The 56,639-nt window shown below is 73.5% G+C and carries 44 protein-coding genes, 1 tRNA gene and 1 pseudogene (1 of these 46 running past the window's edge); 15 read left to right on the forward strand and 31 right to left on the reverse strand.

Translation table 11 applies throughout. The annotated features are described in order from the left end of the window. Positions 1-132: integrase core domain-containing protein (locus J5X07_RS07425; RefSeq protein WP_208479285.1), on the forward strand; the 132-nt coding region annotated here is incomplete at its 5' end. 662 nt (positions 133-794) lie between these two features. On the opposite strand, the gene J5X07_RS07430 is transcribed toward J5X07_RS07425, so the two are convergent. The 7 genes from J5X07_RS07430 to J5X07_RS07460 all read right to left on the reverse strand — a co-directional run bounded on the left by J5X07_RS07430 (position 795) and on the right by J5X07_RS07460 (position 6,015). Next, entirely contained in the window at positions 795-1,496 is a 702-nt protein-coding gene (locus tag J5X07_RS07430) for a hypothetical protein (protein ID WP_341769431.1), read from the reverse strand. After that, on the reverse strand, positions 1,493-2,041 hold the full coding sequence (locus J5X07_RS07435) for a hypothetical protein (RefSeq protein ID WP_243896589.1): 549 nt from the start codon (positions 2,039-2,041) through the stop codon (positions 1,493-1,495). The genes J5X07_RS07430 and J5X07_RS07435 overlap by 4 nt, the downstream gene beginning before the upstream one ends. Further along, positions 2,010-2,615 carry a TadE family protein gene (locus J5X07_RS07440; protein ID WP_208479235.1) on the reverse strand — a complete coding sequence of 202 codons (606 nt, stop codon included), beginning with the start codon at positions 2,613-2,615 and terminating at the stop codon, positions 2,010-2,012. The genes J5X07_RS07435 and J5X07_RS07440 overlap by 32 nt, the downstream gene beginning before the upstream one ends. Then, entirely contained in the window at positions 2,584-2,766 is a 183-nt protein-coding gene (locus J5X07_RS07445; protein ID WP_124934451.1) for a hypothetical protein, read from the reverse strand. The genes J5X07_RS07440 and J5X07_RS07445 overlap by 32 nt, the downstream gene beginning before the upstream one ends. Positions 2,767-2,978: 212 nt before the next feature. Continuing rightward, positions 2,979-3,905: a type II secretion system F family protein gene (locus J5X07_RS07450; RefSeq protein ID WP_124934450.1), complete on the reverse strand. Its 927-nt coding sequence runs from the start codon at positions 3,903-3,905 to the stop codon at positions 2,979-2,981. Then, positions 3,902-4,753, reverse strand: coding sequence for a type II secretion system F family protein (locus tag J5X07_RS07455; protein ID WP_124934449.1), 852 nt, complete (start codon positions 4,751-4,753; stop codon positions 3,902-3,904). The genes J5X07_RS07450 and J5X07_RS07455 overlap by 4 nt, the downstream gene beginning before the upstream one ends. Beyond that, positions 4,753-6,015 carry a TadA family conjugal transfer-associated ATPase gene (locus J5X07_RS07460; RefSeq protein ID WP_124934448.1) on the reverse strand — a complete coding sequence of 421 codons (1,263 nt, stop codon included), beginning with the start codon at positions 6,013-6,015 and terminating at the stop codon, positions 4,753-4,755. The genes J5X07_RS07455 and J5X07_RS07460 overlap by 1 nt, the downstream gene beginning before the upstream one ends. A 305-nt stretch (positions 6,016-6,320) precedes the next feature. On the opposite strand from J5X07_RS07460, the gene J5X07_RS07465 reads away from it, so the two are divergent. Then, a complete protein-coding gene (locus J5X07_RS07465; protein ID WP_124934447.1) occupies positions 6,321-7,592 on the forward strand; it encodes a phosphotransferase in 1,272 nt (423 codons plus the stop codon). A gap of 49 nt (positions 7,593-7,641) precedes the next feature. Here the strand turns inward: J5X07_RS07465 and J5X07_RS07470 are convergent, their stop codons facing one another. Further along, entirely contained in the window at positions 7,642-8,334 is a 693-nt protein-coding gene (locus tag J5X07_RS07470; protein ID WP_124934446.1) for a DUF6796 family protein, read from the reverse strand. A gap of 173 nt (positions 8,335-8,507) precedes the next feature. On the opposite strand from J5X07_RS07470, the gene J5X07_RS07475 reads away from it, so the two are divergent. Continuing rightward, positions 8,508-8,894, forward strand: coding sequence for a thiol-disulfide oxidoreductase DCC family protein (locus J5X07_RS07475; RefSeq protein WP_185732089.1), 387 nt, complete (start codon positions 8,508-8,510; stop codon positions 8,892-8,894). Between the two features lie 767 nt (positions 8,895-9,661). Here J5X07_RS07475 and J5X07_RS07480 read toward each other — a convergent pair. Then, positions 9,662-13,273 carry an ATP-dependent helicase gene (locus J5X07_RS07480; RefSeq protein WP_124934444.1) on the reverse strand — a complete coding sequence of 1,204 codons (3,612 nt, stop codon included), beginning with the start codon at positions 13,271-13,273 and terminating at the stop codon, positions 9,662-9,664. Next, positions 13,270-17,064 (reverse strand): PD-(D/E)XK nuclease family protein, encoded by a 3,795-nt coding sequence (locus tag J5X07_RS07485; protein WP_124934443.1) that lies wholly within the window; start codon positions 17,062-17,064, stop codon positions 13,270-13,272. Before J5X07_RS07485 ends, J5X07_RS07480 begins: the two co-directional genes overlap by 4 nt. A gap of 224 nt (positions 17,065-17,288) precedes the next feature. Between J5X07_RS07485 and J5X07_RS07490 the strand changes: the two genes are divergently transcribed. Next, on the forward strand, positions 17,289-17,504 hold the full coding sequence (locus J5X07_RS07490) for a DUF3107 domain-containing protein (protein ID WP_124934442.1): 216 nt from the start codon (positions 17,289-17,291) through the stop codon (positions 17,502-17,504). Between the two features lie 120 nt (positions 17,505-17,624). Here the strand turns inward: J5X07_RS07490 and J5X07_RS07495 are convergent, their stop codons facing one another. From J5X07_RS07495 to J5X07_RS07510, 4 genes are all read right to left on the reverse strand, one after another. Beyond that, a complete protein-coding gene (locus J5X07_RS07495; RefSeq protein ID WP_208479237.1) occupies positions 17,625-18,548 on the reverse strand; it encodes an RCC1 domain-containing protein in 924 nt (307 codons plus the stop codon). 43 nt (positions 18,549-18,591) lie between these two features. Beyond that, complete coding sequence (locus J5X07_RS07500) at positions 18,592-18,792, reverse strand: LPXTG cell wall anchor domain-containing protein (RefSeq protein WP_124934440.1); 201 nt, start codon at positions 18,790-18,792, stop codon at positions 18,592-18,594. A gap of 932 nt (positions 18,793-19,724) precedes the next feature. Then, positions 19,725-19,798, reverse strand: a tRNA-Met gene (locus J5X07_RS07505). Between the two features lie 206 nt (positions 19,799-20,004). Continuing rightward, a complete protein-coding gene (locus J5X07_RS07510) occupies positions 20,005-23,139 on the reverse strand; it encodes a UPF0182 family membrane protein (protein WP_424924104.1) in 3,135 nt (1,044 codons plus the stop codon). 312 nt (positions 23,140-23,451) lie between these two features. On the opposite strand from J5X07_RS07510, the gene J5X07_RS07515 reads away from it, so the two are divergent. Beyond that, on the forward strand, positions 23,452-24,060 hold the full coding sequence (locus tag J5X07_RS07515; protein ID WP_424924102.1) for a PPA1309 family protein: 609 nt from the start codon (positions 23,452-23,454) through the stop codon (positions 24,058-24,060). Here the strand turns inward: J5X07_RS07515 and J5X07_RS07520 are convergent. Both J5X07_RS07520 and J5X07_RS07525 read right to left on the reverse strand, forming a co-directional pair. Next, positions 24,057-24,287: pseudogene (locus J5X07_RS07520) on the reverse strand (integrase core domain-containing protein); the annotation flags it as partial. The gene J5X07_RS07515 and the pseudogene J5X07_RS07520 overlap by 4 nt on opposite strands. A gap of 1,159 nt (positions 24,288-25,446) precedes the next feature. Next, a complete protein-coding gene (locus tag J5X07_RS07525; RefSeq protein ID WP_208479238.1) occupies positions 25,447-27,036 on the reverse strand; it encodes a zinc-dependent metalloprotease in 1,590 nt (529 codons plus the stop codon). A gap of 193 nt (positions 27,037-27,229) precedes the next feature. Between J5X07_RS07525 and J5X07_RS07530 the strand changes: the two genes are divergently transcribed. Together J5X07_RS07530 and J5X07_RS07535 are read left to right on the forward strand one after the other, a co-directional pair. Next, positions 27,230-28,441 (forward strand): YlbL family protein, encoded by a 1,212-nt coding sequence (locus J5X07_RS07530; protein ID WP_244925116.1) that lies wholly within the window; start codon positions 27,230-27,232, stop codon positions 28,439-28,441. A 293-nt stretch (positions 28,442-28,734) separates the two neighbouring features. Continuing rightward, on the forward strand, positions 28,735-29,691 hold the full coding sequence (locus J5X07_RS07535) for a hypothetical protein (protein ID WP_124934436.1): 957 nt from the start codon (positions 28,735-28,737) through the stop codon (positions 29,689-29,691). Positions 29,692-29,775: 84 nt separating this feature from the next. On the opposite strand, the gene J5X07_RS07540 is transcribed toward J5X07_RS07535, so the two are convergent. Further along, the gene (locus tag J5X07_RS07540; RefSeq protein ID WP_208479240.1) at positions 29,776-31,902 is read right to left on the reverse strand and encodes an ATP-dependent helicase; all 2,127 of its coding nucleotides are present in this window, start codon (positions 31,900-31,902) and stop codon (positions 29,776-29,778) included. Between the two features lie 236 nt (positions 31,903-32,138). Continuing rightward, positions 32,139-33,422, reverse strand: a complete 1,284-nt coding sequence (gene nudC, locus J5X07_RS07545; RefSeq protein ID WP_243896590.1) for an NAD(+) diphosphatase — start codon at positions 33,420-33,422, stop codon at positions 32,139-32,141. Between nudC and J5X07_RS07550 the strand changes: the two genes are divergently transcribed. Continuing rightward, a complete protein-coding gene (locus J5X07_RS07550; RefSeq protein ID WP_208479242.1) occupies positions 33,421-33,603 on the forward strand; it encodes a hypothetical protein in 183 nt (60 codons plus the stop codon). The genes nudC and J5X07_RS07550 overlap by 2 nt on opposite strands. Here the strand turns inward: J5X07_RS07550 and rbsK are convergent. The 4 genes from rbsK to J5X07_RS07570 form a co-directional block, all read right to left on the reverse strand. Then, positions 33,561-34,529 carry a ribokinase gene (gene rbsK, locus J5X07_RS07555; RefSeq protein WP_208479244.1) on the reverse strand — a complete coding sequence of 323 codons (969 nt, stop codon included), beginning with the start codon at positions 34,527-34,529 and terminating at the stop codon, positions 33,561-33,563. The genes J5X07_RS07550 and rbsK overlap by 43 nt on opposite strands. A 1-nt stretch (position 34,530) precedes the next feature. Continuing rightward, complete coding sequence (locus J5X07_RS07560; protein WP_208479246.1) at positions 34,531-35,553, reverse strand: aldose 1-epimerase family protein; 1,023 nt, start codon at positions 35,551-35,553, stop codon at positions 34,531-34,533. 4 nt (positions 35,554-35,557) lie between these two features. Continuing rightward, positions 35,558-36,937 carry an L-fucose:H+ symporter permease gene (gene fucP / locus J5X07_RS07565; protein WP_208479248.1) on the reverse strand — a complete coding sequence of 460 codons (1,380 nt, stop codon included), beginning with the start codon at positions 36,935-36,937 and terminating at the stop codon, positions 35,558-35,560. Positions 36,938-37,311: 374 nt separating this feature from the next. Further along, on the reverse strand, positions 37,312-38,289 hold the full coding sequence (locus J5X07_RS07570; RefSeq protein ID WP_124934431.1) for a sugar-binding transcriptional regulator: 978 nt from the start codon (positions 38,287-38,289) through the stop codon (positions 37,312-37,314). Positions 38,290-38,541: 252 nt separating this feature from the next. Between J5X07_RS07570 and J5X07_RS07575 the strand changes: the two genes are divergently transcribed. Next, the gene (locus J5X07_RS07575) at positions 38,542-39,780 is read left to right on the forward strand and encodes a cysteine desulfurase family protein (RefSeq protein ID WP_124934430.1); all 1,239 of its coding nucleotides are present in this window, start codon (positions 38,542-38,544) and stop codon (positions 39,778-39,780) included. A 17-nt stretch (positions 39,781-39,797) separates the two neighbouring features. Further along, the gene (locus J5X07_RS07580) at positions 39,798-40,181 is read left to right on the forward strand and encodes a DUF5655 domain-containing protein (RefSeq protein WP_243896591.1); all 384 of its coding nucleotides are present in this window, start codon (positions 39,798-39,800) and stop codon (positions 40,179-40,181) included. Positions 40,182-40,313: 132 nt separating this feature from the next. On the opposite strand, the gene J5X07_RS07585 is transcribed toward J5X07_RS07580, so the two are convergent. Next, positions 40,314-41,015, reverse strand: coding sequence for a 2'-5' RNA ligase family protein (locus J5X07_RS07585; protein ID WP_208479250.1), 702 nt, complete (start codon positions 41,013-41,015; stop codon positions 40,314-40,316). A 266-nt stretch (positions 41,016-41,281) separates the two neighbouring features. On the opposite strand from J5X07_RS07585, the gene mnmA reads away from it, so the two are divergent. Further along, positions 41,282-42,418, forward strand: coding sequence for a tRNA 2-thiouridine(34) synthase MnmA (gene mnmA / locus J5X07_RS07590; protein WP_124934429.1), 1,137 nt, complete (start codon positions 41,282-41,284; stop codon positions 42,416-42,418). Positions 42,419-42,518: 100 nt separating this feature from the next. Here the strand turns inward: mnmA and J5X07_RS07595 are convergent, their stop codons facing one another. The 8 genes from J5X07_RS07595 to J5X07_RS07630 all read right to left on the reverse strand — a co-directional run bounded on the left by J5X07_RS07595 (position 42,519) and on the right by J5X07_RS07630 (position 50,515). Then, the gene (locus J5X07_RS07595; protein ID WP_124934428.1) at positions 42,519-43,334 is read right to left on the reverse strand and encodes a hypothetical protein; all 816 of its coding nucleotides are present in this window, start codon (positions 43,332-43,334) and stop codon (positions 42,519-42,521) included. Next, entirely contained in the window at positions 43,334-44,143 is an 810-nt protein-coding gene (locus J5X07_RS07600) for an ABC transporter ATP-binding protein (RefSeq protein WP_124934427.1), read from the reverse strand. Before J5X07_RS07600 ends, J5X07_RS07595 begins: the two co-directional genes overlap by 1 nt. Continuing rightward, the gene (locus J5X07_RS07605) at positions 44,140-44,526 is read right to left on the reverse strand and encodes a GntR family transcriptional regulator (RefSeq protein ID WP_124934426.1); all 387 of its coding nucleotides are present in this window, start codon (positions 44,524-44,526) and stop codon (positions 44,140-44,142) included. Before J5X07_RS07605 ends, J5X07_RS07600 begins: the two co-directional genes overlap by 4 nt. 133 nt (positions 44,527-44,659) lie before the next feature. After that, complete coding sequence (locus J5X07_RS07610) at positions 44,660-45,853, reverse strand: ARPP-2 domain-containing protein (RefSeq protein ID WP_124934425.1); 1,194 nt, start codon at positions 45,851-45,853, stop codon at positions 44,660-44,662. Next, the gene (locus tag J5X07_RS07615) at positions 45,846-47,267 is read right to left on the reverse strand and encodes a hypothetical protein (RefSeq protein ID WP_124934424.1); all 1,422 of its coding nucleotides are present in this window, start codon (positions 47,265-47,267) and stop codon (positions 45,846-45,848) included. The genes J5X07_RS07610 and J5X07_RS07615 overlap by 8 nt, the downstream gene beginning before the upstream one ends. Positions 47,268-47,585: 318 nt before the next feature. Continuing rightward, positions 47,586-48,479, reverse strand: a complete 894-nt coding sequence (locus J5X07_RS07620) for a low temperature requirement protein A (RefSeq protein WP_208479251.1) — start codon at positions 48,477-48,479, stop codon at positions 47,586-47,588. Between the two features lie 89 nt (positions 48,480-48,568). Beyond that, complete coding sequence (locus J5X07_RS07625) at positions 48,569-49,594, reverse strand: electron transfer flavoprotein subunit alpha/FixB family protein (protein ID WP_208479253.1); 1,026 nt, start codon at positions 49,592-49,594, stop codon at positions 48,569-48,571. Positions 49,595-49,750: 156 nt separating this feature from the next. Continuing rightward, entirely contained in the window at positions 49,751-50,515 is a 765-nt protein-coding gene (locus J5X07_RS07630; RefSeq protein WP_208479255.1) for an electron transfer flavoprotein subunit beta/FixA family protein, read from the reverse strand. A gap of 232 nt (positions 50,516-50,747) precedes the next feature. Between J5X07_RS07630 and glgX the strand changes: the two genes are divergently transcribed. From glgX to J5X07_RS07650, 4 genes are all read left to right on the forward strand, one after another. After that, positions 50,748-53,075 carry a glycogen debranching protein GlgX gene (gene glgX / locus J5X07_RS07635; protein ID WP_208479256.1) on the forward strand — a complete coding sequence of 776 codons (2,328 nt, stop codon included), beginning with the start codon at positions 50,748-50,750 and terminating at the stop codon, positions 53,073-53,075. A 100-nt stretch (positions 53,076-53,175) separates the two neighbouring features. Further along, entirely contained in the window at positions 53,176-54,894 is a 1,719-nt protein-coding gene (locus J5X07_RS07640; RefSeq protein WP_208479259.1) for an alpha/beta hydrolase, read from the forward strand. Positions 54,895-55,076: 182 nt separating this feature from the next. Further along, complete coding sequence (gene trpS, locus J5X07_RS07645) at positions 55,077-56,192, forward strand: tryptophan--tRNA ligase (RefSeq protein ID WP_208479261.1); 1,116 nt, start codon at positions 55,077-55,079, stop codon at positions 56,190-56,192. 125 nt (positions 56,193-56,317) lie between these two features. Then, positions 56,318-56,639, forward strand: the 5' end (the start) of a protein-coding gene (locus tag J5X07_RS07650; protein WP_424924103.1) for an alpha-1,4-glucan--maltose-1-phosphate maltosyltransferase. Its footprint extends 1,796 nt past the window's final position; only the first 322 of its 2,118 coding nucleotides appear in the window; the start codon lies at positions 56,318-56,320; the stop codon falls past the right edge of the window.

Consider the following 56,639-nt stretch of genomic DNA (forward strand, 5'->3'; position numbering starts at 1 on the left):
ACCAGCCAGACCCAGCGCGAGACCGCCTACCAGGACTGGCTGCACTCCTACAATCACCACCGCCCCCACACCGCCCTCGACGGCCAAACCCCCGCCAGCCGCGTCCACAACCTCACGGGGAAGTACACCTAGCGCGGCCGGTCACGGGCGGAGCCGGCCAGGCGGCGCCCGGCCCTCGCCTGACCGGGGCGATCTGGAAGCGCCGGATCGCTTGGGCCCGCCGGGCCGGCTGGGCTGGGCCTGTGCCGAGGAAGGCCCGGTGCCCCGGGGATGGCAGGCCGGGGGTGGCGGCAGACCAGGACTGGCGGCGTTGGTACGGGTTCGATGGGGCCTCACTTCGCGACGGAGGTGTCACTTCGCGACAGAGGCGTCGCTTCGCGGAAGGAGCGACACCTGCAAGTACCGTCCATGTCGCGAAGTGTCGCGCTTGTCGCGAAGTGACGCCCGACCTGCGGCCCCACCACTCTTCCGGTCCCTGCCTCTCACGGAGCACGTGGCCCTCCCGGCGGCACGCGTCGCTCCCGGAGCGCGTGGGGCCCTGGGCCCCCCTTGACCCCCTGGCTCCCCCCTGGCGCACCACTGCCGGCCCCACCCACCCCGACCGCGCCGACGGCGGCGACAGCCTGCCCGGGCAACGGGGCGCCGAGATCGCCTGATCCTCTCAGGCCGGGTGCGGTATCAGGCCCTGAGAGGACTGCACCTGTGGAGGACGAACCGCCCCGGCCCACACCCCGGACCGCCCGAGCCGGACGGGGCGCCACCCGCCCCGACCACGGCCTCCGGAGGAAGGGAGCCTAGGGCACCGTGGTGATCGCGGCGGTGCCCGTGGCCGTGAGGGTGAAGCCCTGGGCCGGGATGATCCCCCAGGGCAGGAAGGGCGGCTGGGAGTGGGCTCGCAGGGTGACCACGGCGGTGGTCCCATCCTGCGCCTGGGCGCTGAGGAGCTCCACTCCGCTCAGCCCCGCGCCGTGGACCACCCGGGCCTGGGCGGTGAGGTCCTCCAGGGCGGCGGCGCGCACCCCCTGCGAGGTCAGGGCCCCTGGGGCGGCATCCAGCGCCCCGGGGTCGTGGTTGTAGTAGGACTGGCCGTCCACCCCTGCCGCCCCGGCCGCGGCCGCGGAGTCGGCCATGGAGGTCAGGGCCTTGAGGTCGAGGTAGACGGCGGTGGCCGAGGCAGTCACCAGGATCAGCGCCAGGATCAGGGTGATCATCCCGATGCCCAGCAGGAGGATCTGGCCCTCCTCGTCGCGGCGCGCCCGCCGCACCAGCCGCGCCGCGAGCCGCTCGGGCATGGGCTGGTCCACGATCGGCGCGCTGCGGTGGAGCCGCCTGGGCCGGCGCGCTCCCCCGGGCCGACCGGTCCGGCGGAGCCCCACGGGCGGGCGCGCTTCGCGCCGTCGCGCCGTGGGCGGTGCGGTGGCGGGCAGCGGGCGCCATGACCACGGGGCGAGAGCCCGCCCCCTGCGCTCGCGGGCCCGGCCTGTGCTCGATCTCATTGCTCCTCCTTGGCGGACAGGTCGACGGCGCGCTGGGCCTCCAGGACGACGACATCGCGTCCCAGGCCGATCGCCGCCAGTCCCGGCAGGTCCACCGCGGCCTCGACGCGCAGCACCACCGTCCCTGTGCACGCTCCCTCGCAGGACACCGAGACCGCCGTGGCGGGATCGGCCTCCACCCCCTGATCCGACAGGGCCAGGCCGGCGGCGGTGCGGGCATGGGCCAGCGCCTGCGGGGAGTGGTCCACCTCCAGGATGCGGCTGGCGATGTCGGCCGCTGAGGCCACGGCGAAGGAGGCCGCCTGGATCTGGGACAGGGCGACCAGCAGGTAGAGGACGGGGATGAGCAGGCAGGCGCTCCAGCCGATGAACTCCACCGAGGCATTGCCCCGCTCCTGGGGCGCCGCGCGGCCCAGCCGCCTCAGCGGCGCCAGGGCCCTCAGGGGGCCGAGCAGCACGGCCCTGCCCGCGCGCCGCCCGTCGGCCCGGGCGCCGCGGGGCGCGACAGGGACCTCACCGCCCGGCACCATCGCCGGGGTTCTCATCGGCCTGCACCTCCTCCGCTGCGCCGGCGGGCTGCGCGGCGCCCGCCGCACCAGCCGGCGGCGCCGCGTCCTGGCCGAGCTCCAGCAGCGCCAGCTCGTCCACCGCACGGCCCTGGACCCGCAGGGTGCCTCCGGGTCCCAGGAGTCCCAGCACCGGCAGGGGCGCGGTCACGGTGACCACCACGACGCTGAGCCCATCGATGCGGGTCCGGGAGACCTCCACGCTCTGGACGTAGCCATCGGCCAGGGCGGCGTCGCTCAGGGCGCGCACGCGCGCCTGGGCCTCGGCGGGGGTGCCGCCGGCCAGGGCGGCCCGCCGGGCCCCCTCGCCGGCGGCGTCGATGAGCACGTTGCGGGCGTGCAGCCCCAGCGCCAGCTGGAGCAGGGCCATCACCGCGGCCATGACCAGCATGCTCACCAGCACGAAGTCGACGACGGCCGCTCCCTCCTGCCCGCGCCACCGCAATGGCGCGGGAGGCGGCCACCGTCGCAGCGGGAGCCCGACGCACCGCGGTGCGTCGGGCGGGCCGGCCTGCCCCCGCTCAGATCGCACCGGTGACCTTGGCGATGGCATCGAGGAACACCTGGGTGAGTGTGGTTCCGGCCACGGTCCACAGGGCCACGACGAGTCCCGCCGTCATGAGGGTGACCAGCACCCAGCCGGGAACATCCCCGCGCTCATCGGCCAGGGCTGCGCGCAGCCGGCACCACCGCGCGGATCGCATCGGCCGCTGAGGATGCGGGCCCTGGCGGCCCCGGCGACACGGCCCCCGGCGCCACCAGCGGCACCGGGGCAGGAGTCGGTGGAGGGCCGGCCTGCGGGCAGTGGGGCGGTGCGCCGGGCGGGGCATGGGCTTCATCTGCTCTCTCCTTGCTGTGTGAACCGTGTGGACCGTGTGGACTCTGTCTGGGCTCTTCGGTGCGGGTCGCATGCGCCTCACAGCCCCAATCTCAGGACGAACAGCCCCGGGAAGAGGGCGAAGGCCACGGTGATGGGAAGGACGAGGAAGACCACCGGCACCATCTGGGCGATCTCCCTGCGGCCGCCCTCCTCCATGAGGTCACGGCGGGCCGCCTCGCGCACGTCGGCGGCCTGGGACCGCAGCACCTCGGCCAGGGGCGTGCCTCGCTCCAGCGCCACGGAGATCGCCTCGCACAGGCGGGTCACGTGCAGGGAGCCCGCACGCGCCTCCAGGTGATCCAGGGCGGTGGTCAGGACCGTGCCCGAGCGGATGTCGGTCAGGGTGGCGGCCAGCTCGGCCACCAGGTCGCCGCGGCCCAGCGCCACCACCCGCTCCATGGCGGCCACGGGCCCCTGCCCGGCGCCCACGGCCAGTGCCAGCAGCTCGACGACGTCGGGCAGCTGGGCCTCGATGCGGTCCCGCCTCGCGCGCACGGCCTGGGACAGGCGCCAGTCGCGCATCGCCGCACCGCACACGCAGGCCAGGAGGGCCAGGAGGAGGAAGGCGGGCACGCGGGTGGAGCCCGTCAGCGCCGCCAGGGCGCCCAGGCCGACGGCGATGAGGAATCCTGCCGCCGCCCACTCCAGCTGCTGAAGGCGGAACTGCTCCAGGGTCAGGGACGATCCGCTGCGGGCCAGGCGGGCGCGCACCGAGGAGGCCGAGGATCCCAGGGAGTCCAGCACGCCGCCCAGGGCGGTGACGGCGGCCAGGAGCAGGTCGGCGATGCTGCGGCCCTCGGCGTCGGCAGCCGCCAGGAGGCCCGAGCCGGCCGGCCGCTGGTGGACGTAGGGGGCCAGGCGGGCCATGAGGGTGGGGCGGCGCCGGCGGAGCGCGGACAGGACGAGCAGCAGGCCCGCGGCGCCCAGGAGCCCGGCCAGGCCGCCGATGATCGTGGGGCTCATCGCAGGGTCCTTCCCTCCTCCGGGAGGCGGCCCAGGCGCAGCATGAGCCGGTAGGCCAGGATCGAGGCCAGGCCGCCGATGGCGAGCACCGCGGCACCGGTGGAGGTGGCGTAGGCCGAGGCCGCCTGGGGGCGGGTGGACAGCAGCGCCAGGACCAGCCAGGGGGCGGCGACCGCGACCTTGGCGCCGTTGACGGTCCAGGACTGGCGGGCCTCCAGCTCGCCGCGCGTGCGCATGTCCTCGCGCAGCATGCGCGACAGCGAGCGCAGCAGGTTGCCCAGGTCGGTGCCTCCCACCTCGTGGGCCAGGCGCAGCGCCTCGACGATGCGGTCCGCCACGGGATCGGCGAAGCGGGCCTTGAGCCGGTCCAGGCAGTGATCGAAGCGGGCGGTGGCGGCGTAGTCCACGGCGAAGGCCCGGAACTGGGGGCGCACCGCCTCGGGGCCGCGCTCGGCCAGGTTCGACAGCGCCTCGGGCAGGCTCATGCCCGCCCTCACCCCGGACAGGAGCGTGTCGACCGCCTCGGGCCACACCTCGCGCAGGCGGGAGCGGCGCGCCCGGGCGCGCGAGGACACCAGGAGGAAGGGGGCTCCCGAGGCGATGACGGCGAAGGCCGCGGCGATGGGCCAGGCGCCGGACAGGCCCAGGAAGACCAGGCCGGTGACCAGCCCCAGGGCGGCGCTGCCCGCCACGAAGACCGCGGGGCTGGTGCGGCCGGCGCCGGCCTGGATGAGCAGGTCGGCCAGGTGCCGGGAGCGCTCGGAGCGCCAGCGGGGCGGCTCGCTGGTGCAGGCCATCCACAGGGACAGCAGGCCCAGGCCCGCCAGGAGCCCGGCGATGGCGCCCATCAGCACCACTCCCCCGGCCCCGGTCCTCGGGGCAGGTCCGGGTCGGCCAGGAGGGCCGCCAGGTCGTGCCCGACGCGGGTGTAGCGCTCCGAGCCGTAGGGGAAGCCCGGGCCGCGCACGAGGTCCCCGGAGATATCGCGGTGGTAGATGTCGGCCAGCTCGATGATCCCGTTCTCCACCCTGCCGGACAGGGCGGAGACCTCCCGGACGGTGCGCCGTCCGCGGGCGTCGATGTCGAGATGGATGACCAGGTCGATGGCGGAGGCCACCGTGGGGACCACGAAGTCGCTGGAGACGTTCTCGCCCGCCAGCAGGGGCAGGGTGCAGATCTTGACGATGGCCTCCCGGGCGGAGTTGGCGTGGATGGTGCACATCGAGGGCAGCCCGGAGTTCATGGCGATGAGCAGATCGAGGGCCTCGGCCTCGCGGACCTCGCCGATGATGAGCCGGTCGGGGCGCATGCGCAGCGCCTCCTTGACCAGGCGGCGCAGGGTGATCTCGCCGACGCCCTCCAGGTTGGCCGGCCGGGTCTGCATGGCCACGCAGTCGCGGTTGCGCAGGGCCAGCTCGAAGACCTCCTCGCAGGTGATGACCCGCTGGGCGGCGGGGATGGCCCCGGCCAGGGCGCGCGCCAGGGTGGTCTTGCCGGCCTGGGTGGCCCCGGAGACCAGGATGTTGAGGCCGGCCTGGACCGAGGCATCCAGGAAGGCGGCCGCGCCGGCGGGCAGGGATCCCATGCGCACCAGGTCGGCGGTGCGCGAGGCCCGCGAGGAGTGCTTGCGGATGTTGACCGCCCAGTTGTGCGAGGTGATGGGCGGGATGACGACGTGGAGGCGCTCCCCGCCCGGGAGCTGGGAGTCCACGAAGGGGCTGGACAGGTCCAGCCGGCGGCCGGAGACGCGCAGCATCCGCTCGACCAGGACGCGCAGGTCCTCGGCCTCCAGGATGGTGGTGGTCAGCTCGGGCCGCCCGGAGCGGGCCACGAAGACCCTGCCGGGGGCGTTGATCCAGATCTCCTCGATGGCCTCGTCGTCGAGGTAGGCCTGGAGGGGGCCCAGGCCGGCCAGGGCGTCCAGGGCCCGGGCCCGGGCGGCGTCGGGGTCGGCCAGGGGAGGCACGAGCCCGGCGTCCGCCCGCTGGAGGTAGTCGGCTCCGGCCTCGGCCACGAGGCCCTCCAGGGCGGAAGTGTCCTTGAGCGGGTCGATGCCGCGGTCGCGGACGAGCTGTTGGATCTCGGTCAGCAGGATGTCGGCGGCGTCCATGGGCTTCCAGGGTGGTGGGGTGGGGCGCGGATGCGCGCCAGGGCGGGCAGATCGACGCTGATCTGGGACGACGACCGTTTCGTGAGCGCCGTCACCGCTGACTGTAGGTCACAGGAGGGTGACGGCGCCACCGGGAATAATCGCCCTGTGGATAACCCCTCGGGGCTCCTGGATGCCTCCCGGGGAGGGCGCCGACGGCGGAGCCTGCGGCAGTGGGCCTCGGACGGCCTCCCGCGGGGCGCTCTGCCCTCAGCGGACTGGCGCGGCAGACTGTGCGCGAGCGCCGTGTCACCTACGGTTGGATCATGTCACAGCCGCCGCAGTCCCCGGACGCCCCCGACGCCGCCGAGCCCCCCGCTCCGCCCGCCGATCCGGCGGGGCCGGCAGAGCCGGTGGGGCGGGCCGCCTCGGCGGGCTCTGCCGCACGGGCCTCATCCTCCCCCGGATCCCCGGACTCCGCCGGTGCTGCGCCGGCGACCGCCGGCGGCGCCGCAGTAGCGGGGGGCGGGGAGGGGGCCTCGACCGGTGGGCGCCGCGGCCGGCGCTCGGCCCTGGCGCTGGCGGCCATGGCCACGGTGGCCGTCCCGGGGCTCAATCCCGCCCGCCTGGCCCTGCCCCAGTCCCGCACCGAGGAGCTGCACGTCGTCGGCGTGGTCGACACCCAGGGCCGCCACTGGGAGGTCCTCGAGGCCTCCAGCGATGCGATGGGGGCCAGTCTGGAGGCCGAGGCCGAGGTCCTGCGGCGCGTGGGGCGGGTGGCCGATGCGGGCAGGATCTCCTTCGATGTCTCGCGCGCGGGCGGGTCCCTGCGCAATCAGGGGGCCCACATCCAGGTGCGCTCCCATATCGAGGGCAGGCCCATCGCCGTGGACTCCCTGCGCCCGGGCCCGGGCCTGTCGGCCGGGCTGGGCAAGGTGCTGGGCGAGATCCATGAGATGCCCACCGCCGTCATCTCCGAATCCGGGATGCCGGTCTACACCGCCGAGGAGGTGCGTCAGCGCTGGTTGAGCCTGCTGGACGACGCCGCGGCCACCGGCAAGGTCCCACCGGCGCTGCTGGGCCGGTGGGAGGAGGCCCTGGAGGACACCGCGCTGTGGCGCTTCCGCCCCGTGGTGGTGCACGGGGATCTGGCCGAGGACAACGTGCTGACCGCGGGCGGGGCCGTGGTCTCGGTGCGGGGCTGGACCCAGGCCCATGTGGGCGACCCGGCCGAGGACATGGCGTGGATCTACTCCTCGGTGCCGGTGGACTGCCTGGACTCCATCGAGGACGCCTACGATGTGGCCCGAGCCGAGGGGGTGGACAAGCACCTGCGGGATCGCGCCGAGCTGGTCAGCGAGCTGGGCCTGGCGCGCTGGCTGCTGCACGGGGTGCGCGGGGGCGAGCAGGCGGTGGTCCGCGACGCCGAGTCCATGCTGGAGGACCTGGCCGCCCAGGTGGGCGATACCCCGCTGGTGGCACCCGCCACGCCCCGCCTGGCGCCGGTGCCCGGGGAGAGGGTCACTGCTGATCAGGATGCCTCCACCAGCCCGGTGGCCATGGTCAGCGTGGAGCCGCAGGACCCTGACGGGGCCTGAGGCCGCCCGTGGGCCCGGGTGGCCTTGGCGATCCCCGGGCCTGGTCGGCTCAGCCGAGGGGCGCGTGGGCGCCCAGGAGCAGCAGGGCGATGGCCCACACGAGGTTGAGGATGTTGAACAGGGCCCCGTCCAGCAGGGGCTTGCCCGGGTAGGGCAGGCGGGTGAGCAGGATCCAGGGGCCGGCCTGCAGCAGCGGGGTCAGCAGCACCGCCCACCGCGGCAGGGGCGTGTGGCCCAGGAGGATGGCCAGGCCCACGAGGAGCCAGCCCATGGCGGTGATGGCGATGGCGGGGACCCAGGCGGCGATGAGGAAGCGGCGCAGACGGCGGGCGTGCCTGAGCACCTCCCGATCGGGCTCGCCGGTGAGGTAGGCGGCATAGGCCCGCTCCGAGGCCAGGGCCAGGGGGTAGAAGGAGGCGTGGGCCAGGGGCGCCAAGGAGAAGCCGATGCCCAGGAGGACGACCGCCACCACCCCGATAGTGCTGTGGTGCAGCAGCGCCCAGTGGGCGTAGAGGCCCGCGAGCATGAGGGGCGCCGAGTAGTTGGCCACCAGCGCGCCCCAGCGCAGGCGCGGCTCGTTGACGCGGGCGTAGAAGGCGTAGGCGTCATCGCCCATGAGCTCGATGAACTCGCCGTACCGGCGCCGGTCGGGCTTGTGGAAGCCGACGATGAGGGCGTCGCCCAGGATCCACGCGAGCGCGCTGAGGAGGAAGGCGAGTGCGGACCAGGTCAGGGATGTCATCGGTGCGGGATACCTCCTCGGCCGAGGCACCCGGATCAAGGGCACCTCGCTTAGGCTACCCTCATCAACCCGGCTCAGTGGCGGACGGGCGGCAGCGAGGTGCCCTCATGCGCCGATGGGGCACTGGGTTTGACGCGGTGGAGGCGCAGCTGGACGAGGCGATGAGGGAGCTGATGGCGATGACGGGGGCACCGGAAGTGCCGAGCAGGCCCGTGGCGGTGTTCGTCTACGACGATGGGTGCGGGCCGTGCTCGCGCTTCGTGGGCTTCATGCGGTCCCGAGTCGACGGCGATCGGGTGCGCTTCATGGGCGGTCGCGCCTACCGGGGGCCCGGCGCGGAGCTCACTGGTCGCACGGCGCTGCTCGTGACCGACCAGGGGGTGAGGATCGAGCAGGAGGCCATCGGCGGCCTGCTCAGGCACGCCCGGTGGCCCTGGCGCTGGCTGGGCCGCATCATCGTCTGGCGGCCGCTGCGCACTCCGGGCCGACTGGTCTACCGGTGGGTCGCCGGAGCGCGCCACCGCCTGCCCGTGGGCGCCTGCACCCTCGACCTGCCCTAGGAGCGCCTCCCCGGGCGGTCGTGCCTCCCCGGGGGTTGCTGGCGCAGTCAGCAACAGGCAGCGGAGTGCGGGTCGTCAGGCTCGCCTCGACCACAGGGGCGTGGAGTGCTGGGCCGGGACTGTGCCCGGGGACGCCGTGGCCCGGGGATGGTGGGCCGGCGGTGGTGGGGTGCGGTGCGACAGAGGCGTCACTTCGCGACAGAGGCGTCACTTCGCGGAAAGAGCGACACCTGCAAGTACCGTCCAAGTCGCGAAGTGACGCGTTTTCCGCGAAGTGACGCCCAACCTGCGGCCCGCCGCTTCTCCGATCCCTGACCCTCCCGGTCCCTGCCTCTCCCGGAGCACGTGGCCCTCCCGGCGACACGCGGACCTCCCGGAGCGCGTGGCCCCCTGGTTCCTCCTGGGCACCACTGCCGGCCCCGCCCAGCCCGACCGCGCCGGCGGCGGCGACAGCCTGCCCGGGCAAGGATACCGACATCGCTTGATCCCCTCAGGCCCGCCGCACCTTCAGGCCCTGAAGGGCCTGAAGGTGCGGCGGTTCTGGAGGTCCTTCAGCGCGTTCCGAACCCCGGGCGCCTCAGGCGCACGGGCCCTGACCCGCGCAGATGTGAAACTCCCCTGCGTCAGGGGCGGGGGAGGGACCTCCGCAGCTGCCACCGCCAGCGCCCGCCTGCGCTTGCGCCCTTCACGGCGCAGTCCCGCCTCTGCCACCAGGGCGAAGCCGCGTCGATGGGGCGATGGAGGCCAAGGCGCGGAGGGGCTCCATCTCAGGCCAGGCGGGTGAGGTGGTCGGTGATCCGCTCCAGGGAGAGCAGCTCCGCCTCCCCCAGCTGCTCGACGGCGCCACCGGGCTCATCGACGTAGATGTAGGCGGCGCGCACATCGCCCGCCCTCACCCCCTGGGAGGCGGCCCAGGCGTGGACGTAGACGCTGAGCTGGTCCACCGGCACCCGGCGGCGCCCGGTCTTCCAGTCCACGATGAGCCATCTCCCGCCGTCGGCGTGCTCGAAGACGGCGTCCATGCGGCAGCGCAGCGTGGTGCCGCCCACGCTCAGCTCGCGCTCGACCTCGGTGTCCACCAGGACGTAGTCGGCCAGGAGCGGGATGCTCTGGGCGGTCTCCAGCCAGCGCTCGATCCTGCGGCGGTCCGGCTCTCCGAGGGTCTCGGGGATGCCCGCCTCCAGCAGGCTGAGGAGGGTGCCCCGGGCCGAGAGGCGCTGGGCGATGGCCTCGTGGAAGACCGTGCCGAGCCTGCCCGCGGCGCGGGGCTGCGGCGGCAGCGGGCGGCGCAGGTCCAGGGCGAAGGCGGCGGGGTCCTTGCGCAGGTCGTCCAGGCGGGTGGCCGCCAGGTGCGAGGGGATGCGGACGGTGCTCGGCTCATCGGCGACCCGCGCCCGCTCCGCCAGGAGGAGGGCGGCCTCGGAGCACCAGCGCGCCACCAGGGGGTCCTCCTCGGCGCCCCCCGGCGCGCCCGGATCCCGCCCCCCGGCATCGAGGGTCGGCCTGGCCGGACGTGCTCCCGGCGCCCCTGCGGCGGTCGGTTCCGCAGGGGCGGCCGCGGCGGGAGAAGGACCCCGATCGGGCACGGGACAGGCCGTGCCGCCCTCCCCGTCCAGGAGCTCCGGCGCACCGGGCTGTGCTGCCGCCTCCATGGCGGCCTGCACGGATCGGGCTGCGGCGAGCCTGGCCCGGGAGAGCGTGGAGCCCTCCCCCGGACCCCGCTGCGGCTGCGAGGCGCCACCCTGCTCGGAGCCGGCGCCCGGCCCCGGCGCGGCCCGCTCCGACTCGGCGCCCGGCTCCACGGCGGGACCCTGGGGCGGCCACCACCCGGTGCGCACCTCCTCGGCCAGGGGGTTGATGGCCTGGGGGTCGGGCTCGACCCACCCGGGCCCGTAGGCGGTGAGCATGCCGCGCCGGTGCAGCTCGTCGAGGAATCGGGAGGGCGGCTTGGGCTTCTGGGAGGTCTTGGCCAGGTGGGAGCCGGTGAGCAGCACGTGGTGGCGGGCGCGGGTGATGGCCACGTAGGCCAGGCGCCGCTCCTCGGCGATGGCGTGGCGGCCCAGGGCCCGGGTGTACTGCTCCCACAGGTCCTTGACGGTGTCCTTGTCAGTGGCTCCGGGCTCGAGGGCTCCCAGCTCGAAGGGGGGCAGGGTCTGGGCGTCGGCGCGCAGCGGGTGGGGGAAGCTCTCCTGGGAGGTCATCCACCCGCTCTCGGTGAGGACGAGGTCCTCGGGCGGGGTCTTGCGGTAGGAGGGGAAGCCCCCCTCGGTCATGCCCGCCACCACCACGGTGTCCCACTCCAGTCCCTTGGAGGCGTGGATGGTCAGCAGTTGGACGGCTCCGGGCTCGGGCTCGACCTCCGGGGCCTCCATCCCGTTCTCCCGCTCCTCGGCGGTCTCCAGCCAGGTGAGGAATCCCGCGAGGGTGGGGGCCTCGATATCGGCGGCGTACTGCTGGGCGGTGGCGTGGAAGGCGTCCAGGGCGCGGCGTCCCATGGGGTCGCCCAGGCGCGCGGCCAGCTCGATGTCCAGGCCCAGGGCCTGCTCGGCCAGGGCGAGCAGCTCGGGCAGGGGCAGGTGGAGCCCGGAGCGCACGGCGCGCAGCTGGCGCCCCAGGCGCAGGGCGATGCCCCTGCCGGTGGGGCTCAGACCCGGCACCGGCACGGCGCCGTCCTCCTCGCGCACGATCGCCTCCAGCGCCTCGGAGACCAGGGGCGCCTCGACGGAGTGCTCGTCCGGAGCGGCGCGGGGGCCGGTGAGGAGCCGGCGCGCCAGGCCGTGGAGGGCGGCCAGGTCGGCGGCCCCGATACCGGCGCCGGTGAGCAGTCGCATGAGGCGGTCGCCGCGCTCGGGGTCGGCGGCCGCGCCCAGCAGGGCGCGCAGGTCGGCGACCTCGGGGACGGCGAGCATGCCGCCCAGGCCCACGATGCTCACCGGCAGGCCCGCCTCCTGGAGGGCCTGGGCGATGGGCGGGAAGAGGCTGCGGGCCCGGCACAGCACCGCCATCTGCGCCTGGGGGCTCCAGCGCTCGCTGAGGAAGTCGGCGATGGTCCGGGCCTCCTGGAGGGGGTCCTGGAGGTAGGCGGCGGCCATGAGCCCGTGCTCTGGTGCACTGGCCTCCGGGGGGCCCGCCGCCGGGTCTCCTGCCGCGGTGCTGGCGCCTGCTCCCGTGGCGTCGTCCCCCCGGGGGCGGGGGCGCAGGGGCTCGACGGGGATGTGGATGATGGGGCTGTCCCCCGGCTCGGGGGTGTGGTGGCGCAGCGGTGAGGAGACGGCGTTGGCGGCCTGGAGGATGGCGGGGTCGTTGCGCCAGGCGGTGGACAGCGGAAGGACGGGCGCGGCGCCGCTGGAGGTGCCCGGGGAGCCGGCCGCGGGGTTGAAGCGGGCGTGGAAGGTGTCCAGGGCCCCGGCACTGGCGCCGCGCCAGCCGTAGATGGCCTGGTGGGGGTCGCCGACGGCGGTGACGCCCGAGCCGGCGAAGAGCGCGGAGAGCAGGCGCAGCTGGGCCACAGAGGTGTCCTGGAACTCGTCGAGCAGGACCGCCGGGTACTGGGCGCGCAGCTGGGCGCGGACCTCCTGGCTGCTCTCGGCGATGCGGCAGGCCAGGGAGATCTGGTCGCCGAAGTCGAGCAGCCCGTGGGAGCGCTTGTAGTCCCGGTACTCGATGGCGGCCTCCAGGGTGCCGTGCCACTGGCGCATGGTCTGGGGGGCCCTGCCCACCATGGACTTGCATCCCCGGATGGCGGCCAGGCCCTCGAACAGCCCAGCCAGGTCCTCCAGGTCGCGGGCGGCGTCCTGGGGCTCCAGGAGGTTCTCCGACAGCGCCGCATCCAGTCGCAGGACGGCCTGGGTGGCGGATCCCAGGGTCTCCAGGGGCAGTGGCTCGGTGCGGGCCTCGATGAGGCGGGAGGCGACCTGCCAGGCGCGGGCCTCGGTGATGAGGGTGGCGTCGGGATCGACCCCGATGCGCAGGCCGTGCTCGCGCACGATGGTGCCCGCGAAGGAGTTGTAGGTGGCGATGGTGGGTGTGGCCGGCTCGTCGGCCTGCGCGGGGGCGGCCACGAGGCCGGACTCGGCGAGCTGGGCCAGACGGGTGGCCACGCGCTGGGCGAGCTCGGCGGTGGCCTTGCGCGTGAAGGTCAGGCCCAGCACCTGGTCGGGCCGCACGGCACCGGTGGCCACGAGGTGGACGACGCGCTGGCTCATGGTGGCGGTCTTGCCCGATCCCGCACCGGCGACGACGAGCAGGGGGCTCAGGGGATGGGCGATGACGCGGGACTGCTCGGGGGTGGGGGCCGGCAGGCCCAGGGCCGCGGCGATCCGCTCGGGGCTCATGGGTCCGCGGGGCGCCGTGGCGGGCGCGCTGGACTCTGGGCTCATGCGACCACTCGCCTCCCTTCGGGCTGGAGCGGGCAGGAGTCCTTGACGCGGCAGGTGCGGCAGTGGGGCCCGGTGCGGGCCTGGAGGAGGGGGCCGACGGCGTCCAGGGCAGCGTCGCGCACCATGTCGCGCGCCCAGTCCCGGCCGGAGTCCGGGTCGGGGCTGGGCGCCAGGGCGGCGCCCGGTGGGCTGATGACGGTCAGCCCGTCGCGCTTGCCCGGCTCCTTGCCCAGCAGGACCAGCGCGCCGCCGACGACCTCGTAGCCCTGGGCCTCCAGGGCGAGGCGGTAGGTGGCCAGCTGGGGGTGGTAAGGAGCAGCCTTCCTGTCCGGCACCGACTTGCCGGTCTTGATATCGACCACGCGCACCGCGGTGGGGTGGCGCCCCTCATCGTCGACGGCGTTGAGGGCGCCGTCGGGAGGGCCCCCGGCCCTGCCCCCGGCACCACCGTGCTGCGGCAGGCCCGGCGCCTCCCGGGGTCCCTCGTTCCCGGTGCGCGCGCTGGCCGCGGCCTCCAACCGGTCGATGCGCCCGGTGATGGTGACCGGGACGGTGGGCCCGGCCGCCCGCCTCCCCCCAGTGCCCGAGGGGCGCTCAGGGCTGAGGGGCGCCGCCGAGCCTCCAGCTCGGGGGGCGGGTGCGCTGCCGGCGGGCACGGGCAGGTCCAGCTCGGCGCGGATGGGCACCTCGACCCCGGCGCCGCCGGGCACGCCCTGGAGGTAGTTGTCCAGGCGCTCGACCATGGCGCGTGCCTGCTGGGCGGCCTGGTCCCCCAGCCAGGTGCCGGGGTAGCCCAGGGCGGGAAGCTGGGCCTCGAAGGCCTCCATGAGGTCGGGGCCGCGCAGCTGCTCGCGCTCGGCGCGCTCGGCCAGCCGGTGGATGAGGCTGCCCAGGCTCTGGGCGCTGGTGGCGGCGCTGGAGCCGCCGTGGCGCTGGAGGAACCAGCGCAGGGGGCAGTCGGTGATGCCCTCCACATCCGAGGGGCTGACGCGGATCCTCTGCCCGGGGGCCACCAGGGGCTCCTGGCTGGAGGAGATGATGGCCCCGGCCCAGGTGCGCGGCGCGGCCCCGGACACCCCCTGGGTCGCCAGGGCGGCCAGCAGCCGGCTCGCCTCCTGGCCGCGGTGGCGTTCCTGGGCCGTGGCGCCGGGCAGGTGCCCCTCGACGGCGGCCCGCCGCAGCTCGCCGACCAGGCCGCGCAGGGTCAGGTCCCCCACGTCCTGGGCGGGCAGGATGGCACCGTCCTCATCGAGGCTGAGGGTGCCGGTGGCCTGGGCGATCTGGGTGTGGAAGGAGGAGGGGGCGTGATCGGCGTCGGCGGTGGCGGTGACCAGGAGCCGCCGGGTGGCGCGGGTCAGGGAGGCCAGGAGCATGCGGCGCTCATCGGCCCGCACCTGGGCGCGGGCCAGGGCGGGATCGACCTGGCCCGCGCTGTCATGGGGCAGGCGCCCGGTGACGGCGTCGACGAGCAGGCCGGCGCGGGTCATGGAGTCGCGCAGCCGCAGGTCGGGCCAGGACTCGGCGTTGAGCCCCATGACCGCCACGACCTGCCACTGGCGGCCCGCGGCCGCGGCAGGGGTCATGACGCCCACGCCCACGGATCGGATGCCCTGGGGGGCCACGGAGTCGGAGGGCAGGATCTCGGCGGCCAGCTCGGCGAGGAACCGTGCTGCGGGCGCTCCGGGGTGGCGCTCGGCCCAGACCTCGGCGCGCTTGAACAGGGCGGTGACGACATCGAGGTCGTGCTCGGCGGCCTCGGCCAGGGCGGGCACGGCGATCTCGGGCCCTGTGCGCATGGCCAGGGCCCGCCAGGCCTCCGCCCGCCCGGAGGCCTCCCAGGCGGCCCACAGGAGCGATTCGATATCGGCCTCGCCCCCGGACACCGCCCGCCTGAGGGCGTCCACGATGCGCGCGGCGCGCAGGACCAGGCCCGCCTGGAGCGCGATCGGCTCCCCGGCAACGGAGTCGTGGAAGGACTGGGCCCGGCGCGGGCAGGCCACCAGGCCCAGGAGCAGATCTTCGGCTCCGGGCTGGTCGGCGGTCCCGTGGAGGCCCGGGGCCTGCTGATCGGACCGCAGGCGCCTGCGCACACGGCGCAGGTCCAGGGGGCTCAGGCCGATGAGGGGGCTGGTGAGCAGGTCCAGGATGGGGCCCCGATCGGGCGGCGCCTCTAAGTCCGAGTCGAGGACCGGTGTCCGGCCCCGGGGGTCTGCGTGAGGGCCCTGGTCCTGGTGGTGCTGGGATGATTCCTCAGGCGCCTGGGAGGAGACCCGCGTCGACGAGGGCTGGGCCTGGGGCGGGGGCACGGCCTGAGACCCTGGCAGCCCCGCAGACCCTGCCAGCCCCGCCCGCGGCTCGGCCCCCCCGAGGCGGCCGGCCAGCCCCGCCCCGACGATGTCGAGCAGGGCGGCCGCGGCGGGCTCGGCTCGCAGCAGCACGGCGGGGGTGTCCAGGGTCACCGGCACGCCGCGGCGCCGCAACTCCCGGGCCACAGCGCCGGCCTGGCCGGAGGATCGCACGATGACGGCCATCTGGCTCCAGGGCGTGGAGTGGTGGATGCGCTCCTCGCGCAGCATCCGGGCCACGTGGGCCGCCTCCTGGGCAGGCGAGCCGGCCACGACGGCTCCCGCCCCCCAGGGCAGTGGCGGGCGGGCCTGCTCCGCCCCTCCCCCGGCACCACCGCCCAACTGCTCCGCACCGGCCGCAGCGGTGGGACCGGTAGGCCCGGTGGTGGGGGCGAGCCGGGGGCGGCGGTGGGCGGCGGTTCCGGTGATCGGGAGTCGGGCGCTCTGGTCCTCCCAGAGGCGGGTCAGGGCCGGGTTCCCCCGGTGGCGGGTGGCCAGCACCAGGCGCTCGGCATCCAGGCCCGAGCGGTCCTCAGCCTCGATGAGCAGGCTGGGGGTGCCGCCGCGGAAGGTCTCGACCGCGGTATCGGGGTCCCCCAGCACCACCACTTGGGCGCGGTGCCCATCGGCGTCGGGGCGCGTGAGGGCTGCCAGGAGGCGCGCGGTGGCCGCGGTGCAGTCCTGGTAGTCGTCGGCGATGACCAGGTCGGGGACCGGGCGCGGCACGCCGACGGCGTCGGCCTCCCAGGTGCCCAGGGCCTCGGCGGCCCGATCCTGGAGGCGGGCGGTGTCCACCTTGCGCACCTGGGAGCGCAGCTCGGCGGTGGGGCGCCCCTGGGCGTCCCAGGTGCGCAGGAGCCGCGAGGCGGGGCCCCAGATGGGAACCTGGAGCCGCTGCCCCAGGCCGGCGAGCTCCTCGGCCTCCACCCCCAGCTCCCCGGCACGGGCCAGCAGGTTGCGCAGCTCGGAGCGGAAGGCCCGCGAGGCCACCGCCTCGGGCGCCAGCCCCGGCCATGCCGCGGGGTCGAGCATGGCCGCCAGGGCGGCGTCCTCCTCCGCACCGGCCAGCAGGACCGGGGCGGGCAGGGGGTCGGGGCGCCTGGTCAGGGAGGTGGTCAGGATGGTCAGGGCCAGGGCCGCCGGGGTGCGCACCCGCACCGTGCCGTCGCCATGGCCCTGCCCCAGCAGGTGGGCGGCCTGCGCGCGCAGGTGGTCGGCCCGCAGGCGGGTGGGCGCCAGCAGGAGGGCGTCGCGTCCCGCGGCCACCGCCTGGGAGAGCAGGCGCAGGGCCAGGGTGGTCTTGCCCGTGCCCGCGGCCCCCAGGACCACGGCATTGCCGTGCCCGGCGACCCGGTCCATGACGGCGCGGGCCGAGGGGTCCGGCGCGGGCAGGGAGGGTGGCGCCTGCGGTGCCAGGAGGCGGATCGGAGGGGTGTCCTGCGGCATGGGACCATCTCACCACGGCCCTGCGGCATGAATGCGGCGCCGTGAGCGGATCGTCATCACGCGGGCACCTGCCGGGCCAGCGCCCCGGCCCGGCAGGTGTCCGCGTGAGGCGAAAAGACCCGGCCGGGGTATCCGCCCTGGGCCCCGGGCCCCCGGGCCGGCCCTAGGATGTGGGCCAGCAGCAGTTGGCGGGCCCATCCCCAGGGCCCTGATGAAGGAGAACCATGCAGGTCACCATCGGAATCAAGCACTCCCCCCGTGAGCTCACCGTGGAGACCTCCTCCTCCCAGCAGGACGTGCTGAAGGCGGTTGAGCACGCCGCCACCGAGTCGGTCGTCCTGGAGGATGACAAGGGCCGCAAGGTCTTCATCCCCGCCGGCGCACTGGCCTACATCGAGCTCGGCCAGGCCGAGCCGCGCCGCGTCGGCTTCGGCATCTGAGCCCGGCCGGCCTCGCTGATCACTGATCCGGGAGGCGGGCACCGGGCCGGCAACCGCGGCACCGGCGCGCCGCTGGGCGCAGGACCGTCCCAGCGGCGCGCCGTCATCGGCTGCGATCGTCTACTCCTCCGCGATGAGCACGGGACCGAGCACGCTCTCCTGGGCTGCGGGGTCGGCCTGCCCCCAGGAGTTGTTGCCCCACACCCAGGTGCCCTCGGCGGCCAGCGCCCACGTGTCGTAGCCCGAGGTGCCCAGCTCGACGGCGCCCTCGACGTCGGGGACCCGGGTCAGACCGGAGGGGGCCTCGGTGGCACTGCCGGTGACCTGGCCGTAGCGGTTCGAGCCGAAGCAGAACACTGAGGAGTCCACCAGGGCGCAGGTGTGCTCATTGCCGGAGACCACCTGGGTGGGGGCCGCCGGCAGGCTCCCGACCTCGATCGCCTCGGTGACGGCATCACCGGGAGTCGTGCCGAGCTGGCCGAGGTCGTTGGCGCCCCAGCCGTAGACGACTCCCGCCTCATCGACGGCAACGGCGAAGCCGCGCCCCACGCTCAGGGCCGAGACCCTGACCGTCTCCAGCCCGGCGACGGCGGCGGGAGCCACCGTCCTGCCCTCCAGGTCCGCGCCCCAGCAGGTCACGCCCACCCCGGGCGAGGAGCACACGAAGGAGCCGTCCCCCGAGCGCAGGCCCGCGCCCGACAGCGGATCGGAGACCGCCTGCGCCTCGGGGGCGGGGTCGGTTGTCTGCGCGCCGGGCGCGAAGACCCGGCCGAGAACCACTCCCCCGCCCACGAGGGCGCAGACGGCCAGCACCGAGAGCAGGACCCGCCCTGCCACTCGTCTACGCGGAGGCTGGGGGCTCCACAGGAAGTCGCCGGAGCCGCCCGGGGCCGTCAGGCCCGCGGAGCCGGCACCGCCGCCTCCGGCGGAGGGGTGCGGGGCCGACCCGGGCGCGCCCGCGGGCACGGGGGCCCACCCCTGCGGCGCGCCCCTGCCGGGGGAATGGCTGCCCGCCGTCATACCGGCGCCGTCGTTACTGTCCATCGAAGGCGTGACTTCTCCTCGACGCGCTGTGCGGATCCGTCGCTCAGCCCTTGCGGCGGCGCGTCATGAGCACGGCGCCTCCAAGGCCGGCCAGGCTCATGGCGGCCACGGCAGCGCCGGTCGTCGCGGGGCCGGTGTCCGCCAGGGCCGCGGTGCGCCCCTGCGGGGCGGCCGGCTGCGATCCGGTGGCCTGCCGGCTACCGGGAGCACCGGCCTGCGACTGCGGGGAGGAGGCGGATCCCATCTGGCTCCGGGAGCCGCTGACGGCCGAGGAGCTCGGGTTCTCAGGGGCCGGTCGGGCCGGCTGCCCCTCAGTGCCTCCGGTGCCGCTGGCGGAGGGGCCGGGGTCGGCGGGCGCGGGGGACTCGGGCCGTGCTCCTGCCCCCCGGTCAGGGGCCGGGGGCTGAGGCTGACCCTGATCACCACCATCGGCCGGGGGCTGAGGCTGACCCTGATCACCACCATCGGCCGGGGGCTGAGGCTGACCCTGATCACCACCGTCCGCCGGGGGCTGAGGCTGACCGGGGTCAGGCTGGGCCGGGCCAGGGGCTGGCTTGCCGTCCTCCGGAGCAGGTTCTACGGGCTCAGGCTCCTTCGGGGCCGGCTCGGCAGGGGCCTGATCGGCCACAGGCTGCGCAGCGGCGTCGGCGACGGCTGGGGCGTCCTGCGCCGGTGCGCCGACCTCATCGGCCACGGACACAGCAGCAGGAGCCACCGTCAGCGCAACCGCCGCCGAAGCGGTCATCCACAAGCGTCGCTTCATGGGCCTCATAGTCTTCCTCTCTCAGGGGGTGGGGACGGAGGCTCATCGCGCTCCGCGGCAGGATGGGGGCCCGCCTCCGTCACAATACCGACACCCGGGCCGCCAGGGCCACCATTGGAGGCATGTGTCCCCTCCCCATGCTCCTGATGAGTGCCGCTCCCCGCCGCAGTGCCACGCGAAGCGCTGCGATGACCACCTGAGACAGCGCAGAGCGCGCATCCTGGCGCCCCGCGGCTTCTAGGCCGCTCCTCGGCATCCTCTCCCCGGCTGCGGCGCTGCCTGTCCGGGCCGGGCGCAGTGCCGCGGCCCGGGCCCAGCGGCCCCGAGCCGCGGGGCCTCGCCGCATCATCGGCCTGCTGCAGCGGCCACGCAGAAGGCCCCGGTCCCTGATGGGACCGGGGCCTCCGCTCTCGTAGCGGGGACAGGATTCGAACCTGCGACCTCCGGGTTATGAGCCCGGCGAGCTACCGAACTGCTCCACCCCGCGTCGGCTTGAGCAACACTACTCCCCTGCCCGCCCGTGGATCAAACCGCCGGGACGTGCCCTTGCTCACCTGCTCCCCCTGCCGCCCTTCCCTCCCCTGCCGTCCCCGGGCCGCTCCCGACGCCGACGCGGGGCGCCGGAGCGCATTGCGCGCCCCGGCGCCCCGCGTCAGAGGGGTCCAGTGCGGGACCGTGCTCCCGCAGGAGTGCTCAGCCCTGGCCGTCGAGCCTCTTCTTGGCCTCGACCGCGCGCGAGACGGCATCGCTGAGCCGGTTCTGGGCCTCGCCGTAGGCGGCCCAGTCCCCCTTGTCCAGCGCCGCATCCGCATCGGTCATCGCCGTCTGGGCATCGCTGAGCGCCTGGTCCAGGTCCGCCTGCGGATCCCCGGTGGCCGAGGCCTGCGGGCTCGGCGCGGCGCTGGGGGCGGGTGAGGGCGCGGCGCTGGGATCGGCCGCGGGCTCCGAGGCCGGGGGCTGCGGGGCGGAACTCGCCCCCGCCGTCGGATCCGATCCGTCAGTGGCCTCGCTGGTGTCATTGGCCGCGGCCGCATCGCCATCGACCGCCTCCTCACCGGTGGTCGCCCCGGAGTCGCCCCCGAACACCTGGTCCAGCGCCCCGGACAGGGTGTCGGCGAAGCCCACCTTGTCGCCGAAGGACACCAGGACCTTGCGCAGCAGCGGGTACTGCGTGCCGGCGGAGGACTGGACGTAGACGGGCTGGACGTAGAGCAGGCCCCCACCCACCGGCAGCGTCAGCAGGTTGCCCTTGATGACCTGCGAGCCCTGCTGGGACAGCAGGTTGAGGGTCTGGGAGACCTCGGGGTCGGAGTCGAAGATGTTCTGCACCTGCCCGGGCCCCGAGACATTGGAGGAGCGCGGCAGCTCCAGGAGCCTGAGCTGTCCGTAGCCGGGATTGCGCTCGCCCGGCTTGCCGGTGGCCGTCTCGGAGTCCACCGCGAGGAAGCCGGTGAGCACATTCCTATCCGTGTTGCCCCCGATGATGTAGACGCTGGACAGGGAGAAGCTCGCCTGATCCTGCCCCGGCATCTTCAGGGTCAGGTAGTAGGGCGCCTGCTGGTCCGCAGCCGAGGTGGTCGGGTCATCGGGCACCTTCCAGAAGTCGCCTCCGGAGTAGAACTCCGCGGCGTCCTCGACGTGGTAGCTGGCCATGATGGTGCGCTGGACCTTGAACAGGTCCTCCGGGTAGCGCATATGCGCCATGAGGTCGGCGCTCATCTGGGTCATCGGGGTGACCGCCCCGGGGAACACCGAGCTCCAGGCCTTGAGGATCGGGTCCTTGTCGTCCCACTCGTAGAGCTTGACCGACCCGTCGTAGGCGTCCACCACGGCCTTGACCGAGTTGCGCACGTAGTTGGACTCCTCGGGCGCGCTGAGCAGGGAGGAGTCGGAGCCGCCGGCCGCGGTGGTCTCCTCCAGCGACTCGTGCTGGGAGTAGGGGTAGTTGTTGGTGGTGGTGTACCCGTCCAGGATCCACACCACGCGCTTGGGGGTGGAGGGGTCGTCATCGTCGTCGACGACGGCGGGGTAGGGGCTGCCGTCCAGGGTCAGCCAGGGCGCCACCTTGGCCACGCGCTGGGCGGGGTCGCGGTCGTAGAGGATCTGGGAGCCCTCGCGCACCTCCTGGGAGAACAGGATGTTGGCCTCCCGGAACTTCACCGCGTACAGCAGCCGGTTGAGGGGGTTGGAGACGCTGGGCCCGCCGCTGCCTGAGAAGGTGGTGTTGACCTGGCCGGTGGAGGACTCGTCGTCGGGGTAGTCCAGCTCGCGGGGCTTGCCGCCGTCGTCGCCGCCCACGATGGAGTAGGACGGCGAGGCCTGGCCGAAGTAGATCCTCGGCTCGTAGTCGCCCAGGTCGCCACTGGAGGGGATCCCGCCCTCCCAGAAGGAGGGGTAGCCGCCACTGGCCACGGTGTTGCCGTAGGCGGTGACCACGCCGTAGCCGTGGGTGTAGACGGTGTGCTCGTTGACCCAGGTGCGCTGGCCCTGGCCCAGCCCGTTGAAGTTGAGCTCGCGCACCGCGATGACCGTGTCGCGGCTGGCGGAGTCCACCGTGTAGCGGTCGACGTTGAGGGACTCGGGGAAGGAGTAGTACTGCTTGTTCTGCTGGAGCTGCTGGAAGGTCGGGGAGACCAGTCCCGGGTCCAGCAGGCGGATGGAGGCGGTGGACTCCGCGTCGGACTGGAGCTGGCCGGCCTCGGCGGTGGTGGCGGCGTCGTAGGCGGTGGTCTCGATGCCGTCCAGCCCGTAGGCCGCCAGGGTGGCGTCGATGTTGCGCTGGATGTACTGGGCCTCCTCGCGCTGGGCATTGGGGTCGACGACGAACTTCTGGATGACTGCCGGGTAGGCGGTTCCCACCAGGAGGGCCGAGACGACCATGACCGCCACGCCCGTGACCGGCAGGCGCCAGGAGGTGGAGCGGACCGAGGCCACGAAGAGCGCCGCCACGGCCACGGTGATCGCCGCCAGGATCGCATTGGCGGGGATGAGGGCGTTGACATCGGTGTAGCCGGCCCCATCGAACTTGGAGTTGGAGGCGTACAGGGCGGCGTAGCGGCCCAGCCAGTAGCGGGCGGCCCGCAGCAGCGCGTAGAGGGTGAGGAAGACCGTCAGGTGGATGCGCGCGGCCCTGGTGAAATGGGGCTTGCGGGTCACCGAGATGCCCCCGTAGAGGTAGTGGACCGCCACGGAGACCAGCCCGGAGAAGACCACCACATTGGACAGGAAGCCCAGTGCGATGACCAGGGCGGGCAGGATGAAGACGTAGAAGGACACGTCGATGCCGAACTGCGGGTCCTTGACCCCGAAGGGCTCGGAGTTGAGCGCCAGCAGCACCTGCTGCCAGTTGGGCGCCAGCTCCCAGGCGGCACTGGTCAGGCCCAGCACGGCGGGCAGCCCCCAGGTCAGGGGCCGGCGCAGCGGCTCGATCGCCGTGCGGTAGGCCTCCAGGTTCCGGGCGGCCTCATCGCCGGGCACATGGATCTCCCGGGCCTGGTAGGCCCGCGAGATCGCGGTGAAGACCGCACCGAACATGAGCGCGAAGCCCACGACGAACAGGACGCCGGCAGAGATCCACCGCGTCCACACGATGCGCGCGAAGCCCAGTTGGCTGTACCACAGCACCTCCGTCCAGGTCTGGGAGGCGAACAGGGCCAAGCCGCCCAGCACCGCCAGGATGAGGAGCGTCAGGGCCAGCGGACTGGGCAGGCGCCCCCCACTGCCCCGGGGCCGGCCGGCTCCCCCGGGTCGGCGCGGGGGGCGCCTGCCCGCGCCGCCCCCGAGCCCGCCCCGGCCGCTCCTGGCGCCGGGGCCCCGCACCGCGAAGATCCTCCTGCCCTGCCTCGCCCCGGAGGGGGCCTTCTGCGCGGAGGCGTCCTCGGGCTTGTCTGTGGACTCGTCGTCGGGCCGGTTGCTCACGATCACGCTCCGTCACTGGCTGGGTCATGACTCACACCGGCCGGATGGGCCGGTCGGGTCCATCGTCCCACAGTCACCCGCCGGGCTGGCAATCCTCCCCCGCCCCGACGACGCCGTCCCGACCCCGTGCAGCCGCCGCCGGGCGGCCTGCGCGGCATGCCCGGCCGCGCCGGGCCGGTCTGCGCTCTTGGACCGCGGCGGCGGACTTGGGACGATGGGGGCATGAGCGACGACATCGACGAGCACCGGGCACCGGACCCGCAGGCGGATGCTCCCCGGGCCATGCCACTGCCCGCCCGGGCGCGGGCCCTCATCCGGGCGGTGGTGGAGACCGAGGCCCATGTGGCCGTCCAGGGCTGGGACGCCCCCGCCAGGGTCTTCGCCCTGGTGCGCACTGCTGCGGCCCTGGCCATCGACCCGGGCCTCGCCGACCTGCTCGACCAGGAGGCCCTGGATCAGGCGCGCGCCGATCCTGAGCTGCTGACGGTGGTGGAGCAGGAGGATCTTCCCGCGGCCGGCGACCTGGAGGAGCTGCTGGACCAGATCGCCTGGCCCGACAGCGTGGACGGAGCCGTCATCAGTGCCGAGCGGGTCATGCTGCCCCCCGCTGCCCAGCAGGAGGCCGAGGCCATCCACGATCCCCACGAGCTCCAGGAGTTCCTGGCCTCGCGCGAGGACCGGGAGGACATCCGCATCGTGGTGGGAGTGCTGCGCAGCGGGGAGGCCTGGTGCGCGGTGCGCTCGCGCAGCCATGACTCCCCCGGTGAGGTCTACCAGGGCACGGCCCTGGTTCCCGGGCTCGTCGAGGCCCTGGGCGCGACCCTTGTCTAGGTGTACTGACCGGGGATGTTGGTCAAGCCGGTGATGGGTGGCTTGTTGTCGCAGGCTGAGTGGGGCCTGTGGTGATTGTAGAAGTGGATCCAGCGGGCCAGGGCGTCGCGGCGTTCTTGCTCGGAGGCGTAGCAGCGGGCGTAGGCCCAGCCGTCGGCCAGGGTCTTGTGGAAGCGTTCCATCTTGCCGTTGGTCTGCGGCCGGTAGGGCCGGTGTCTGGAGTGCTGGGTTAGCGTGGGACACAAGAGGGCCTTCCTGGCTTGACGTGGTGCTGTGGCAAGTCCCACTCAACCAGCAAGGCCCTCCCCTTGCTCACACGCCCGGATCACCGTCCTTCAACCGACCTGTCCGGTCAGTACAGCTAGAAGCGCCGCCTCTTCAAGGCCTGATGCCGCGCCTGGCCTGAAAGGGATCAGGCGATGTCGGCACCCCTTGCCCCAGGCAGACCATAGGTACTGGTCGGCGCTGTCGGCACAGGCGGGGCCATAGGTGCTATCGGCAGACTCCCCTCGTCGAACGCGGCAAGCCAGCGCGCGCTCCATCGGGAGGGTCACAGGCCGGCAGCGGTACGCCAGTAGGACCGAGAGCACTGGGAGACCCGGGTACTCCGGGCGGGGCGGCGTCCACCCCAAGCGCCAAAGACATGGAGAGCCCGGGAAGGCCACAGGCCCGGGAGGATGCAGGTACCAGTAGAAGTGCGCCGGCAGGGCGGTAGAGCTGCACGTTGGGCGACACTTCGCGACTTGGACGACACTTCGCGACTTGGACGACACCTACAAGGTACGTCCATTCCGCGAAGTGTCGCACTTGTCGCGAAGCGACGTCCAACCGCACCGCACCCCACCAGCCCACAGCGCTGCACATCTTCAGCCCTGCACGGGCGAGAACCGGCCTCAGGATCGGCGTGATTCCAAGCCTCGGCCTGACGAGCGCCCCCTGAAGATGTGCAACAAGCACAGCGCTGCACATCTTCAACCTCACACAGACAAGAACCACCCCCACAAACGGCACGATTCCAGGCCTCGACCCGGCGAGCGCCCCCTGAAGATGTGCAACAAGCACAGCGCTGCACATCTTCAGCCCTGCACGGGCGAGAACCGGCCTCAGGATCGGCGTGATTCCAAGCCTCGACCCGGCGAGCACCCCCTGAAGATGTGCAGCAGAACGCCACCATCGAACCGCATCATCACGTGGCGGCAAGGGCGTCACTTCGCGGAGAGCGCGGCGCCTGCAGGTGCCGTCCACATCGACGTGATGCCCGTGGTGATGACCACTGTGCGCCCCCGGGCCCACCGCCCCAGGGCCGGCTGCGACCCGCGGCCGGGCCCTGCGGCGCGGGAGGCGCGCCGACGGCGGCGCGCGCTGAGCAGCCGACGCAACCGTGCTTCAGCTGCCGGGCGCCTCGGGCGAGCCGGTGCCGCTGTCCTCGTCACTGTCACTGCCGCCGCCGTGGCCCTCGCCACTGCCCTGCCCGCCCTGCGCGGGGCCGGCGCCGGGCTCCGCCGCCTCCTGCGCCGTCTCCCCCACCGCCTGGTCAGCGCCGTCCTGCGCCTGCCCGCCCTCGGCGGGCTGAGCGCCGGCCTGCCGGGCGCCCTCGGTGTACCCCAGGGTGCCGTCGAGCAGGGAGGCCAGGTCGGCGTCCATCTCGGCATCCATGTCCTGGGCCATGCGGCGCATGGTCAGGAAGTCCTCGGGATTGACCAGCTCGGCGGGGCTGGGCATGACATCGGGGTGCTCCCACAGGGCGTCGCGCTCGGCGATGCCCGCGCTGGCGCCCAGGTGGGTCCACAGCTGGGCCGCCTCCCGCGCCCGGCGCGGCCGGAAGGCCAGGCCGATGAGGCGGGCGAAGACCTGCTCGGCGGGGCCCCCGTGGGCGCGGCGCCGGCGGATCATCTCGGCCAGGGCCATGGCGTGGGGCAGGTGGGGGGCCACCGCCTGGGCGGTGACCACCTCGACCCAGCCCTCGACCAGGGCGAGCAGGGTCTCCAGGCGCTCCAGGGCCTCGCGCTGCTGACGGGTCTCCTGGGGGGCGAACATGCCGCCCTCCAGAGCCGCGCGCAGCGCCTCGGGGTCATGGGGGTCCACCTGGGCGACGGCGGACTCCAGGGCCTCGGTATCGATGCGGATCTCCCGGGCGTAGGCCTCCACCGCCCCCATCACCTGGCCGCGCAGCCACGGGACGTGGGCGTACAGGCGCGCAGTGGCGGCCTCGCGCACCGCCAGGAACATGCGGGCCTCGGAGTCCTCGATCTCCAGGCCCTCGGCGAAGGCGGTGACATTGGCGGGCAGCAGGGCGGTGCCGGGCTCGCGCGTGAGGGGCAGCCCGGTATCGGTGGCGCCCAGGGCCTCGGTGGCCAGGGCGCCCACGGCCTGGCCCACCTGGAGCCCGAAGGCGGTGCCCGACATGGTCCGCATGATGGAGCCCAGGGCGCCCATCTGCTGGGCGGCCTGGGCCATCTCCTCGGGCATCTGCCGGATCTGCTTCTCCAGCGTGGCGGACAGGGCCGCGGTGACGGCCTCGGCCACGGGGGCGCAGACCTCCTTCCACACCGGCAGGGTCCGCTCCACCCAGCCGCTGCGCGTCCAGGCCTCGCGCGCCCCGGGGGCGGGCATGAGCTCGGTGGCGGTGTCCAGCCACAGGTCGGCGACCTGGAGGGCCTGGCGGAAGGCCTCGGCCTGCGAGGCGCTGACCATCGGATCGCCATCCCGGCGCGCCTGCTGGAGGGCCAGATCCTGCCCCATGGCCCAGTTGACGGGCTCGGCCGGTGAGGCGTGGAACATCTGCTGGAACTGGGCGCGGATGGCGAGCAGCTGGCCGGGGCTGAGCTGCGAGACATCCGCCATCCCCGGCATCTGGGCCAGGGACTCGGGGTCGACGCCGGAGGAGCGCAGCGCCTGGACGGCGTCGGCGGCCATCTGCTCACCGAACAGGGAGGAGAGCATCCTCTCCAGCTCATCGAAGGGGTCGGCGCTCATGGATCTCCTCTGGGCTCCTCTGGATCGTCCTCTCGGCTGCCTGCAACACCGGTATCCTCCCACACATTCCTCGACCGCCCCGTGAGCCCCGATGAGCCACCCATGAGCCCCCGTGAGCCCGGTGAGGCGGCCCGCGGCGCCACACCCCGCGCAGCGCTGCGTATCTCCCAGGAAGATGCACCATGATGTGGTCGTGACCCACCCGGATCAGCCACCCTCGGACCAGGCCCCCACCCAGGAGCAGGCGGGATCGCCGCCCCCCGCCGGTGCCGGGCGCCCACGCGCGGCCCGGATGCGGCGCCGCATCCTCCTCCAGGCCACCGCCCTGGCAGTGGTCCTGGGGCTGATCATCGCGGCCTTCACCGTGCCGGTGGACAAGGTCATCGAGGCCCCCGGCCCCACCTGGAACGTCCTGGCCACCGGCTCCTCGGACTCGGCAGGCGCTGGCGGCGCCCCCCAGGAGGACCTGCTGACGGTCCGGGGAGTGGAGACCTACCCCACCGAGGGCGAGCTGCGGATGACGACGATCTCCCTCAACGGCTGCCCCGGCTACCCGGTGACCACGGCCGATGTCCTGGTGGCCCTGCTCTCCCGCGACAGCGCGGTGCTGGAGCGCGAGGCGGTCTGCCCCAAGGAGGTCACCGAGGAGGAGATCCGCGCCACCAACCAGGCCGCCATGACCAGCTCGCAGGACTCCGCCGTCGTCGCGGCCCTCAACGAGGTCGGGATGGCGGATCACCTGAGCCTGCAGGTCGGCGGTATCGCGCCGGAGCAGACCTCCTCCGACCTCCAGCAGGGCGATGCCCTCAAGGCCCTGACCCCCCAGGGCGGGCAGCGCACGGAGATCACCTCCTACACCCAGCTGCGCGACCTCATGGCCACGATCCCCGCCGGAACCGCGGTCTCCCTGGAGATCGAGCGCGAGGGGCAGGAGGCCACTGCCTCGCTGACCACCATCGAGAGCCCCGGGGGCACGGGCTCCCTACTGGGCGTCATGATCCACTTCGAGGTCAGCCCCGAGGTCGATGTGTCCTTCGCCCTGTCCGATGTGGGAGGCCCCAGCGCCGGCCTCATGTTCGCGCTGGGGATCGTCGATGAGATCACCCCCGGGGCGCTCACCGGCGGCCAGCGCATCGCCGGGACCGGCACCATCGCCCTGGACGGCACGGTGGGGCCCATCGGCGGCATCCGGCAGAAGATGGCCGGGGCCTCCCAGGCCGGATCCGACTACTTCCTGGCACCGGCGGACAACTGCGGCGAGGTCGTGGGCCATGAGCCCGAGGGCATGGAGGTCTACGCCGTGAGCACCCTCCATGAGGGGGTCGAGACGGTCCGGGCCATCGCCGCGGGGAAGACCTCCGGCCTGGCCACCTGCCAGAATCCGAATCCGGTGGAGAACCGCTAGCCGGTCAGCAGTCCGCGGCGACCCGGCCCACCGCGGGCGCGCAATCGGTGAGCGCTCCGGCCCCGCCTCCGCCGGGGCGCCGGCTGGGCCCGCCTCCGGCCCCGCTTATCCACAGCTTTTGCCACAGGATCGGCCTCACCCGGGCGCTGCGGTGGCGGCTCGACGGCGCGCATGCCACGGTGAGGCCCAGGTGGCCGCAGTGCCGCGGTCACCGGGGCCCGCAGTCGTGCCGGGCCCCTGGGGCGCGCACCCGGAGGATGCGCGCACGGGCGAGGCCTGGGAGGGCAGTGGGTATGAGGATCCGTGGGCACAGGGCCGTGCTGTGGCGCGAGCCGGGGGTCAGCCAGGTCGGCACGGAGACGGGGCGCACCACCATCGTCAGGGGCCTGAGCACAGCCGAGCAGCACTTCCTCGACCAGTTCCCCACCGCGATGAGCAGGGGCGGCGTCTACCACCTGGCACGGCGCACCCAGGTGCCGGCCCCGCGCGCCCGCCGCATCGTGGAGGACCTGGAGGCCCACGGCGCCCTGGTGCGCAGGCCCGGGGCCGAGCCCAGCACCCCCGACGAGGTCTACTGGGACCGTCTCGGGGGTGACGCCCGTGCCCGTGGCCGCGCCCTGGGCTCGGCCACTGCGGCTATCTACGGCTCGGGCGCCCTGCCCCAGGAGATCGCGCTGTGGCTGGCCGAGGCCGGTGTGGGCACGATCCTGTCCCCCACCGCGCAGGACGACGGCCTGGAGGAACTCCTGGCCGCCCGCGCCCCCGCCGTGCGCACCCGCGCCGGCCTGGGGGCGCGCCCCGACCTGGTGGTCGCCGTCGAGCCCCATGTCATCGATCCGCTGCGGGCCCGGCGCCTGGCCCAGGAAGGGCTGGCCCACCTGCCGGTGCTCGTGCGCGAGGTCAGCGTGCGGGTGGGGCCGGTCCTGGGCGAGGGGCTGTGCGCCACCTGCCTGGACCTGTGGGAGCGGGACGCCGATCCCTGCTGGCCCGCCCTGGCCACCCAGATGCGCACCCTGGCGGCCCCTGAGATCGAGCGGCTCCTGGCCCACCAGGCCGCCGCCCTGGCGGCCCGGGCCGCCATCGATGCACTGCTGGACTCCGCGGGCGCCTCCCCCGCCGCGCCCCAGGACGGCTCGGGCGAGCGCCTGCCGTGGAGCCGTCACAGCATCGAGCTGAGCGGCACCGACCCGCTGGGCCTGCGGCGCCGCTGGCAGCCCCATCCCGAGTGCCTCTGCGCGGCCCTGGCCTGAGGATCCTGCCCCCAGGGCCCCGCCCCCGCCGCGGCGCGCGGCCTGCCGGGCGCGGGCATGCGCCGGCTGGGGCCCTGGGGGTGCTCAGAGCGAGGCGCCGGTGCCCGAGCGCACCACGGCCAGCACATCGGCGCCGTAGTCCTGGAGCTTGGTGGCCCCCACTCCGCGGATGAGGGAGAGCTGGGGCAGGGTGGTGGGCCTGACCTCGGCGATGTCGCGCAGGGTGGCATCGGCGAAGACCGTGTAGGCGGGCCGCGAGCGCTCCTTGGCCACCGCGGCCCGCCAGGCCCTCAGCATCTCGAACAGGGCGAGGGTCTGCTCATCGGCGGTGGCCTCGAAGTCGGCGGCGGCCTGCTTGGCACGGGCCCGCTGGGAGGCGGCCGACTCGCCGCGCCCGGCGGGGCGGCGGCCGGCAGGACGCTCCTCGGGCCAGATGCCCTCCAGGAAGCGGGAGGGCTTGCGCGAGGCCCGGCCCCCGGCGCTGCGGGCGCGCGCGTAGGAGATGACCAGGTGCTCGCGGGCGCGCGTGACCCCCACGTAGAGCAGGCGCCGCTCCTCCTCGATGGCGGCCTGCCCCTCGGCCAGGGAGATGGGCAGCAGGCCCTCGCAGGCGCCCACGAGCAGGACGGCGTCCCACTCCAGGCCCTTGGCGGCGTGCAGGGAGGACAGGGTGACGCCGTCGACGACGGGGGCGTTCTGGGCCTCGGCGCGCTCGCGCAGCTCGGCGTGGAGGGCGTCGAGGTCCGCGCCGCGGGCCGAGGCGAGCTCATCGGCCAGGACCACCAGGGCATTGAGGGAGTCCCAGCGCTCGCGCACGGCCCCGCGGGCGGCGGGGGGCTCGGCGCTCCACCCCTCCCGGGCCAGGACCATGCGCACGTCCTGGCCCAGGTCACCGGTGAGGGACTCCTTCTCGGTGCGGGCGGCCCCCAGGATGACGGCCATGGCCCGCTTGACCTCCTCGCGCTCGAAGAAGCGCTCCCCGCCGCGCACGAGGTAGCCGATCTGGGCGGCGGCCAGGGCCTGCTCGATGACCTCGGACTGGGAGTTGGTGCGGTAGAGCACGGCGATCCGGCTCAGGGGCACGCCCTCGGAGCGCAGGCGCTGGACCTGGGCGACCACGCCCTGGGCCTCGGAGACGTCGTCGTCGTGGATCTCGTAGCGCACGGCGGGACCCGAGGGGCGCTGGGCCACCAGCTCCACAGCGCCGGTGGGCAGGCGCAGGCGCCCGCCGGAGCGCCGGGATCCGGCCAGGACCCGGTTGGCCAGGGAGACGACCTGGGGGGTGGAGCGGTAGTCGCGGCTGAGCCTCACGGTGCGGGCGCCCTCGTAGCGGGTGGCGAAGCCGGTGAGGAAGGCGGGGGTGGCGCCGGTGAAGGAGTAGATGGTCTGGGAGACGTCCCCCACCACGCACAGCTGGCGGCGCCGCCCCAGCCACAGGTCGAGCAGGCGCTGCTGGAGGGGGGAGACGTCCTGGTACTCGTCGACGACGAAATGCTTGTACTGGCCGCGCACCTGGGAGGCGATGTCGTCGCGGTCCAGCAGGATGCCGATCTGCAGGAGCAGGACGTCCTCGAAGTCGATGACGCCGCGCTCGGTCTTGGCCTCCTCGTAGAGGCGCAGGACCTGGGCGATGGTGTCCGGCTCCATCCCGCCGGCCGCGCCGGTGCGCCCGGCAGTGGTGGCCTTGATGGCGTAGTCCTCGGGCAGGGTCATGGTGACCTTGGCCCATTCGACCTCGGCGGCCAGGTCGCGCACGGTGGCGCGGTCGGTGGGCAGGCCCAGGCGCCGGGCGGCGGCCCCCACGAGGGGGGCCTTGTAGGACTGGATCTCGGGTCGGCGCCCACCGATGGCGGTGGGCCAGAAGTAGGTGAGCTGGCGCAGGGCCGCGGAGTGGAAGGTGCGGGCCTGGACCCCGGGGATGCCCAGGTCGGCCAGGCGCGAGCGCATCTCCCCCGCGGCGCGGGCGGTGAAGGTCACGGCCAGGACCTGGGTGGGCTGGTAGGCCCCGGTGGCCACGCCGTGGGCGATGCGGTAGGTGATGGCGCGGGTCTTGCCCGTGCCCGCACCGGCCAGGACGCACAGGGGCCCCTCCAGGTGCTCGGCGACCTCGCGCTGGTCGGGATCCAGGGCCTCCAGGAGGCTGGAGGCCGGCGCGGGCCCGGGCGGCGGGATCGGGGTGCGCGGCGCGGGGCGGGGGGCGGAGGGGGTCATCGGGCACAGCCTGCCACGATCCGACGACACGCTCGGCCCGGGCCCGCCGGCGGTGCCGGGCGCGCAGGGCCCGGTGGGACGGACCGCGGATTGCGAGTGCGGGGTGCAGGATGCGAGTGCGGGGTACTCGCATCCTGCACCCCGCACTCGCATGGTGCGGCTGAGATGGCTCAGGGTCGGCGCAGGGCCCGTGCAGCGGGCCGGCGCTGAGCGGCGGAGGGCCGGTGCCCCGCCGCTCACCCCGGGATGGGGCCGCCGTACCAGTCCTCGATGAGGGCGCGCCCGATGGAGGTCGCCCCCGGCAGGATGATGCTCCCCCGGGACACGGCCGCGCCCAGCTCGCCGCGGGAGACGAGCAGGACCTCGGTGACCTCCTCGCCGTCGGGGCGGGGGCGCTGGCCGCCCGGAACCAGCCGCGCCCGGTAGCCGACCATGAGGGAGCGGGGGAAGGGCCAGGGCTGGGAGGCCACGTACTCCACCCGGGACACCTCCAGCCCCGTCTCCTCGGCCACCTCGCGCACGACGGCGGCCTCCAGGGGCTCACCCGCCTCCACATAGCCGGCGACCACCGAGTAGCGCCCCTGGGGCCAGGTGGCGCCGTGGACCATGACGAGGCGGTCGTCCTCATCGGTGGCCGCCACGATGACCGCCGGATCGGTGCGCGGGAAGTGGGTGGTGGAGCACACCGTGCAGCGCCGCGCCCAGCCGGCATCCACCGGGCGGGTCGCCCCCGCGCAGCCCGGGCAGTAGGTCGAGGAGGCGTGCCAGGCGGCCAGGGCGGCGGCCGCGGTGGTCAGGCCCGCGTCGCGCGCGCTCATCTGCGCCCCCACCGTGCGCAGGGGGATGAGGGGGTAGCGCTCCAGCAGGCGGCGCAGGCCCGGGCGCCGGGTTCCCGCGCCCTCGGCGTCCCGGCCTCCAGCAGGGGCGGCGGGGGCCTCGGGCACCTCCAGCTCGGCGGGCACGACGACGGCCAGCCAGCTGGTCCCCTCTGACCCCTGCGCCCCGGTCGCCTCCACGGCGGCCTGCGGCGCGGCGCTGCCCTGACCGGTGCCCTCCGACGGCGTGCCGCCCCGGGGGCGGCCCTCCTGCTCAGCCCGCCCGGTGCGGCCCAGGTAGATGGTCGTCAGGCCCTCCAGCTCCTGCGGATCCAGGTCGGCGGCAGTGATCCGCGGCAGGCGGTCCTCCTGCGGCGTCGGCGCTCTGCGCCCCTCGGGCCCGCCGGAGGAGGCGCGGGCGGCCGGCGGCTCCCAGCCCGGTGAGTCCTCCTCCGTCGGGACGCGCCGGGCAGCACCGTCGCCGTCTCCAGTGCCCCCGGCACCGGCCGGGGCCGCCGGCGGGGTCGGGCCTGCTGATCGGGCCGGGGAGTCGATGCGGCGCAGGGCCACCCTGCCGCGGGCGTCGATGATCACCAGCCGCGTGGAGGGGTCCCGGGACAGACCGGCGACCAGGCCGGGCCGGCTGCGGCGCTCGGCGTCGCGGCCGTGGCGGGAGCGGGACAGGGGCAGCCAGTCGGTCATCATGGCCCAACCCTCCACCGTCCTCGCCGCGGCGCCCTCCAGGCACGCCGGGATGGCCACGCCGCGGGCCGCGGCGGCCGGCATCGCGGCCGGCATCGCGGCCGGCATCGTGGCCGGCATCGTGGCCGGCATCGTGGCCGCCTACCCGCGCAGGATCTCCTCGAACTCCTCCTTGGAGGCGTAGGAGGACTGGGTGCCCCGCTTGGTCACCGAGTCCGCCGAGTAGCGGTTGGCCATCTCCAGGGAGGCGGCCGTGTCCCCGGTGGAGACCAGGAAGTGGCTGAAGCAGCCGATGAAGGCGTCCCCCGCGCCGGTGGTGTCGCGCGCCTCGACCGCCACACCGGGGATGAGCCGGTCCTCGGTGCGGGTCATCCACAGGGCGCCGCGCGAGCCCAGGGTGACGATGACATTGGCGATGCCCACCTCCAGCAGGACCGCCGCGGCGTTGCGCACGTCGTCGAGGCTGTCCACGGGCATGCCAGTCAGCAGGGACAGCTCGCTCTCATTGGGCACGATGTACTGGCAGTCGCGCACCTTCTCCAGCTCCAGGTCGGGCTGGGCCGGGGCCGGGTTGAGCAGCACGGGGATGGAGTGGCGCTTGCCCAGGGCCACCGCCGCGTAGACCGTCTCCAGGGGGATCTCGAGCTGCAGGACGATGAGCCGGCAGGCGGCGATGTCCTCCTCGGCGCGCAGCACGTCCTCGGGGGTGAGCAGGGCGTTGGCGCCCTTGACGATGAGGATGGAGTTGCGCGACTCCTCATCGACGAAGATGGGCGCCACCCCGCTGGCGGCCTGCGTGGGCAGGACATGGGCGGTGTCGATGCCGTTGCGCCGGTAGTTGTCGATGGTGCTCTGGGCGAAGAGGTCATTGCCGACCCGGGTGAGCATGAGCACCCGGGAGCCCAGCCGGGAGGCGCTGACCGCCTGGTTGGCGCCCTTACCGCCGAAGCCCATGGCGAAGTCGGGCGCCTCGACGGTCTCGCCCTCGCTGGGCATGCGGGTGATATAGGTGATGAGGTCCATGTTGCTGGACCCGATGACGGCGATGTCCTTGCCGCCCCCGCCGGCGCTGCTCGCAGTGCCTGGCAGGTTGATGCGATCGGCTGCCATGTCAGTTCTCCTTGAGTCCCGTGGTCACGGTGAAGGAACGGCTCTCGCCCGCCCCGAGCATGATGAGGGTGCCGGCCTCCCGGGCGGCGATGAAGCCCTCGGGCCGGGAGGTGCCCGGAAGGACGAAGGAGGCCACCTTCTGGTCGGGATTGTGCAGGATCCAGCGCGTGGCCACGGGGAACTCCTTGCCCGAGAAGCGGGTTTGGAAGGCGTGCCCCCCGGGGGAGGCGATCTCGAAGACGAGCTCGTCGTCGTAGCGCTCCAGGCCGTCGGCGAAGTAGACGATCTCGGGGTCGAAGGCGGTGGCCCCCTTCAGGGAGTCGGCGTCCATCCTCCCGGCCAGGATCTCCTCGTTGATCCGCTCCCACTCGGGATTGGGGGTCACATGCGCGGGCACGGTGCGCCGCAGCTGGAAGGAGCCCTGGGGCAGGGACTGGCTCATGACGCCGTCGGGCACGAAGGCGTAGTTCATGTGGCACATGTACTGCAGCGGCATCGAGGCGTAGGCCGAGAGGTTGGTGACCCGCATGCCGATGGTCATCATGGAGGAGCCCGCGCGCATCTCCACATGGGGCCGGGCCCGGTAGTGGCTGCCGAATCCCATGACGTACTCGTAGGAGGAGACGATCCGCACGGCGTCGCCCTCGACCTCCAGCCAGGCCTCGTCCATGGGAGCGCAGGGGAACTCCCCGTGCAGGGGGTGGTCGTCCTGCGGCGCGGGGCAGCCGGCGGCCAGCAGGCCCGCGTGGAAGGCGAAGCAGCCGTAGGTGCCGATGATCTCGCGGGCGGGCTGGGGCTGGGAGAACATGTTGTCCATCCGCAGGCTCACGCCGTCCATCCGGGCGTCCCAGATGATCTGGCCCATGAAGGGCAGGACCTCGATCAGGCCCCGGGAGTTGGTCAGCCGCAGCGAGGCCACGCCGGAGGGGTAGCGCAGGGCCTGGGCCTCGACGTCCTGCGAGCGCAGGACGGTGCGCGGCTCGGTGGTGAACAGCTCGGGGTGCAGGGGGACGATGGTGCTCATGTGCTCACTCGGCTTTCTCGCGGCGCGCTGAGGCGCGGTACTCGGACAGGAAGTAGACCAGGACGGCGGCGAAGCACAGCAGGGAGACCAGGAAGGAGACCTGCAGGGAGCCGATGGTGTCGGAGACCAGGCCCTGGATGACCGGGACGACGGCGCCCCCGATGATGGACATGACGATGACGGCGCCCCCGGTCTCGGTGTGGCGCTTGTCCTCGATGCTGTCCAGGGTGCGGGCGTAGATGGTGGCCCAGCAGGGGCCGAACAGGCCCGAGGTGAGCACCGCGGCATAGACGGAGGACATATTGGGCGCCAGGACCACCCACAGGAGGGTGATGACCCCCAGGATCGAGTAGGCCACCAGGACCAGGTCCTCGTTGAAGCGGGTCATGAGGACATTGGCGATGAACTTGCCCACGAAGAAGGCCACGAAGGCGGCGATGACGAAGTTCGCGGCGGTGCGCTCGTTGAGCGTGTCATCCAGGTTCAATGCCAGGCGGATGGTGAAGGACCACACGGCCGTCTGCATACCCACGTAGAGGAACTGGGTGAGGATGCCCATGCGGAATCGCCCATTGCGCGCCAGGTAGGACAGGGTCTCGCCGATGGTGGCCTTGGCCTCCTCATGGCGGTGGTTGAGCGGCTTGCAGTGGGGGAACTGGGTGATGGCCACCACGACGGCCAGGATGACCAGCACCACGATGATGACCCGGTAGGGCGCCAGGGTGCGCTGCAGGGCGGCCTCGGCCACCTGCTGGCGCTCTAGCCCGGTCAGGGAGGCCAGGCGGCTGTGCAGGGCCTCGCCGTCGGTGAAGATGAGGTACTTGCCCAGCACCGCGCCGGCCAGGAACCCCAGGGGCGTGAAGGTCTGGGAGATGTTGAGCCGCAGGGTCGAGGAGCGCTTGGGCCCGATCATCGAGGAGTAGGTGTTGGCGGAGGTCTCCAGGAAGGACAGGCCCACGGCGATGGCGAACAGGGCCGCCAGGAACACCGAGTAGGTGGCCACATGCGAGGCCGGGAAGAACAGCGTGCAGCCCACGATGTAGACGACCAGGCCGATGAGCAGCCCCGTCTTGTAGCTGCTGCGCCGGATGATCCGCGAGGAGGGGATGGCGATGAGGAAGTAGCCTCCGTAGAAGGCCGACTGGACGAAGGCCGAGGCGAAGTCCGACAGGGTGAAGACGGACTTGAACTGGGTGATGAGGATGTCGTTGAGGCTCGCGGCGGCGCCCCACATGGGGAAGCAGATCGACAGCAGGATGTACTGGAACATCGGGGTGCGGTCGAGGTAGCCGTCGGGCAGCTGGGTGGTGGGGTCCTTGATGAGCCCCCAGGACGGCGAGGTGGGGTGGGCGGTGCCGCTGGGCGCGGCCGTGGTGCTGCTCATGGCCGGCCTCCCCTCCATGCTGGCCGGGAGTGGCCGGCGCGCCGGGCAGCAGTGGTCGCCTGCGACCCTGGCGGGGTGTGATCGATGATGCGCGACAGTGGTACCACGGGAACTCCTTCGTCCGGATGCGCGGCAGTGCCTCGATGACGCCGCCCCGGCGGCGCCTTCTGCGCTGCCGGGCGTGACCGGAACGTAGCAATCCTCCGGGGGTCGGCACGAGCCCCCGCCGAACGAATGTTCCGCCATAGATTCGCCGCTATTGCAGCGAAAGATCCGACTGGAGGCGCCGCGAGGGGTGGGATGTTGGCGCAGAGGTGCCCACTTGGAACAAATGTGCCTCACGGCCCTGGCGCCCCGGCAGCGCACCGGGCGGCTCACCGCCGGGGCGCCAGGGCGTCGTCGATCTCCAGGACGCCGCGCGCGGCCGAGACGTCGGTGATGAGCCGGTTGACGTAGCCGTTGGCCAGGGCCGCCCGGATCACCGGCGCCTTGGCCTGGCCCCCGGCCACGAGGATCCTCTGCTCCTTGCGGCGCAGCTCGGCCAGGGTGATGCCGGTGGTGCGGTGGGTCAGGTCGGGCAGGCAGATCCGGCCGTGGACGTCGATGAAGTGCGAGCACAGGTCCCCGGCGCCGCGCTCGATGAGGGCCTCGCGCTCGGCGGCGCTGAGCACCTCGCGGCCCAGGTGCTGGAGGTCGGAGCGGATCTCCCCCACGGTGAACAGGGCGATGCGCACCTGGTCGACCATCTCCATGAGGCGGCGCCCCTGGGGTGCGCGGTGCAGGTCGTTGCGCTCGGCGATGCTCCCCAGCACCAGCGGCATGTCCAGGAAGTGGAGGCGGGCGTCGAAGGCCCGCGCCATCCGCACGAGGCAGGCCTCCTCATCGAGCCCCCGCTCGGCGGGCAGCAGGCCGCGGGCCATCTGGACGAGCTCGACGTGGTGGCGGGGCACGGGCTCCAGGGATCGGGCGAGCTCGACCAGGGTGCGTGAGCCCACGACCCCGATGCGGTCCCCGTCGCGGACCAGGGAGGACAGCAGGGCGGCCCCCTCCCGGCCCAGGGCGGAGCGCAGCAGGTCCTCCCCCGGGCCCACGGGGCTGACGAGCCGGACGTCGAGCAGGTTGAAGCGCTCGCGCAGGGTCTCCAGGAGCATGGGGTCCTGCTCGCGGGGATCGTGGATCTCGATGCGCACGAAGCCGCGCCGGTGGGCGTAGGCCAGCAGCTTGGAGACGGTGGGCCGCGAGACGTGCAGGCGCTGGGCGACCTCCTGCTGGGTGAGCCCGGCGTAGTAGAGCTTGGCGGCATCCAGGGCCTGGGCCTCCTTGGCCGACAGTCCCGACGCGTATGCCGTCATAGTCGCCTCCCCGCGCTCCGTGACCCGTGCCAGCCTGCCCAGCCTAACGAGAGTTGCACATCTTCAAGCCGGATCCGGCCCCTGGGCCCCGAGTTTCCCGCATGATGTCGTTGGCGCCGCGCGTGAAGATGTGCAGCGGCAGTCCCGCTGCACATCTTCGGGCCCGTTCTGGCCGGCGGACCCCGAGTTTTCCGCATGATGCCGTTGGCGCCGCGCATGAAGATGTGCAGCCGGGGCCGATAGGGTGGGCGCATGCCCGCGCGCGCCTACCTCGATCACGCCGCCTCCAGCCCCATCCGCCCCCAGGTGGCCGAGCAGATGGCGCAGGATCTGTCCGAGGGGCTGGGAGGGTGGGCCAATCCCAGCTCCCAGCACGCCTCGGGACGGCGGGTCGCGGGGCTGCTGGCCCAGGCGCGCGCCAGGATCGCCCGGGCCCTCGGGGTCGATGCCCATGAGGTGGTCCTGACCTCCGGCGGCACCGAGGCCAGCGCGCTGGTGATCGCCGGCCGGGCGCGCGCCGTGCCCGGTGGGCGATTGGTAGTCTCCCCCATCGAGCACCCGGCGGTGCTGGACTCTGCCCGCGCGGCTGCCGAGCAGTTGGGGGCGGGCCTGAGCCTCCTGGAGGTCGACGGCGCCGGTCGGGTGGTCCTCGGGTCTGTGGCCGCTGCGCTCGCACCCTCGGGCCGAGGGCCCGCTGCGCCGGTGAGCCTGGTGTCGGTCATGGCGGCCAACAACGAGACCGGAGTGGTCCAGGACATGGCCGCGGTGGTCGACCAGGTGCGCCGCACCACGGGAATCGAGCGCCCCGGGAGGCCCGGCTACGTGCCCGTCCACTGCGATGCCGTCGCGGCACTGGGGAAGGCGCCCGTCGACTTCCACGGTTGGGGGCTGGATGCCATGAGCCTGAGCGGCCACAAGCTGGGCGCGCCGGTGGGGGTGGGGGCCCTGGTGGTCCGCCGCGATGTCGACCTGCGGCCGGTGACGGGCGGGGGCGGCCAGGAGCGGGGCATCCGCTCGGGCACCCAGGATGTCGTGGGGGCCCGGGCCCTGGCACTGGCGGTGGAGCTGGCTGTCGCGGAGAGGGAGGAGCAGGGGACCAGGCTGGCGGTACTGCGGCACCGGCTCCTGGAGGGGGCGAGGGCGCTTCCGGGTGCTCACGCCACGCTGCCGGACGGCACCGCTCATGTGGCGTCCACAGCGCACCTGTGGTTCGAGGGGGCTGACTCCGAGGCGCTGCTCATGGCCCTGGACCTGGCGGGGATCGACGCCTCGGCGGGATCGGCCTGCCATGCCGGGGTGCACGGCCCCAGCCATGTGCTGCTGGCGATGGGTTTCGAGGAGGGGCCGGCCCGCTCCACGCTGCGCTGCTCCCTGGGGCCCACCACGAGCACCGACGATGTCGAGCGACTGCTCACCGCTCTGCCCGCCGCCCTGGAAGGCGCCAGGCGCGCCTGGGGGGTGACACACAAGGCGGCCGGGGCACGCTCTTGACGGTATCCAGGCCTTTGATGATCGAGGAGGATCACATGCCAACCGGCTCGAACAGGATGATCGGCGACTTCAGCGACAAGCCCGTCACGGCAGGCATCTACGCCACGATCGAGTCCTACGTCCTGTCGCTCGGCACCGTTACGAAGCACGTCACATCCCAGGTGAGCTTCTCCGTCAACCGGAAGTTCCTGTGGGCCTGGGCCTATGAGAAGACGCCCGACGGCACCCTGTTCCTGAACGTGAGGCTCGCCCGCCCCATGGGAGGTCCGCGCCTCCACCGCGTCAGCCAGATCAGCGCGAACAGGTGGAACCACCACGTCGTCGTCAGAACGCTGGAAGCCGCGGACAGCACCTGGCTCAGGGATCTCCTCCGCGCCGGCTACGAGTTCGCCGCCGGTTGATCAATCCTCAGCGACGTCACAACGGCGCTCCGGACCCGGCCACCCGCTCACCGATCCGCCGGCTCGCACACGATCGACGAACCGGGCCGCGATCCATGATGTCCCGGGATATGGGTGGCGCCTCGGAGGGGCTCACCGCTGAGCCGCCCAGTAGTTCCCCATCGAGTCGAAGCGCATCAGGTGCAGATGATCGGGAGCAAGAGTAAGAGGCTCGCCCCGAATGCGGCCGGTGAGCTCATTGAGCGCGTGACGGAAATCTATCGGCGGCAACGGCACTGGCGGCTCGGGCCTGTAGTAGGCCAAAGTGATATGGGGAGTGAACGGCCCCGAGGGAACCATCTCATCGAAGAGGCTCCGGGCCCTCACCAACTTGCGATGCTCCTCCGCGTTCGCCGCCCTGAGGCCTATGGCGGCGCTCGTGTTCATCAGGTTGAAGACCGCCGTGCACACGGCACGGATGGGGCCGATGGCACGGGCCTGCGCAACAAGCCGTGCCGCGATCGCCGTGCCGGACTCCATCACGGGCAGCACCTGCTCCCGGTTCGAGGAGGCATGGAGATCATGAAGCGTCACATGCGCCATCGCCGCGGGCAGCGGCTGGGACAGCGACTCACCGAAGCGCAGGTGGAGTTCATCGGCGATGGCTCCAGCGAGCCCCATCACCCGAGCGTCGAGGAAGTAGGCGATCGTATCCCCATGAAAAGGCTGGAGCGCACCACACCCCGGGGCTATTTTCTCCTTCAAGGACGCAGGGAGCCCGAACACCGGCTCATCAGGAACGGAGTCGCTCTGGAACGACGTGATGCGCTCATCGAACTCCTGCAGCTCTTCCACTCAGGGCTCCTTTGACGAGAAGGTCATCGCATGTTGAATGCTTGACGATGAACCGGATCATCAGGTGACCGCCTCCTCAGCGATCCTCCTCGGCTCATGCAGGGCCGCTACTGCGCTCGTATCAGGATGGCTTCAACCGCGCCGGGCCTCCCACATGCGCAGGATGGATGCGACGGGGAGTCGGTGGGCCCGAGGACGGTGGGCTGCGGTAGCCTGCCACGGCCGGCCCCGGTCCCGAGCATACGCCGTCGTCGAGGGAGGTTCCCATGCGCGTCCTGGCCGCCCTGTCCGGCGGGGTCGACTCCGCCGTGGCCGCCGCGCGCGCCGTGGAGGCGGGCCACGAGGTGGTGGGCGTGCACATGGCCCTGTCCCGCCAGCGCGCCCAGAGCCGCTCGGGCTCGCGCGGCTGCTGCTCCATCGAGGACGCCTCCGATGCCCGCTGGGCCGCCCAGATCCTGGGCATCCCCTTCTACGTGTGGGACCTGTCCGAGGAGTTCGAGGATCTGGTGGTGGCCGATTTCCTGGCCGAGTACCGGGCCGGGCGCACCCCCAACCCGTGCGTGCGCTGCAATGAGCGGGTCAAGTTCGACGTCCTGCTCAGTCGCGCCCTGGCCATGGGATTCGACGCCGTGGCCACCGGCCACTACGCCCGCCTTGAGGGGGGCGCGGCCGCCGGGCGGCCCGGTGATGCCCGGGGCCTGGAGCTGAGCCGGGCGGCCGACGGCGCCAAGGACCAGTCCTACGTGCTGGCGGTCTCGGGGCGCCAGGGCCTGGCCCGGGCCCTGTTCCCCCTGGGCGACGCCCCCTCCAAGGCCGCCGTGCGCGCCGAGGCGCGGGCCCGGGGCCTGCCGGTGGCCGCCAAGCCCGACTCCTACGACATCTGCTTCGTGGCCGACGGCGACACCCGCGGCTTCCTGTCCCGCTCCCTGGGCGTGCGCGAGGGCGCCATGGTCTCCCCCGACGGCGAGGTGCTGGGCTCCCACGAGGGGTACTTCGGCTTCACCGTGGGCCAGCGCAAGGGGCTGGGGCTGGACCGCCCGGCCCCCGATGGCCGGCCCCGCTACGTCATCGAGACGCGCCCGGCCACCAACGAGGTCGTCGTCGGCCCCGCCGAGCTGCTCAGCCGCAGCCGGGTGGAGGGCACGGGCCTGGTGCTGCTGGCCGACCCCGAGGGGCTCGATCCCACCGGGACCGGCGGGGGCCCGCGCGGCTGGCGGGGCACGGCGGTCCAGGTGCGGGCCCACGGCCGGGCCGTGCCCGCCGACGTCGTGGTCGACGAGCGCGCCGCCACCCTGGTGGCCGAGCTGCACGAGCCCCTGCGGGGCCTGGCGGCCGGCCAGTCCGTCGTCGTCTACGGCGGGCCGGGCGGCGACCGGGTCCTCGCCCAGGCGACCCTCGCCTGACCCCTGTCACCCCAGTGCTGAGCCCGGCTCCCGCCGGACCGGACGGTGGCACCGCCGGTCCCGGTGGCAGGAGCCGGGCTCAGCGCGGGAGGCGATCGCCTCAGCGCAGCGAGGTGTGCTCCTCGATGGCGCGCACCGCCCACCAGCCCATGACCGCGGCCAGGATCCAGGTGGCGGGCAGGAAGCCCAGGCCCATGATCTGGGGGTCGGTGTCGGTGCGCACCGACTCCAGGAAGGGGCCGAGCATGAGCTCGGTGCCGATCTCCCCCGTGGTCAGGTCGATGCTGAGGGGCACCAGCATCATGGAGACCAGGACCACCACCTGGCTGACCCCGTAGAGGATGATGAAGCCGATGACGGGGGCGCCCAGGCCCAGGTGGTTCCAGCGGCCCTGCGCCCCGATGCTCATCAGGGCGGTGTCCATGACCATCCAGGCCAGGCACATGAGCAGGGCGGTGAGGGCCAGGAGCAGGCCCCGCCACACCCCGAGGGTCTCCACCGCCTGGCGCAGGGGCTCCCAGGCCTGGGACAGGCCGACCCCCTGGATGTGCGCGTTGACGAGGAAGGCCACCGCCACTCCCGCCAGGCTGACGACGGCCGCCACGGCCGAGGCCAGCACGCCATAGGCGACCTTGGCGGCGTAGACGAGGCGCCCCCGCACCGGGATGACCATGGTCAGGTAGCCGCGCTGGCCGTACATGGACTGCCAGTACTCCACGAGGCAGTGGATGAACACGGCGTAGGCGGGAACCATGAAGGCCCCGATTGCCAGGAGCATCGCGAAGGGGCTCAGCACGGGGACATCGAGCAGGCCGACGCCGATGAGCCCGGCCCCCACCAGGAGGCAGACCCCGAGGATGGTCAGGTGGGTGCGGGCCAGGCAGCGGGCCTCTTGGGCGAGCAGTGCGGTGAGCATCAGCGGTACTCCTTGCGGAACAGGGCGTCCAGGCTCATGCCGTGGGCCTGGCGCAGGTCGTCGGCGTCGCCGGCCAGGAACAGCCGGCCGTCCCTGAGGAGGACGGCCGAGTCGATGACGGGCTCGACGTCGGCGATGAGGTGGGTGGAGATGATCATGAGGGCCTGGGAGTCGAAGTCGGTGAGGACCCCGTCCAGGATGATGTCGCGGGCGGCGGGGTCGACCCCGGAGATCGGCTCATCCAGGAGGTAGACGCGGGCGCGCCGCGACATGGCCAGGGAGATGCGCAGCTTCTCGCCCATGCCCTTGCTCATCTCCTTCAGGCTCCGATCGGCGGGCAGTCGGAAGAAATCGATGAGGCGCCGGGCCTTATCGGCGTCGAAGTCGGGGAAGAACCGGGAGAACAGGGCCACGGACTGCTCGGGGGTCTGGGATGGGGCCAGGAAGGAGGCATCGGGCAGGAAGGAGACCAGGGCCTTGGAGGCCGGCCCCGGGGCGTGCCCGGCGATGCGCACGCTGCCCCGGTAGTCCGACAGGACGCCGGCCAGGATCTTCAGCAGCGTGGTCTTGCCGCAGCCATTGGCCCCCATGAGGCCCACGATGCGCCCGGCGGGCAGCTCCAGGCTCAGGTCCTGCAGGGCCGGCCTGCCGCGGTAGGCCTTGGTCAGGCGGCTGATGGTGATGATCGGCGGAGCGCCGTCGAAGGAGGCGATGGATGCCGAGGCCAGCGGCGTCGGCGGCAGTGCGGCGGGAGGCGTGGTGGTCGGTGGCCGCTGATCGGCGGTCCTGGCGGTGGGTGATGCGCTCATGGTGCTTCTCCTGGGTTGGGGTCGTCGTGCGCCGCCCAGCGCTCGGCCAGGACGGCACTCGCCTGGGCGAGGTCCATGCCCAGGGCGGCGACGGCGTTGATGTAGGTGTCGGTGGCGGCTCCGGCCAGCTCGCTCCGGGCCGCGTCGAGGGCCGCGGGATCCGCGGTGACGAAGCGGCCGGCGGTGCGCTCGGCGGCGCACAGCCCGGTGCGGTCGAGCTCGGCCAGGGCGCGCTGGACGGTGTTGGGGTTGACGCCGGCGGCCGTGGCGAGCTCGCGCACGCTGGGGATCCGGCTTCCCGGTGGCCACTGGCCGGAGACGATGCGCACTCGGAAGTCGTCGACCAGCTGGATCCAGATGGGTCGGGCGTCGTCGATCCGCATCGCGCCTCCTGGGTGGCGGTGGATAGGGGCGGGGCTCATGAGCGCAGCGGAGGGGGCTCGTCAGCCACCTCTGTATTACTGCACTAATACAGTGACACACTGGCGGCGGGGCGTCAAGCCCCGCCCCGCCGCCTCATCGGCCGCGGCGCCGCCTGTCGGCCCGCTCGCGCACGCCTCGATTGATGAGGTGGCCGAACCCGTGGGCCTCGAGGCGGGCGATGAGGGTGGGCACATCCGTGCGCAGGGCGAGGGCCGCCCGCTCCAGGTGCCACTCGTGCTCGGCCAGCTGCGACAGCAAGTGGACGCGGCGGGCCTGCCCCTGGGACAGGCGCATCGTGGACAGGTACAGCACCTCACCGTCCTGCCGCATGAGCCGCTCCCCGATGTGATTGGCGGCGGACAGGTCAAGGTCGGTGATGAACCGGTCCAGGGTCATGCCCCCGAGCCTGTAGACGGCCTCGGTGCGCAGGCCGCGCTCCCGCCAGTCCCCCAGGAGCAGGTCGTGGGTGGTCCGCGCCCACTGACGGCGCAGCGACTCCAGGCCCTCACGCAGTCGGGCGAGGCTGCTGGCCCCAGCCATGTGCGGGGCCGCATCCAGTGGCTGGTCCGGGATGTCCATGCAGGCATAGGCGACCATGAGCTCGCCGTACATGTCGTCCAGGAGCGTGCGGTGCACGAGCCGGTAGTCCTGGGCGCTGGGCATGACGAAGACGGCCATGAGGGCCTCAGCGGCGTAGATCAGCGCCCCCACCTGCTCGTGGTGGAGCTCGAAGGTCCGCAGCGCCGTGTCATACCCGGGGACCATCCAGCCGCGCGCCATCGACTCCTGGCGGCACATGAGCCCATGGCGCTGGAAGTCCTGGGACAGCTCGGGCCAGGCGATGGAGGGCGGGGCGAAGTGGAGGGCCAGCAGTCCCTCCATCGCCAGGTGCTGGGGCAGGAGGCGCAGGGCCCGGTCGTCCTGCCGCTTGCGCAGGCGGTGGAGCTCCTCCACGCACCTCCAGGAGCCGGGGCCCTCGTCCCGGCCCCGATCCCCATGCCGACCACCGCGCTCATGCCCGCGCCCGCCCTCCCTCAGGACCTGGGCGCCCACCGCCGGGCCCCACCGCAGCGTCAGGGCGTGGGGCACGAAGGAGACGTAGGAGGCCCCTCCGGGAAGGTCGGGCAGGTCGATCGCCTTGAGGCCCGGGGGCATGGCAGCGCGCGACAGGCGCACATCGTGGCACTCCCGCTCGCGCAGCAGCGGCACGATGCGCAGGGCGCCGCAGACCTGCGAGGGCGCGGGCACCAGGCCGGTCAGGGCCAGGGGCGGGCCGGGGCTACGCATCCGCACCCTCCAGGAAGCGGTGCGCGCACCGGGCCAGGTAGTCCTCCAGCTCCGCCAGGGCGTGGAGCCCCGGCTGGAGGTGACAGGCCATGCCCAGCAGCGCCGGCAGGTCCTCGCCATTGCGCACCCCGAGGGCGGGGGCCAGGGGACTGAGGCTGCGGACCTGCAGGCTCAGGGGGTCGAAGACCGGGTTGAGGTGGATGACCACCAGCCCCTCCACCAGGCGGCGGGCCTGGTGGAGGACGGCGTGGAAGGCGCCGGGAGGATCGTTCTCGACGCCGTCGGAGACCACGACCACGACGGCGGCGCCCCAGTCGAGGGCATCCAGGAGCCGCTCGGCCAGGTTGGTGCGCCCCTGCGGACGCGGCACAGCGCCCGCCGCCACCGGATGAGTCCAGAACCCCCGGTAGCCCCGCACGCCCTCGCGCAGCAGCGCATCGACCGCCCAGGCCACCGCCAGGGGTCGGTTGCGCTTCTGCCTGGAGCCCGAGGAGGAGTAGGAGTTGTCCAGGACAGCGGCCACCGGGCCATGAGCCGCGGTCCCTGAGGCGCGGCCGGTCCCCCGGCCGATGAGCAGCGGTCCGCTGCGCTGAAGGACGCTGCGGGCCGCACTGGGCATCCACGTGGCCTGAGCGGGGCTGAGCGCGGGCAGGGTCAGCAGGTATGAGGCCAGCTCGGTCAGGCTCTGGCGCGAGGGATCCACCATCCCCTCCCCCGCGCGACGGGCCAGCCGCAGGCGCTCACGGTCGGTCAGCCGCGCCTCCATGCGGCATGCCAGCGCCTCAGGAGCCAGGTCATGGCGGGCGGCCAGGCCCAGGGCCACGGTGTAGGGCAACTCGTCCAGGGCCGAGGCGCTGAAGTGCGCGCGGCGGTAGGCGTCCAGGAGGGGCGAGGCGAAGGCCTCGTCGTGCGAGCCGAAGAGGAAGCGCTCCAGCTCGCCGTCGGGCCGCACATGGGCGTGGCGCATGGCGGCGGCGACCTTGCGCCGGTACTTGACTGCCTGGAATTCCATGTCGGGGTGCTGGGCGATGTAGTCGCGCACCAGTGCCCGGCTACGGCGGTTGTTGACGCGCCCGCGGCGAAGTCGCGCGGTGAGCCTCCAGAAGCGCTGGGGCGGCAGGCGGCGCACGGCGGCCCGCAGCAGGGCGTCCTCCTCCGCCCTGAGCCCCTCGGGGGCCTCCCGGCCGGTGGACAGCAGGCCGACGACGATCTCCACTGCATGGGCATCGTTGATCCCCGCCGCCAGGAGCCTGGCGTACAGGCGCCGGTAGTTGCCGCGCACATACTCATGGAGAAAGGCCATGGCCTCGCGCTGCTGGGAGGCGGTGGAGGCGAACTCGGCCTGGGCGGTGGAGGCGAAGGCGGCGTTGAGGAAGGTCAGGAGGTCCTCGCGCGCGACCTCCTCGGCGCTCATCATCGAGGTCTCCCGAGGTCGGCGGCATGAGGACGGGGGCGCCCGGGGAGAGGCGGGGTGATGCAGAGGTGGCTCTGTCCGGAAGAGGGCTCGGGAATCACCCCTGAGTCCCACGGGCGCCAGGGCGCAGTGTAGACGGGCGGGCGGCCTCCTCCCATGGGGAGTTCTGCCCACCCCGGTCGCCCACGACCCGCCCGGCCGCGGTTTGCGAGTTCGGGGTACAGAATGCGATGACCCCGCACTCGCATTCTGTACCCCGAACTCGCTATCCGCTCCACTACCCCACGACCAGAAATGTGGAGAGCCCGGAGCCCCCGCTCAGGAGGTGCGCTCCAGGTGCCGGTGCCCCGTGAGCTCCACCCCCAGGACGCTGAACCACGGGGCGGGCATCACCGCCACCAGGCACAGGGCGATCGAGACCCCGGCGGCCAGGACCGCGGCGGCCCCATGCCACCAGCCGTGCTCGGCGTGCAGGGCCTGGACGGACTGGGAGGCGCCCACGACGACCTCCCCCAGGGAGATGATGGTCAGCAGCCCATAGCGCTCGGCGATGTGGTGGGCGTGGAAGGGCGTGGCCCCGAAGCGGCGCCACAGCAGCACGGGCGCACCCAGCTCCAGGCCGAACAGCGCCACCGAGACCAGGAGGAGGCCCGTGAAATGGAGCTCGACGGCGCAGGTGGCGATCCACAGCACCTGGATCAGCGCGGTCCACGCGGCATTGGCGCGGCACAGGCCCGGATTGGTCCCGGCTCGGGCAGCCCGCAGCCACAGGCCCGCCATGGCCGCACGCATGACGACGTAGCCGGCCACCATCATCGTGCTCTCCATGCGCCAGGAGTCGCCGAGGCCGGCGAAGAGGTCGGGGATCCCCGCGGTCAGCAGCAGGACGCCCGCCATCTGCACCGCGGTCGCCAGGCGCACGCCCCAGTCAAAGGCCGAGACGAACCAGATGTGGTTCATCCACGCCCACACCACGGCGAACTGGACGAAGCCGAAGGCGGCCAATCCCGCCAGGACGTGGCCGCCGGCCAGGGCATGGGCGAGCTGGACGCCCGCGGTGGCGAAGGCCACCACGATGGTCAGGTCGTAGAGCAGCTCCAGGGTGGTGGCCGTGCGGCCCCGCTCCTCGGGGTCGCGCCCCACCATGGGGCTCAAGGCGCGGAGGGGCCGTCGCACTCCGACCACCTGGTCCGTGGTCGCCTCCTTGCTCATCCCCGCATCATCGCATCCCCACCCCCCTGATCCCGCATCGGCCGACGGGAGCGGCGGGACGGGGAGGGGCGATCGCGGACCGGGCCGGCTCAGCCGCGCAGGCGCTCGAGCTCCTCGACCAGCTGGGGGACGACCTCGGCGACATCGCCGATGACGCCGTAGTCGGCCATCTCCAGGATCGGCGCCTCGGAGTCGTCGGTGATGGCCACGATGGTGCCGGCTCCCTGGATGCCGGAGGTGTGGTGGATGGCGCCAGAGACCCCCAGGCCGATGTACAGGCGCGGGGAGATCGTCTCCCCGGTCTGGCCGATCTGGGCGCTGCGCTCGATCCATCCCTCGTCGCAGGCCACGCGCGTGGCGCCCACGGCCGCCCCCAGCGGGTCGGCCAGGGAGCGGACCAGGGCGAAGTCGCCGTCGACCCCGCGGCCCCCGACGACGACGGTGCGGGCCTCGGACAGGGACGGGCCCGCGGCCGCGGCGGCCTCCTCGTGGGAGACCAGCTCGACGGCGGCGGCCTCCGGGCTGAGGACAACCTCGAGCGGCTCGGGAGCCGGCAGGGGACGGCCCTCATCCGCAACGGCATCCACGGTGCCGGGGCGCAGGCAGATGATGGGGGTCCCCTGGGCACTGGGCGCCACGGTGACGGTGGTGGCCCAGGAGCCGGACAGGACCAGCTTGGAGGCGTGCAGCTCGCCGTCCACGGCGCTGAGCTCGGTGGCGTCCGAGACGCAGGCGGAGTCCAGGGCGATGGCGGCCCGGCCCGCCGCCTCCTTGCCGCGGTAGTCGCTGACCACCAGGATGACGCCGGGGGCCACCTGCCTGGCCGCGGCCACCAGGGCATCGGCGGTGGGGGCCGCCAGGGCGGCCGGCATCCCCTGGGCGATGTCGGCCACCAGGAGGCGGTCGGCGCCGGCGGCCGCCAGGGCCCGGGCGGCCTCGGGGCCGGGCTGGGCCAGGACCAGGGCGACGACCTGGCTGCTGGTCAGGGCCCGGGCGGCGGTGAGCAGCTCCAGGGCGGGACCGGTGGGCAGGCCGGGGCCGGCGTCCCGGCCCGCGCTGCCGGGGGCGCCGATGGGCTCCAGGTCGGCCAGGACGAGGACGGGGGAATCGATCATGAGGATCAGCTTCTTTCTCAACACGGTGCGGGCCCTATCGCCGGGGCCGGTGGCCGGCCCGCTCGGCGGGGCAGTGATGGGGGTGGGACGGGGATGCGGTCCTCGGGCCCGACCGGAACAGCGGGTGCCGGACCGGCGTCCTGGGGCCCGCGGGCCTCAGGCCAGGGAGTTGTCCACCAGCCAGGCGGCCAGCTCGCGGCCGGCCTGGCCGGCGTCGGTGCGGATGATGCCGGCCTGGCGCGCGGGCCGCTGACTGGTCCGGCTGACGGCGAGGACCTCACGGGCCTGCGGCGCGATGCCCAGCTCGCCCAGGTCCCAGACCTCCACGGGCTTCTTCTTGGCGGCGCGCATGGCGGCGAAGTTGGGGTAGCGCGGCTCATTGGCCTGGTCGGTGACCGAGACCAGGGCGGGCAGGGGGGCGCGCAGCTGCTCGCGGGCGGTGCCCACCGTGCGGGTGATCGACACCGAGGCCGAGTCCTCCACCGCCACCTCGTGGGCCAGGGTCAGGGCGGGCACCCCCAGGGCGGCGGCCAGGGCCCCGGGGAGCATGGAGGTCAGGGCGTCCAGGGAGGCCATGCCCGTGATGACCAGGTCCACCTCTCCGATGCGCTCGATGGCGGCGGCCAGGGTGCGGGCCGTGGTGACCACATCAGCGCCGGCCAGGCCCTCGTCAGTGACGACGACGCCGCGCTCGGCGCCCATCTGCAGGGCCCGGCGCACGCCGTCCTCGGCGTCCTCGGGGCCCATGGTCAGGGCGATGACCTCACCGTCATGCTCCTCGGCCAGGCCGACCGCGGCCTCCACCGCGTTCTCGTCGAGCTCGTTGAGGACGTCCTCCTCGCCGCGGACCAGGCGGCCGTCCTCCAGACGGCGCTCGGACTGCAGGTCGGGGACGTGCTTGATGCAGACCACGATTTTCATGTGCCAAGGCTGCCATAAACCGCTCCCCGCCCTGGTGAGCGCTGCATCACCTGCAGCGCTCCACTCCGGGGCCCGGGCAGGCCCCGGGGGCCGCCTCCGCACCGCGGCGGGCCCCGGCAGGCCGCGCGGGCGACGGCCCGCGCCCCTGGCAGGGCCCCGGAGGGCGAGACAGAGTGAGACCTCACTGTCTGAGCGGTTGGTATCCCTCGACCAAGCCCAGGACAATGGGCCTATGCCCACCACGCCCCATGCGCTGACTCCCGCCCCGCGCGCCGAGCACGACGCCTCAGCCCGCCACGCCTTCGGGGCAGTGCTCACCGGGGACGGCGCGGACTTCGTGGTGCACGCCGCCCACGCCTCGGCGGTGGACCTGTGCCTGCTCACCACCGACGCGCAGGGCCGGGTCGTCGAGGAGACCCGGATCGGCATGCACGGCCCCCGCCGGGGCACCTGGGGGGCGCATGTGCCCGGCGTTCGCGCCGGGCAGCGCTACGGCTACAGGGTCCACGGCCAGTGGGCGCCCCACGAGGGCCTGCTCCACAACCCGCGCAAGCTCCTGCTGGACCCCTACGCCCGCGCCCTGGACGGGCGGGTGGAGCTGGGCCCCGAGATCTACGCCCACGAGGTCACCGAGGGGCTCTCCCCCATCGGCGAGGACTGGCGGCCCTCCAGCCTCGACTCCGCCGGGAGCACCGCCCTGGGGGTGGTCACCGGGCAGGGCTTCGCCGTCGTCCCCGGCCCCCGCATCCCCCGCGAGCGCACCATCGTCTACGAGGCCCACGTCAAGGGCCTGACCCACGACCTTCCCGGCGTCCCCGAGCACCTGCGCGGCACCTATGCGGGCCTGGCCCACTCCGCCACCGTGGAGCACCTCAAGAAGCTGGGCGTGACGACCATCGAGCTGCTGCCCATCCACGCGGCCTTCACCGAGCCCTTCCTGACCAGGAAGGGCCTGACGAACTACTGGGGCTACTCCACCCTCAGCTACTTCGCGCCCGAGCCCTCCTACGCCACGGCCGCCTCCCAGGCGGCCGGCCCCCAGGCGGTGCTCGACGAGGTGCGCGGCATGGTCTCGATCCTGCACGAGGCGGGCCTGGAGGTCATTCTCGACGTCGTCTACAACCACACCTGCGAGGGCGGCATGGACGGGCCGAGCCTGAGCCTGCGGGGACTGGACAACCTGGACTACTACCTGCACGGCCCCCACCGGCCCGCCCAGTACGTGGATGTCACCGGCACGGGGAACACGGTGGACTTCCGCTCCTCCCGGGCCGTCCAGCTGGCCCTGGACTCGCTGCGGTACTGGGCCGGCGAGGTGGGCGTGGACGGCTTCCGCTTCGACCTGGCCGTGACCCTGGGGCGCCACGCCTCGGAGTTCTCCTCGCGCCACCCGCTGCTGGTGGCCATGGCCTGCGATCCGATCCTCAGCGGGGTCAAGCTCATCACCGAGCCCTGGGATGTGGGGCCGGGGGGCTGGCGCACCGGCCAGTTCCCCGAGCCCTTCCAGGACTGGAACGACCACTTCCGGGACACGGTGCGCTCCTTCTGGCTGCATGACGCCTCGGAGATGTCCAAGGGCCGCCTGGGCTCGGACCTGCGGGATCTGGCCACCCGCCTGGCGGGCAGCGCGGACCTGTTCGGCTACGGGGAGTACCCCGGTGGGCGCGGGCCGCTGGGGTCGGTCAACTTCATCACCGCCCATGACGGCTTCTCCCTGCGCGACCTGGTTTCCTACGATCACAAGCACAACCTGGCCAACAAGGAGGACAACCGGGACGGCTCCAACAACAACCGCTCCTGGAACCACGGGCACGAGGGGCCGGTGGTCGAGGGGATGAACCAGGGGCCCATCGAGGTGCTGCGGCGCCGCTCCATGCGCAACATGATGGGCACGCTGCTGCTGAGCGCCGGCACTCCCATGCTCACGGGCGGCGATGAGTTGGGCCGCACCCAGCAGGGCAACAACAACTGCTACTGCCAGGACTCCCCGCTGTCCTGGGTGGACTGGGACCTGGAGACCTGGCAGCGGGACATGGTGGCCACCACCCGCTTCCTCATCCACATGCGCCACGCCCATCCGGTGGTCCGGCCCGACCGCTTCGCCACGGGCCAGGTCCTGGAGGGAGACACGATCCCCGATCTGTCCTGGTTCGGCGGGAACGGGGAGCAGATCGACGCCGTCTCCTGGCACGACCCGCACGTCCGGGTGGTCCAGATGCTGCGCTCGGGCCGCCCCTGGGATGATCAGGACCTCCTGGTCATCGTCAACGGCTCCCTGGACCAGGCCGAGGTGGTCCTGCCCGACGCGCACGGCACGGACTGGCACCTGGCCTGGGACTCCTCCTGGTCGACTCCCCAGCCCCACACCTCCCCCTTCTCCCTGGCGCGCCGGGTCAGCCGCCCCTCCCCCGAGCCGGGCACGCCGGCCGCGCCCGTGGGCACCACCAACTGCCGCCAGGACCGCCCCGGGGATGTCACCTCCCTGGACGCGCTGTCCCTGCGGGTCTACTTCTCGGGCGAGCCGCTGGAGTCCCTGGCCCCCTCCGGGCCCATGGCCTGAGCCCCTCCGCCCGCCCGGTCCGCCCGGGCCTCCCCGGCGAGCCGGCACTGCCTCGGTAGCATGTCGGGGCCCGTCGTCACGACCTCATGAGCCGAGCACTATGCGACACACCTTGCAGCGAGCCTGGGATCATCTGAGCCCCGACCCCACCGGCATGGTCCTGGGGGCCCTGTTCTTCATCCTTGCCCTCACCCCCTCCCTGCTGCCGCGCGACATCCTCTTCCAGGGGGTCGCCTGCGGGCTGTGCGCCGCCAACGGGCACCTGCTGGGGGTGTGGCTGTCCTGGAACTGGCGCACCTGGACGCGTCCCCTGGCGGAGGCCCTGTGGGCCTCCAGCGGCCGGAGCCTGCCGGTGTGGGTTCCCCGGTGGCGCCGGCGCGTCGAGGTGGCCATCACCGCCGCCGTCATCCTGGGCCTCAACGGGATCCTGCTGCTGGCGGTGTCCTGGCAGCGGCAGGTCGCGGCCCTGACCGACTCCCAGGCCTACACCCCGGCCCAGTACCTGCTGGTCTTCCCGGTGGGCTTCGGCCTGTGGCTGGCCCTGGTGGCGGTGGGGCGGGCGGTCCTGCGGCTGGAGGCCAGGCTGCGCTCCTGGCTGCCGGGGCGCCTGCCCGCGCCGGCTCGCTCGATCTTCTCCTGGGCCCTGGTCCTGGTGCTCGTCTTCGCCGTGGTCAACCACGCGATCCCCGGCGCCATCGGGCGGGGCGCGGAGGCCGCCTTCTCGGTGCGCAACGACGCCGAGCCCCCGTCGGTGGTGCGGCCCACGGGCCCCGAGCGCTCGGGCTCGCCGGACTCGGCGGTGCCCTGGGAGACCCTGGGCGCCTACGGCAAGCGCTTCGTGGGGCGGGGGCTCAGCGCCCAGGGGCTCCAGGAGGTCACCGCGCGCCCCGCCACCGAGCCGATCCGGGTCTATGCGGGCCTCAAGAGCGCGAGCAGCGATGAGGAGGTGGCCGCCCTGGTGGTCGAGGAGCTCGAGCGCACCGGCGCCGCCCAGCGCTCGGCGGTGATGATCGCCCCCACCACGGGCACCGGCTGGGTGGACCCGGTGGCGGCGATGTCCCTGGAGCTGCTCTACGACGGCGATACGGCCATCGCCGCGGCGCAGTACTCCTACCTTCCCTCCTTCGTCCAGTTCATCGCCGACACCGACCGGCCGCGCAGCGGGGGCCGGGCGCTGGTGGACGCCGTCGTCCAATGGTGGCGGGCCCTGCCCGCCGACGACCGGCCCCGGCTGCTGCTCTACGGGGAGTCCCTGGGGGTGCTGGCCGGGGAGGCGGCCTTCAAGGACCTGGCCGATGTGCTCAACAGCGTCGACGGCGTGCTGTGGGTGGGTCCGCCCAACTCCTCGCGCCTATGGCGCGACTTCGTCACCCGCCGGGACCCGGGCACCCGGGAGGCGGCCCCGGTGTACTCCGCGGGCATGACGGTGCGCTTCGCCCAGGACAGCCGGCAGGTCGAGTCCTTCCTGGGCGATGAGGACTGGGGGGATCAGCGCATCCTCTACATCCAGCACGCCAGCGACCCGGTGGTGTGGTGGTCGCCCGACCTGGTGGGCCAACGGCCGGACTGGCTGTGGGAGGAGCCGGGGGCCGACCGTTCCCCCGCCATGCACTGGATGCCCTACATCACCTTCCTCCAGGTCTCCGCCGACCTGCCGCGGGCGATGAACGTCCCGCCCGGGCACGGCCACCGCTACGGCACCGAGATCCTCGACGGCCTGGCACTGGTGGCCAATGAGCCCGCCTTCACCCCCGAGCGCGTGGCCCGGGCCCGCCAGGAGCTCCTGACCGCCATGGGCACCCAGCCCGCCGACGACTGAGGCGCCCCGACCGCGGATCGAGGGGGCGGGCGCGGGATGCGGGGGCGGGGCGCAGAGGGCGGGTGCGGGGTCGTCGCACGGCGCGCCCCGCACCCGCATCCTGGATTCCGCGCACCTGTGCGCCGCGGGGCGAGGCCGCGCCAGGCGGTGGGGCTCGAGCGGCGCGCGGCTAGGATGTGCCCATGACTCAGACCCCGACCTCGGCCGAGGAGGCCCTGGCCACCGCCACCAACGAGGCCTCCCTGGCCCGCTCCATCGCCCGCTCGGCGCAGATCGAGGCCGATATCGCCGTCAACCCCGGGCGCTACCGGATGCTCACCGGGGTGCGCCCCACCGGGCACATGCACCTGGGCCACTACTTCGGCACGATGCACTCCTGGCAGCCCATCCAGGACGCGGGCGTGGAGACCTGGATCCTGGTGGCCGACTACCAGGTCATCACCGACCGCGACTCCGTGGGCCCCATCCGCGAGCGCGTCATGTCCCTGGTGGCCGACACCCTGGCGGTGGGCGTGGACCCCCGGCGCTCGACGATCTTCGCGCACTCGGGGGTGGCGGCCGCCAACCAGCTCATGCTGCCCTTCCTGTCCCTGGTCACCGAGTCCGAGCTGCACCGCAACCCCACGGTCAAGGCCGAGCTGGAGGCCGCCGACGGGCGCGCCATGACCGGCCTCATGCTCACCTACCCGGTCCACCAGGCCGCCGATATCCTCTTCTGCCAGGCCAATCTGGTCCCGGTGGGCAAGGACCAGCTCCCCCACCTGGAGCAGGCCCGGCTCATCGCCCAGCGCTTCGACAAGCGCTACGGCCGGGCGGTCGAGGACCACCCGGTCTTCCGCCGCCCCGAGGCCCTGCTCAGCGAGGCGCCCCTGCTGCTGGGCCTGGATGGGGAGAAGATGAGCAAGTCGCGGCGCAACACCATCGAGCTGCGCATGAGCGCCGATGAGACCGCCAAGCTGCTGAAGAAGGCCAAGACCGACTCCGAGCGGGTCATCACCTACGACCCCGCCGCCCGCCCCGAGGTCTCCAACCTGCTCATGCTGGCCTCCCTGTGCGGGGCCGGGGCCCCGCAGCAGATCGCCGATTCCATCGGCGACGGCGGGGCGGGGGCGCTCAAGGCGCTGGTCACCGAGGCGGTCAACGAGTTCTTCGCCCCCATCCGGGCCCATCGCGCCGAGCTGGTGGCCGACGAGGGCCACCTGTCCCAGGTGCTGGCCCAGGGCACGCAGCGGGCCCGCGAGGTCGCGCAGGCCACGCTCGACGACGTGCGCACCGCCATGGGCATGGACTACGCCTGAGCGCGGCCCCGGCGTGGGCCCGGGCCGGGCGGGCTCGACCTGCGACCGCCCCGGGCCCGCGCCGGACCGACACCCGACTGGCGGCATCGGTCCCCGGATGCCCCGGGGCCGGGTAGGCTGTCCCTGTGACCCCGAACACCACGCGCCAGGCCGCGACGACGCCGTCCCCCGACCAGCACGAGACCCGGGCTGCCGCCCCCCAGGCCTTCCCGGTGGGAGCCGTGCCCCGACCAGCATCCTTCGCCCCCGTGGGCCGCATCCCCGTCACCGAGCTCTTCCCCGTCATCGAGGACGGGCGTTGGCCCGCCAAGGCGGTGGTCGGCGAGGTCATCCCGGTGCGGGCCACCGTCTTCCGGGAGGGCCACGACCGCTTCGGCGCCACCGCCGTGCTCATCCGCCCCGACGGCACCGACGGCCCCAGCGCCCGCATGCGCGAGATCGCGGTGG

The organism is Actinomyces bowdenii, assembly GCF_017592395.1.
Classification (GTDB): Bacteria; Actinomycetota; Actinomycetes; order Actinomycetales; family Actinomycetaceae; genus Actinomyces; species Actinomyces bowdenii.

Excerpts from the sequence above, each read along its gene's own strand:
- J5X07_RS07430 (WP_341769431.1), bottom strand. The coding sequence starts at position 1,496 with ATGAGATCGAGCACAGGCCGGGCCCGCGAGCGCAGGGGGCGGGCTCTC.
- glgX (WP_208479256.1), top strand. The coding sequence starts at position 50,748 with ATGCCCACCACGCCCCATGCGCTGACTCCCGCCCCGCGCGCCGAGCAC.
- J5X07_RS07495 (WP_208479237.1), bottom strand. The coding sequence starts at position 18,548 with ATGGACAGTAACGACGGCGCCGGTATGACGGCGGGCAGCCATTCCCCC.
- J5X07_RS07525 (WP_208479238.1), bottom strand. The coding sequence starts at position 27,036 with ATGAGCGCCGACCCCTTCGATGAGCTGGAGAGGATGCTCTCCTCCCTG.
- J5X07_RS07465 (WP_124934447.1), top strand. The coding sequence starts at position 6,321 with ATGTCACAGCCGCCGCAGTCCCCGGACGCCCCCGACGCCGCCGAGCCC.
- J5X07_RS07630 (WP_208479255.1), bottom strand. The coding sequence starts at position 50,515 with ATGAAAATCGTGGTCTGCATCAAGCACGTCCCCGACCTGCAGTCCGAG.
- J5X07_RS07470 (WP_124934446.1), bottom strand. The coding sequence starts at position 8,334 with ATGACATCCCTGACCTGGTCCGCACTCGCCTTCCTCCTCAGCGCGCTC.
- J5X07_RS07580 (WP_243896591.1), top strand. The coding sequence starts at position 39,798 with ATGATCGAGGAGGATCACATGCCAACCGGCTCGAACAGGATGATCGGC.
- rbsK (WP_208479244.1), bottom strand. The coding sequence starts at position 34,529 with ATGGCAGCCGATCGCATCAACCTGCCAGGCACTGCGAGCAGCGCCGGC.
- J5X07_RS07640 (WP_208479259.1), top strand. The coding sequence starts at position 53,176 with ATGCGACACACCTTGCAGCGAGCCTGGGATCATCTGAGCCCCGACCCC.
- J5X07_RS07615 (WP_124934424.1), bottom strand. The coding sequence starts at position 47,267 with ATGAGCGCCGAGGAGGTCGCGCGCGAGGACCTCCTGACCTTCCTCAAC.
- fucP (WP_208479248.1), bottom strand. The coding sequence starts at position 36,937 with ATGAGCAGCACCACGGCCGCGCCCAGCGGCACCGCCCACCCCACCTCG.
- J5X07_RS07605 (WP_124934426.1), bottom strand. The coding sequence starts at position 44,526 with ATGCGGATCGACGACGCCCGACCCATCTGGATCCAGCTGGTCGACGAC.
- J5X07_RS07625 (WP_208479253.1), bottom strand. The coding sequence starts at position 49,594 with ATGATCGATTCCCCCGTCCTCGTCCTGGCCGACCTGGAGCCCATCGGC.
- J5X07_RS07485 (WP_124934443.1), bottom strand. The coding sequence starts at position 17,064 with ATGCCGCAGGACACCCCTCCGATCCGCCTCCTGGCACCGCAGGCGCCA.
- J5X07_RS07560 (WP_208479246.1), bottom strand. The coding sequence starts at position 35,553 with ATGAGCACCATCGTCCCCCTGCACCCCGAGCTGTTCACCACCGAGCCG.
- J5X07_RS07610 (WP_124934425.1), bottom strand. The coding sequence starts at position 45,853 with ATGCGTAGCCCCGGCCCGCCCCTGGCCCTGACCGGCCTGGTGCCCGCG.
- J5X07_RS07460 (WP_124934448.1), bottom strand. The coding sequence starts at position 6,015 with ATGGACGCCGCCGACATCCTGCTGACCGAGATCCAACAGCTCGTCCGC.
- J5X07_RS07480 (WP_124934444.1), bottom strand. The coding sequence starts at position 13,273 with ATGAGCCCAGAGTCCAGCGCGCCCGCCACGGCGCCCCGCGGACCCATG.
- J5X07_RS07440 (WP_208479235.1), bottom strand. The coding sequence starts at position 2,615 with ATGCCATCGCCAAGGTCACCGGTGCGATCTGAGCGGGGGCAGGCCGGC.
- J5X07_RS07490 (WP_124934442.1), top strand. The coding sequence starts at position 17,289 with ATGCAGGTCACCATCGGAATCAAGCACTCCCCCCGTGAGCTCACCGTG.
- J5X07_RS07550 (WP_208479242.1), top strand. The coding sequence starts at position 33,421 with ATGGCCCAACCCTCCACCGTCCTCGCCGCGGCGCCCTCCAGGCACGCC.
- J5X07_RS07455 (WP_124934449.1), bottom strand. The coding sequence starts at position 4,753 with ATGGGCGCCATCGCCGGGCTCCTGGCGGGCCTGGGCCTGCTGTCCCTG.
- J5X07_RS07515 (WP_424924102.1), top strand. The coding sequence starts at position 23,452 with ATGAGCGACGACATCGACGAGCACCGGGCACCGGACCCGCAGGCGGAT.
- trpS (WP_208479261.1), top strand. The coding sequence starts at position 55,077 with ATGACTCAGACCCCGACCTCGGCCGAGGAGGCCCTGGCCACCGCCACC.
- J5X07_RS07570 (WP_124934431.1), bottom strand. The coding sequence starts at position 38,289 with ATGACGGCATACGCGTCGGGACTGTCGGCCAAGGAGGCCCAGGCCCTG.
- J5X07_RS07450 (WP_124934450.1), bottom strand. The coding sequence starts at position 3,905 with ATGAGCCCCACGATCATCGGCGGCCTGGCCGGGCTCCTGGGCGCCGCG.
- nudC (WP_243896590.1), bottom strand. The coding sequence starts at position 33,422 with ATGATGACCGACTGGCTGCCCCTGTCCCGCTCCCGCCACGGCCGCGAC.
- J5X07_RS07475 (WP_185732089.1), top strand. The coding sequence starts at position 8,508 with ATGGCGATGACGGGGGCACCGGAAGTGCCGAGCAGGCCCGTGGCGGTG.
- J5X07_RS07595 (WP_124934428.1), bottom strand. The coding sequence starts at position 43,334 with ATGCTCACCGCACTGCTCGCCCAAGAGGCCCGCTGCCTGGCCCGCACC.
- J5X07_RS07620 (WP_208479251.1), bottom strand. The coding sequence starts at position 48,479 with ATGAGCAAGGAGGCGACCACGGACCAGGTGGTCGGAGTGCGACGGCCC.
- J5X07_RS07600 (WP_124934427.1), bottom strand. The coding sequence starts at position 44,143 with ATGAGCGCATCACCCACCGCCAGGACCGCCGATCAGCGGCCACCGACC.
- J5X07_RS07540 (WP_208479240.1), bottom strand. The coding sequence starts at position 31,902 with ATGACCCCCTCCGCCCCCCGCCCCGCGCCGCGCACCCCGATCCCGCCG.
- J5X07_RS07575 (WP_124934430.1), top strand. The coding sequence starts at position 38,542 with ATGCCCGCGCGCGCCTACCTCGATCACGCCGCCTCCAGCCCCATCCGC.
- J5X07_RS07535 (WP_124934436.1), top strand. The coding sequence starts at position 28,735 with ATGAGGATCCGTGGGCACAGGGCCGTGCTGTGGCGCGAGCCGGGGGTC.
- J5X07_RS07500 (WP_124934440.1), bottom strand. The coding sequence starts at position 18,792 with ATGGGATCCGCCTCCTCCCCGCAGTCGCAGGCCGGTGCTCCCGGTAGC.
- mnmA (WP_124934429.1), top strand. The coding sequence starts at position 41,282 with ATGCGCGTCCTGGCCGCCCTGTCCGGCGGGGTCGACTCCGCCGTGGCC.
- J5X07_RS07435 (WP_243896589.1), bottom strand. The coding sequence starts at position 2,041 with ATGAGAACCCCGGCGATGGTGCCGGGCGGTGAGGTCCCTGTCGCGCCC.
- J5X07_RS07445 (WP_124934451.1), bottom strand. The coding sequence starts at position 2,766 with ATGCGATCCGCGCGGTGGTGCCGGCTGCGCGCAGCCCTGGCCGATGAG.